Source organism: Dendronalium phyllosphericum CENA369 (assembly GCF_016056275.1).
Lineage (GTDB): Bacteria > Cyanobacteriota > Cyanobacteriia > Cyanobacteriales > Nostocaceae > Dendronalium > Dendronalium phyllosphericum.
Genome location: NZ_JAECZA010000026.1, coordinates 1 through 44,582, shown reverse-complemented (window position 1 = coordinate 44,582; position 44,582 = coordinate 1). Strand labels below are relative to the sequence as shown.

Here is a 44,582-nt window from a genome sequence, read left to right as displayed (position 1 = left end):
GAGACAGGGGGGAGATGGGGGAGATGGGGAGGTAAGAATAACAACTGACAACTGACAACTGACAACTGTACAGACGCGATGAATCGCGTCTCTCCTAACTCAGCACTCAGCACTCAGCACTTAGTTAGTATGAAACGCTCAAACCGCATTGTTTGGATAGGAGCGATCGCTTTAGGGGTGATAATCTTACTTACCTTGATAGCGGCTCCCAATAATAGCAAAATTAGTAATGGCTCTACTTATAATCGCGCTCCCAATGGGTATGGTGCTTGGTATGCTTTTATGCAACAGCAAGGAACTACTATCCAGCGCTGGCAAAAGCCTTTGAGCAATCTTAAGACAGAAAGCCCAGTGACTCTTTTGCAGGTATACAGTATTCTCAGAGAACCCGTGCTGGATTATCAAGAGCGCAAATGGGTAGAAAAAGGTAACACTTTGGTGATTTTGGGTGCAAACCAGCAGGTAACGGCAGCAGATTTTAGCACTATGCAAAAATCGCCCTTTGGCGATGTCAAAATTGAGACGCGAAGACGCGATGCAAAAGCCAAGCCGCAACAAGTTTCTTTAGGCGATCGCTTTGGTGCTGTAGTCTGGGAAGAAAAATACAATAAAGGAAAAGCGATTTTTTCTACGACTCGCTATCTGGCTGCCAATGCCTACCAAGATAATTTAAGTAATTTCAAATATCTTGCCAATTTAGTCACTAATAAAAATAAATCTGTATTTGTGGATGAGTATATTCACGGCTACAAAGATGCTGATATCAGACAAAGTGAAGGTCAAGGTGACTTACTCAGCTATTTTGCAAAAACTCCTGTATTACCCATACTGGTGCAAGTAGGTGTTTTGCTATTAGTGCTAATTTGGGCGCAAAATCGCCGTTTTGGGAAACCAGTAGCTTTAGAAACGCCAGTTGTAGATAATAGCCAAGCATATATTCAAGCTTTGGCAGGTGTGTTGCAAAAAGCTGAATCTAGCGACTTTGTTGTAGAGATGGTGGGTAAAGAAGAACAGTTACAATTGCAAAAAGCTTTGGGATTGGGACAAATACCCCTAGAACGCCAAACTCTAGTGAACCGTTGGGTAGAGAAAACAGGCGCAAGTGCAGCAGAATTAGAAGCGGTATTAAAGTTACAATCTCGAAAACGCCGCATGAGCGAACGAGAGCTGTTAAGCTGGTTGGGGAAATGGCAAGTTGTGCGGCGACAATTGTAATTTCACGCAAAGATGCCTAAGATAACAAGTATCTTTTAACATCTTGGCAATTGTGCGTGAGATGAGAAACAAAATATGAGCGAAACCCATTCTGTCTTTCTTCACCTCGGTCAGAGACTCAACCAAATCATAGTCGGACAATCCAACCTGATACAACAGTTTTTGGTAGCTTTGTTAGCAGGGGGACATGTAATCTTGGAAGGAGTACCGGGAACTGGTAAAACACTTTTGGTAAAAGTGTTAGCGCAGTTAATCCAAGCTGATTTTCGCCGAATTCAATTAACGCCAGATGTTTTACCCTCAGATATTACTGGTACAAATATTTTTGATTTGAATAGCCGCAGTTTTACTTTGAAAAAAGGGCCTGTATTTACCGAGGTGCTGTTGGCAGACGAAATTAACCGCACTCCCCCCAAGACACAAGCGGCGCTGTTGGAAGCGATGGAAGAAGCGCAGGTAACTTTGGATGGTGAAAGTTTGCCTTTGCCAGATTTATTTTGGGTGACTGCAACACAAAACCCTTTGGAATTTGAGGGTACTTATCCTTTACCAGAGGCGCAGTTAGATAGATTTTTATTCAAGCTAGTAGTAGATTACCCCGATCGCGCTGCTGAAAAACAAATGTTACTCAATCGTCAAGCCGGATTTGCCGCCAGACGCGTAGATATTAGCAATCTTAAACCAGCGGCAACCGTAGCTGAAATTTTGCAGGCACGGCAAGCAGTCAAAGAAGTTAAAGTATCTGAAGCGATCGTTGACTATCTTTTAGCGTTGATCGGAACATCGCGTCAATCTCCCGATTTAACTTTGGGTGCATCACCTCGTGCTGCTGGCGCTTGGTTGCAGACATCTCAAGCAGCAGCATGGTTAGCTGGTAGAGATTTTGTTACCCCAGATGATATTAAAACTGTGGCATCACCGCTATTACGTCATCGCCTGATTCTCAAACCAGAAGCGATGCTAGATGGTTTACAAATTGATGCGGTAATTGCGTCGGTAATTAATCAAGTGCCAGTGCCAAGATAGTGCTGAGTGCTGAGTGCTGAGTGCTGAGTGCTGAGGAGCCACTGCGGTCTTGGGGTCTCCCCAAGTGGAGCAAGTGGCGTTGCTGAGTTAGTAGAGACGCGATGTCAGTCGCTACAACGGGGGAAACCCCTTTCGGGTTCGGGAGTGACGCTCCTAACGTCGCTAACGCAATCGACGCAAAGCGCCAAGACTGCGACCCCCTCACCGCAATGCGCTGGCTCATTAATCGCGTCTGTGTTAAAGCTACAAACATGTGAGTTAAATCTCGGCATTGTCAGTTGAGAGTTTATTATTTATACTCAACTAATTTAAGCATACAGGGTCAAATTCATGGAACACAAAGTTAATATTTTGGAACCAACAGATTTATGGTATTTACAAAATAATATCAACAAAGATACTAATAAATTTTATCACCCTACAAAAAATATTCCTTTTGTGCAGCAAGTTGAAATTAAGCTAGAAAATTCTGGAGTTGTAATTCAAAAAGGTTCGTTACACAGTTGTGTTGGCAAATTAACTTATGATGTTTATAAAACTGATAACCGTTTGAAAGATATCTGGGTATCTCTGAGTACAGAGGTAGATTTCAATGCTCCTGTTTATCGGGGAAACGGTACAGTTTACCTCGAACCAAGACATAAAGGAAACTTTTTATATTACACACCTATTGAACTATTTGAACAAGAGCAATGGGAATTTGATGATGGTGTATTCCAGTTTTGTTCTGATAATGTAGTTCTAGGTACTAAACGATTAAAATTTAAACAAGCTGCTGGTTCTAATGATGGTAGGTGGAGAATTGCTCTATCAGCTTTAAAAGGACAAAAAGCTCAAGTGGTAATAGCGACAATTGCACCAACTAAAATTATTGAATTAAAGCACGGTGAAATTTTAATTGCTGATTATGACATGGTGAAAGGATTTACAAAAGGTATTGAAGAAGATTACCGAAAGTTAGGTCATTTTGGTAAAGGTGGTGGAGAAGGTTATGTTTGGTTTTATAAAGGCGAAGGTAAATTACTAGTATCTGAAAGTGAGGGTTTAAATCTCGGATAAAAACCGGATTAATTTTAAAATAGATGTGGAGAAATAGGGAGCGATCGCCTATTTCCTACAGACTATATTCCTGTAAAGTTGATTGACTCAATAAAACCGCACAATCAAAGGCAGTTAATCTATGGTTCCCGCTAGAAGAGTTTATTTATTATTAGTGTTGGGAATAGCGATCGCACCCATCTTATGTTTCTTTTTGAGCATTCCGGCAAGCATCGCTGTCATCTTGCTATTTGATATCCTTGTTTTGGGATTGATGATTGTAGATGGGTTGCGATCGCGGACTCTGCGCGTAGAAATTCAGCGGGAGTTACCGCCGCGCTTGTCGATTGGGCGGGATAATCCGGTTCTGTTAACGGTAAAATCGCCAAAGTCTCAGGCTGTCATTCAAATCCGCGACTACTACCCAGCAGAATTTGGCGTATCTGCAACCACACTCCAAACCACCGTAGCCAGCAACAGTACCCAAGAATTGACGTACACCGTCAACCCAACCCAACGAGGACAATTTCCTTGGGGGAATATTCAGGTGCGACAGTTAGGGCGTTGGGGATTCGCTTGGGATGATTGGCAGATTCCCCAAAGTCTGCCAGTAAAGGTTTATCCAGATTTATTAGGGTTGCGATCGCTTTCAATTAAATTGACACTGCAATCATCTGGTTCGATTCGTAAAGTTCGCCAAATGGGTATCGGTACGGAGTTTGCAGAGTTACGGAACTACCGTACTGGTGACGATTTGCGGTTTATTGATTGGAAAGCTACCGCCCGTCGAGTAGGTGCATACAGCAATACACCGCCATTAGTAAGGGTTTTGGAACCAGAACAGGAACAAACATTACTGATTTTGCTCGATCGCGGACGGTTGATGACTGCAAAGGTGCAAGGTTTGCAGCGATTTGACTGGGGAATGAATGCAACTTTATCATTAGCCTTGGCGGGGTTACATCGGGGCGATCGCGTCGGTGTAGGTGTATTCGACCGCCAAATGCATACATGGATTGCGCCAGAACGCGGTCAATCTCACCTCAGTCAGCTAATAGATCGCTTGACTCCGATACAACCAGTATTGCTGGAATCTGATTATTTGGGGGCTGTGACAAGTGTTGTACAGCGACAAACTCGGCGGGCGCTTGTGGTAGTGATTACAGATTTAGTTGATGTCACCGCCTCCACTGAACTGCTGGCGGCACTTTCCAAGCTAGCACCGCGCTATCTGCCGTTTTGCGTGACTCTTCGAGATCCCCAAGTCGATCGCTTGGCGCATACCTTCACCGAAAATGTCACAGAGACTTACGGACGGGCTGTTGCTTTAGATTTATTAGCACAGCGGCAAGTTGCTTTTGCCCAGTTAAAGCAAAAAGGTGTGTTAGTACTAGATGCACCAGCAAATCAAATTACAGACCAGTTAGTTGAGCGATATTTACAACTAAAAGCGCGAAATCAATTGTAATGCGATCGAGAATTATTAATAGAGCAATACAGTTCAGTTAAGCCCCAAATCCTCATGTAGAGACGCGATTCATCGCGTCTGAAACACCAATTTTCTACGCCTCATAATTCAAAATTCTCCGCGTCCCCGCGTCCCCGCGTCAGCCCTAATTATAAGCATTCATCCGAAGATAATATTAGGCGATCGCATCAGGGTCAACACCTAACTCCCGTAACTTAGCTGCTAATATATCAGCGCGTTGACGTTCTTGTTCGGCACGTTGGCGTTCCTGTTCGGCACGCTGGCGTTCTTGTTGTGCTTGTTCGCTCCACAATAAATTTCCTTCTCTATCCCACCATCGCAGCCAATTCGTTGTTTGGCACAGTCTTTCACCTTGCCAAATGCCAAGAAACAACTCTAACTCAGGAATCCAGTAACGTCCGTTTGCATCTGCTTGCGCCAAAGTATATTGTCCATTTTGCAAGCACCGTACTTCTAAACTGGGTTCGTAGGGGTCGTAAGTCACATAAGTTGGAACCTGGAGAATCCGTTCATAAAAATAGAGTTTACCGTAAGGTGGAGTCGAACGTACTGATAGTTCTCCACCTTCCGTATCTGATAGAAATTCCATCACCACAGCCACAGCAGCACCTTCTAAATTTGGGGTATAACTGCGGCGAATTACATCGGCGGCTACAGGTTGGACTTGAGGCACGTAAAACCAATCAGGCGCTTTGACAACGATTTTTTTATTTACTGTAGCTACCAGTCCAAAATTAGAGCCAATTAGCATCTGAGGTTGGATGCGTCCTGAACTCCCCAAAGCATCGGTAAGCGCCGCAGCGAGAGAAGGTTGCTGAATATTTTCCACTGGGTCGTCAGGTAAAATGTAATCGGCTGGAAGTGCTTCCCAAGTAACAACTGGTTCTTTTTGGATGGGATTAACTTGTAGAACCATAAAACTACTCCTAATCTCAATTCCAAGTTATCAATTATCAGGTCTGTCTAACATAATCTATCTAGCTTCGAGACGAATGGCGCTAAGTTAAATGTTGAGACTGACGCAAAGAGGCACAGAAACGTTGACGCGGAGATATTTTTGAATGAATTTTCCCCGCGTCCCCCCGTCTCCGTGTCCCCGCGTCGGCTTATCTTAGCGCCATTCAGGTTCGAGACTTTTTCTTGTGTCTACGTATTATCTCGTATTTCCCTGACTTTAAATTATCGTGAAATCGGAAATACTTGCTGAAGCTGGTGTATATACTCGTAGTCAAACTCTCAACAGAAGCGAGTATTATGCTGGACTGGCTAGCTATTTGGGGTGTAACTCAGGCCGCTGGGTTGATTTTTAAACCTATTCTGGAAGACTTAGCCAAAGATGCTGCTAAAGATTGGGCTAAAGATTTATTAAAAGGTATCCCTGGCAATATTTTAGAGAAACTTAAGAAAGAAGATATAGAAATCGCTGCTGGTAAAGCATTAAAAGAATTTTTACAACTGGTGCAGGAAGATTTAAAAGGTGGAGAACTTTCTGAAGATGAAATCAAAAACTATACGCAACCGATAAAGCAATTTCTCAAAAATCAAGAAGTCAAAGAAATTTTGGGAAATGCCTTTAAAGATAATAATCCAGGTATAGATACTAATAGATTACAAGAAATTTGGGATAAAATTAATGTTTCAAATCCGTTACCAGATGATTTTAACTGGAAGCGGGTTGCGAAGAAATATCTGCAAAAGGTTAAAGAGATTATTCAAGGAATTCCTGAACTCAGAGATATTCTAAATTTCCAAAATCTGGATAAAATCAAAGATATCTTAGAAGGTAAGGCTGAAAGAATTACCACATTTGATTTAGTCAAATATCAAGAAGGAATTCTTGAGTGCTACGGCAATCTTAAATTGGATAGCTTAGATATTAACGGCTATGCCTATAACGAACTGAAATTATGGCGGATTTTTACTGCTCAAAATGTCCGGGAAACTCATCAAGTCTTACCGCAAGTTCACGAACTGCCTAAAGAACATCTCAGACGGCTGCAAGAAAGCGACCAAGTAGAAGCAGAAATTGAATTAGCAGAATTAGAACGCCACAAACGGGTTTATTTTGAACAGCCGATCCGTTCAGTTTTAGATGTTGTCAATAAAAAACAAGATTATAAATATCTTGTGATTTTGGGCGATCCTGGTTCTGGGAAGTCTACATTGTTGCAATATCTGGCTTTGAATTGGGCACAGTCACCACTGGATAATGTTATATCTTTACCAATTCCCTTGCTAATTGAATTACGCACTTATATGCGGCGACGGGAAGATAAAGAGTGCAATAATTTCCTCGAATTCTTTCATCAATGTAGTGGTGCAATTCATCATCTCAATCAACTGGAACTAGATAAACAATTAAAAGCTGGTAATGCTTTGGTGATGTTTGATGGTTTAGATGAGGTGTTTGACCCTGGGAAGCGAGAGGATGTAATTACTGATATTCATCGCTTTACTAATGACTATCCTGATGTCCAGGTAATTGTTACATCTCGGATTATTGGCTATAAACCCCAACGCTTGCTTAATGCTGAGTTTCGCCACTTTATTTTACAAGATTTAGACTCAGAACAAATTCAGGATTTTATCAACCGTTGGCATGAGTTAACTTTTACCGATGCAGTAGATAAAGTGAGAAAACGGGAACGGCTAAAAAGAGGAATTGCAGCTTCCAAATCTATTGCAGAATTGGCGGGAAATCCTCTGCTGTTGACGATGATGGCAATTCTTAATCGGAATCAAGAGCTACCAAGAGATAGAGCTACACTTTACGATCAAGCATCGCGAGTACTGCTACATCAATGGGATGTGGAACGCGCTTTGACAGAAGATCCAAGGTTAGACCCCAAGACAATTGATTATAAAGATAAGCAAGCGATGCTGCGTCAGGTTGCTTATCTTATGCAAACTGGTGAGAAGGGTTTAGCAGGTAATTTGATTAATGAAAATGATTTAGTCAAAGTTCTGACAGATTATCTCAAAACTATAGAATTTGAGAAACCCAGAGAAGTTGCAAAGGTGATGATTAATCAACTGCGGACTCGCAACTTTATGTTATGTTTCCTGGGTGCAAATTATTATGCTTTTGTGCATCGGACATTTTTAGAATATTTCTGTGCTTGGGAGTTTGTCTGGCAGTTTAAAGAAACGCAAACCCTGACTATTGAGGAACTGAAGAATGAAGTTTTTGGCAAACACTGGCAAGATGAAAGTTGGCATGAAGTTTTGCTGCTAATTGTAGGAATGATTGAGCCTAAATTTGTTGGGGAGATTCTTGATTATTTAATGGCGCAAGATGGCGAAGAGAAAAAGTTTGTCAATCTCTTTTTAGCGGCTAAGTGTCTTGTAGAGGTGAGAAATCGCTCGGCGATCGCGTCAACGGCTACGAAATTATTTGACAAGCTCAAAGATTTAATTAAATATGACCTTTGGTACTATTACGACCCCCAGCTGTATAGAGAAGAAACTCAGCTAGTTAAAAAAATTCGCACTCAAGCAGTCACAGCAATTGCAATGACCTGGCGAGAATCTCCCGACACCAAAACCTGGCTAAAAGAATGTGCTAGCCAGGATAATGACAACGATGTGCGACGTGCAGCAGTCCAGGAATTAGCCAAGAACTTCAAAGATCACCCCGACACCAAACCCTTTCTTAAAGAACACGCTACCCAGGATGATAATGAATATGTGCGACGTGCAGCAGTCCAAGAATTAGTGAAGAATTTCAAAGATGACCCCGACACCAAATCTATCCTGAAAGAATGTGCTACCCAAGATGATAACGAAGATGTGCGATACGTAGCCGTTGAAGAATTAATCAATAACTTCAAAAATGACCCTGACATAAAATCCTTCCTCAAAGAACGCATGACCCAAGATGATTATGAGTTACTCCGATATCTAGCAGTCCAGGAATTAGCGAAGAACTTCAAAGATGACCCTGATATAAAATGCTTCCTCAAAAAACGCGCTACTCAAGATGATAGTGAAGATGTACGACAAGCATTAGTCGAAGAATTAGCGAAGAACTTCAAAGATGACGCTGACATAAAATTCTTACTTACAGAACACGCTATCCAAGATGATAACAAAGATGTGCAACATACAGCAGTTCAAGAATTAGCAAATAATTTCAAAGATGACCTCGATACTAAATCCTTTCTCAAAGAACGTGCTACCCAGAATGATAACATTTTCATGCGATATGTAGCAGTCAAAGAATTAGTGAATAACTTCAAAGATGATCCTGACACCAAATCCTTCCTTAAAGAACGCGCTACTCAGGATAATCAGTGGAATGTGCGATGTGCAGTAGTCAAAGAATTAGCGAAGAACTTCAAAGATGACCCCAACACCAAAACCTGGCTCAAAAAATGCGCTACCCAGGACGATCACCCAGATGTGCGACGTACAGCAGTCAAAGAAGTAGCGAAGAACTTCAAAGATGACCCCGACACTAAATCCTTCCTCAAAGAACACGCTACCCAGGACGATCACCCAGATGTGCGACGTACAGCAGTCAAAGAATTAGCGAAGAACTTCAAAGATGACCCCGACACCAAATCCTTCCTCAAAGAACACGCTACCCAGTATGATCGCCAAGATATGAGACGTGCAGCAGTCCAACAATTAGCTAAACACTTTAAATATCAGCTTGAGTTGTTTGACATCTACCACAACTGCACTGTTAATGACCCCTTTGAGCGCAAGGAAGAGCATGAAACCAATCCTCGGCGCATTGCACTGGAGATAATTATTAAGCAATTTCCTCAGCATGACCAGACTTTACCACTGTTGCGCGATCGCGCCGAGAATGACCCAGATGAGGAAGTGCGGAAATTTGCTCAGAAGAAGTTAAAGCAGTGGGAAGGGTAAATGTAAGCTGATTTACTATTCACAGTTGAAACCGCAAAAGAAAGGCTTACTATTATCATGGAAACTGGAGGTTTTTTAATGAAACCGAACTTTGAAACACTGACTAACAAAGAACTAATAGCTTACGCACTTGCACACCGGGAAGATGTAGAGCCTTTGCGTGTTTTGTATAGCCGTCGCACTCCTGATTCAGAAGCAACATGGTACGGGCCAATGGTAGCTGAAGATGGTACGCCAATAGAAGAAAATATTCGTATTGCAGAAGAAGCAATTAGACAACGCATTGAGCAAGCAAATAAAAGCAAGCAAGATTCTCAAAGTTAAGAATAAAAACGCAAGCTGAGGCTATATCCAAGAAAATCAAATAACTCAAAAGCTTGTTACTGCAAGCAGGGTTTACTTATAAACCTGCAAAGGGTAGTCACAGTAAATGGATACATCCGCTATTAGCTCAAGCTATCATCATCGCTGGCAAAGATGGTAGCGATGCCAAACCTTATTTAGAAAAGCAAGTCAATGAAGCACTTGCAGAATTAAAGAAAATAGAAGAAGGGGAGGAGACACAAGAATGAAATACACAATTATTATTCAATGGTCAGAAGAAGACCAATGTTATACAGTGTTGCTGCCTGAGTTTACGAATGTAATGCAGCCTTGCACTCACGGCGATACTTACGAAGAAGCTCTGAAAAATGCTCAGGAAGTGCTAAAACTTCTAATTGAGACAGCATTGGAAAGTGGTGAATCTCTACCAGAGCCTCAAACTTTAGGAAAGTCATTAAACGTAGCATAATTGAATTAAACAGGTAAATTTATGACTACATCTGTAAATACAACCAAAGTCTACGACGAAATTGTTGACTTTATTGCTGCTGGAACCACTCCCCAAAGCGTGATTAATTTTAAACTTTCAGATGCAGCCAAAGAACGCTTAGAGTATTTGGTTTACCAACACAAAATAGGACAAATAACACCAGAAGATAAAAGCGAATTAGACCGTTTCCTCACGCTAGAACATATTATGACCTTAGCAAAAGCAAAAGCTCATCAGCACATTAGCGCGGAGTAAATCTTTAAAGTGTTTAGTCCTTACATTAGTGTAGAACTGCGGCGTTTAGTTGCCTCTCGCGCTGGTCATATATGCGAATATTGTCTCGTCGCTGAAGCAGATAGATCGTCGGGTTGTCAAGTTGACCACATAATCAGCGTGAAACACGGCGGCTCAACAACAGCAGATAATCTCTGTTATGCCTGTATTTTCTGTAACCTGCAAAAAGGAACTGATTTAGGGTCAATTAATTGGCAGACTGGAGAACTTGTAAGATTTTTCAACCCACGCCGAGACTTTTGGGGAGAGCATTTTCGCTTAGATGAGGCTGTGATTCAACCACAGACAGATATTGGAGAAGTAACAGCACGTATTTTAGATTTTAACAGTGATGAAAGGGTTATTGAACGCCAAGCTTTGATAGCATCAAGTCAGTATCCATCGGCATCGGCACTAAAACGCATCAATAAGTAGAGTCATTGTGTGCGATCGCATCTACCTCTGGGAATTCTATACTTAGCAACTATTGCTACTTTACCATTAGAATACCCACGGTAATTATCCAATGGCTTATCAAAATATTACAGGCACGCTTTCAGCAGCAGATATCCAAGAAATCAAAGCAGCGCTACAGACAGTTCAACAAAAAATGCCGTTTTTAGTTACCCTCAGCACCGAAGAACGGCGTAAGTTAGTCAAAATGGGCGATAAAAGTCTAGCTTTTGTTAACAATAGCGTCACTGCTGCTCAGTCTAACCGCGAGATTCTCCCAGCCAGTTTTAATGTTGAGGAATTAGTCCGCGATTACCAATTAGCTAGCACGCTCACCGAACTTTTAACCTTAATCAAGCAACTTAACGAACAAGTAGATGATACCCTTTTGGCTGTCGGTAGTGAAGCGATGACCGGCAGTTTGACAGTTTATGACTACGTTAAGACAGCTGCTAAGAAAACTCCAGGCTTAAAAACTCTCGCCGACCAATTAGGCGAACGCTTTAAAGCTATTAAAGGTAGACCAACTAAAGCCGCATCCAGTTCTTGAGAAATTTTTACTTGTGAATGAGTATCTGAACTGCATTAATCGTATCATGTTTGGATGAATGCTTATAATTAGGGCTGACGCAGAGACACGGAGACACGGGGACGCGGAGAATTTTGAATTATAAGTAATTAGCGAACTTGATATCACTCTCAGATACTCATTAATCAGTCTTGGAGCTTCATTAAAGAGTCTTTGATACTCATTAAAGAGTCTTGGAACTCCATTAAAGAGTCTTTGAGCTTCATTAATGAGTCTTAGAACTCCATTAAAGAGTCTTCGAGCCTCATTAATGAGTATTCGCTACTCCATTAATGAGTGTTGGAACTCCATTAAAGAGTCTTTGATACTCATTAATGAGTGTTAGAACTCCATTAAAGAGTCTTCGAGCCTCATTAAAGAGTCTTGGAACCCCATTAGACATCTCCAATAATTAATTCTGCGTCGCCCGAAATCCAGTAGGGGCGAACGGCCGTACTCTACGAAAACCTAAGAGCGAACGCCCTCACATCATTTCTGGAGATGTCTAAAGCTTAGGACAGTACTTATTACCAGAAACTAGGCAAGCATTAGATTTATACTCAGCACTCAGCACTCAGCACTCAGCACTTTGCTATCTTAGTGTTTCTAGCTTCACGGGAACTTGAGACATAACTTCAGCTTCAATAGTTAACGGTCTATATAAAGGTGTAGGTGCAAAGAGGCTTATCGTTAGACATCGCTCATTCCAGAAATCGGTGGGAAAATCTATTTAGCGATGCGTTGGGCGAAGCCTTTGCCGCAGGCATCGCATCGTGCCTCTAATTCAGTTAAAATTGCAATTTTGAATTACCTGGCAGAATTTTGTTTTATAATTCTAGGTTTTAAATTGCTTATGAAGCTACGCTCATACATGCTTATAGGGTTTTTCCTCAGCCTCCTCCTTGGTGTAGTGCCGTTTTCGGGTGACTTCACCAACGCGGTAACACCAACAACAGCACCTGTCTCTGCTCTCTCACTCACCAAAGGGGTGCAGAAAACAGTGTTAGACAACGGCTTAACAGTTTTGACTAAAGAAGTCCACACAGCACCAGTGGTGAGCGTGCAGGTTTGGTATAAAGTCGGCTCGCGTAACGAGATTAAGGGAGAGAATGGGATTTCTCACCAGCTAGAACACTTGATGTTTAAAGGCACTAATGACCGTCCAGTACAGTTTGGACGGTTATTTAGTGCATTGGGCAGTCAATTTAATGCCTTTACTAGCTATGACGAAACAGCTTACTTTGGTACAGTGCAGCGAGACAAACTCGAACCACTGCTTACCTTAGAAGCCGACCGCATGGAAAACGCCTTAGTTGGAGCGGAGCAACTGACGAGTGAAAAGCGGGTGGTGATCTCCGAGTTGCAAGGGTATGAAAATTCACCAAGCTATCGTTTAGATCGGGCGGTGATGCGAGAAGTATTCCCCAAACGAGCCTATGGCTTACCTGTGGGAGGCACAAAGGCAGATGTGGAAAAATTTACCGTGGAGCAGGTACGGAATTATTACCAAACCTACTACAGTCCAGAAAATGCGACTTTGATCGTTACGGGGGATTTTGCCACAGAACCCGTACTGAAGGTTGTCAAACAAACTTTTGGCAAGCTAGCAAAACGCCCTAAGACTGCTACTAGAAACACTAATACCGTAGCTACTCCTACTGCTGAGGCGAAAAAAGCTCCCATCGTCCTCAAGCAACCAGGAAGTGCAGCACTATTACAAGCTGTGTATCCTCTGCCAAACATCAAACATCCTGATGTCCCGGCAATTGATGTCATGGATGCTATTTTAACGGGCGGACGCAGTTCTAGGTTGTACCAAGCTTTGGTGGAATCTGGACTCGCTAGTTCAGTGAATGGCAGTGCAGCCGAACTTGTGGAACCGGGTTGGTATGACATTAGTGCTACAGCAGCCCCAGGTCAAGAGTTACCAAAAATTGCTCAAGTACTCCAGCAATCTTTGGCAAAACTGCAACAGCAACCAGTCACCCCAGAAGAATTAAACCGCGCGAAGACACAACTGCAAGCTTCCTTTGTACTGGGCAATCAAGATATTACCTCTCAAGCAAGTCAGTTGGGGTATAACCAAACTGTGGCGGGAGATTATCATTTTATCGAACAATATTTAGCAGCGATCGCTAAAGTCACTGCCGCCGATGTGCAAAAAGTTGCCAAAACGTACCTCAATCCTGCCAAACAAACTATCGGCTTCTTTGAGCCGACCCAACCAGATGGTAAACCAGGAACTTCCGGTGCTACTTCTGGGCGGACTATGGAGAACTTCAGCCCTGGTAAGCCTGTAGACCCCGCAGAACTGGCCAAATATCTGCCAACTGCTACATCAGCTACAGATTCCACCAAACAATCGTTACCAGAACAGTTCGCCCTAGCCAATGGCTTGCAGGTGCTACTGCTACCCGACCACAGCGTTCCTACTATTAACCTCAGCGGGCAAATTGATGCTGGCAGTGAATTTGATGGCAATCAAAAAGCTGGATTAGCAAACCTGACTGCGGCCAACTTAATTAATGGAACGCAGACTAAAAATGCTCTCACCATAGCCAAAACCTTAGAAGACCGGGGAGCAGGTCTCGGCTTTAGTGCTGGCCGCGAGGGAGTTAGCGTTAGCGGTGAGGGGCTATCAACCAACTTGCCGATATTAATTCAAACTCTCGCAGATGTAGTGCAAAATGCTACTTTCCCAGCAGACCAGCTAGAACTAAGCCGTCAGCGGGCGTTAACAAGTCTCAAAGTTCAGTTAGATGACCCCAGCGGACTGGGACGGCAAGTATTCCAGCAAGCAATTTACCCAGCAAATCATCCGTTCCACAGTTTCCCCACAGCTGAGAGCTTAAAGAGTATAACTCGTGATGATTTACTTCGCTTCTATAAAGAACACTACCGACCAGATACCACAACGATCGCATTAGTCGGTGACTTTGAACCAGCTAAGGTCAAAGACTTGCTGAATCAAGCCTTTGGCAAATGGCAAGCCACGGGTAAGCCACCTGTGCTGAAGTTGCCAACAGTACCATTACCGCAGACTTTGACACGCCTCAATAAAGTGATTCCTGGCAAGGCAGAAGCTGTTACCTACATTGGCTACAACGGGATTTCTCGTAAAGACCCGCGTTATTATGCAGCCCTGATACTGAACCAGATTTTAGGCGGTGATACCTTATCTAGCCGTTTGGGTACTGAGGTGCGCGATCGCCTAGGTCTGACCTATGGTATTTACAGTGCATTTGCCGCCGGAATTAATCCCGGCCCGTTCTTGATTCAAATGCAGACTGCTCCTGGGGATGCTCAAAAAGCGATCGCCAGTGCTGTGGCTTTACTCAAACAGTTGCGCGAGCAAGGAGTCACAGAAGCGGAATTAAATGCCGCCAAACGCTCAATTACTAACAGCTACCCTGTGGATTTAGCTAATCCTAGTGATGTATCTAGTATCATCTTGAGTAATGCTGTTCTGGGACTTTCACGAGCAGAAATCCGAGAGTTTCCTCAGCGCATTCAGGCAGTTAGTATGGCTCAAGTAAAGCAGGCAATTGAAGATTTAATTCAGCCGGAGAATGTGGTCATTGTCACCGCCGGGCCAGGAGATACTACACCTAAAGGTAGTTAATTTTTTGATGCCAAGTCGCAAAGACGCTAGCATATTCTGTAGCGTCTTTGCTTAAGATTCTTAAGTAGCCCGGATGAAATAATACGGGCTATATTTTTTGATTATCTAAAATTGGGTAGCGAACAAATTATGGAATTATACCTTCTCAATTATTCTGATGATAGATTCAAGCGTAAGGGCGGAATATACAGGCAAAATCAATTAAATTTAAATAAAACTGCTAGAGAACAAGGGATTTACAATATTGTTTCTTGGGAAGCTAAAGACCTGCTGCAAACAGATTTTTATGCCAAGCATAAAGAATACTTAGATAAACCGTCTGGCCAGAATGGTCATGCTTTTAAAGCATATATTATTTCAGAACTTCTTAATAAAATTGCATATGGAGATATCCTATTTTACTATGATTGTGGAACTTGGGGCATTAGGCAATCTGTGCAACCATTAATAGATTTATGTATTAGTAATAATGGTACTGTTTTCCATCAAGTTAGGTTTAAAAACTCACATTGGACTAAAAGAGATGCCTTTGTTTATATGGATTGCGACGAACCAAAATATCACGAAGCTAGACAAATCCAAACCACATGGATGTTACTGCAAAAAAATGATTTCACCCTCAAATTTGTCTGGGATTGGTTGCAATATAATTTAGATGAAAGAATCGCTTCACAAGAATTACCAAATACTTGCGGTTTACCAAATTTACCTGGATTCCAAAAACATCGAGATGACCAATCTATCGTCACTAACTTAGTCATCAAGTACGGAATAAAGACTTTTGAATTTGGTGATAAAGATGTCAATACTTTTATTAACTTATTAAAAACTCCTGAGCTTCTACGGCAACCTAAGCATTTGATGTATAAGCTGAGAAATCGTTTATCAAAACAATGGCAGTAATAGCAATCCGCTTTGATTTATGAAATTATTTACATGGTGAAGAAACAGCTTTATTATTTAGTTGGTTTGGGAGAAGGCAAGTATTGCAATGAAGCCAGTAATCAGACTAGTCAATGAAAACGATGCTCTACAAATGCTGGAAATTTATGCGCCAATTGTCCGGGAAACGGCAATTTCTTTTGAAGTAGAACCACCCAGTAAAACAGAGTTCCAAGGGCGTATCAACAGCTATCAACAGCAGATACCCTGGCTAGTTTGCGAAATTAATCAAGAAGTTGTAGGTTACGCATACGCTAACCCTTACCGTACCCGTGCTGCTTATCAATGGTCTGTGGAATCATCTGTGTACGTCAGTGCTAATTATCGCAGAAAAGGGATTGCTAGAGCCTTGTATACTTCTTTGTTTAAATTGCTGCGACTGCAAGGATTTTATAACGTTGTCGCCGCGATCGCTTTACCCAATCAACCAAGCGTGGCTGTACATGAATCTGTCGGTTTTTCACCTGTAGGTGTCTTGCGTCGAGTTGGGTATAAATTTGGTCAGTGGCATGATATAGGTTTTTGGCAATTATCTTTACAACCAGAGTCATGTTATTCGATTGATGGCGATATGAGCGCACAATTTGTAAATCCACCTGTTTCTCTGGCAGAAATACAAAAATCACCTCTTTGGAATGAAGCTTTAACGAGTGGATTGTTGCTGCTTCGAGTTTAACTAATGCAACTTTTAAAACATCAAATAAACTTGCGGCGTACTTAAGAGTCCTGAGTCAGAGTCAAGGCTAATTGCCCAGAACTCCCGACTCAACATTCATTATTCGAGACTGTTTCGCTGAATTATTTTTCCAGAAAAACCAAATCTTCCGGCTGAGAAGTTAGTTTGATATTCTGCCCCTCGACTTTAACTACAAAATCAAATCCTGTAACATGACCTTCTGGAAGAATGATTAAGCGATCGCCCAGAGATTTAAGGTACTCAACAAACTTTTCTATAGATATGCTGCCATCATTAATCGCTAAATAACCGAGAAGTCGGCGAAATAGTTTAGGCAGGATAACAACGTTATCAGTAATGGTTTCTAAATCTTCCAAGACAAAACCATCATTAGTTTTATCTAATGCCCACAAACCTTTTTTTTCCTTGCGGACTTTTTCAGTAACAAGAATTAATTCTTTACGGATGTCGGGATATAACTTGGAATAAAAGGTAGGATAAACTAAGCCTTTAGCTAAGAGATGGTAGTTCGCGCTCTTTTTTAGTAAAGATTTATCCAAATAAATACTGCTGCCATCCTCTACATCTGAATTGCCTTTAAAGGCAAAAGCTACACTCCTGCCATAAGTATCTGCAAATTTTGTGAGGATGAAACCAGGTATTGCTTCTGGTTCCGCCGCAGTCACGACTTCATTGGCATTACGAGTAATTTTTTTAAATCCTAAAAATTTTAGCAACTCACTAGCAGCACTATGAGCCAATTCCAGTGGTTGGTGTTGCACCCCTATACTATCTCCCCTGGGATTGAAGTGAGTTTCTAAAGCATCAATACTATCTAAGCGTAACTGTGCGCCTCCTGCACGGTTAGTAACAACTCGTGTTGGTAATAATTTCTCCCATAGCTGAGGGTTGTTAGGATAGAAGCGAATAGAATCGCCATCAGGAGCAGCTTTGATGATTCTAAAGTTGCCCTGAATCGAGGTCATTGTCATTTTTCTAACTCCTTACTTTTGTTAATAAATATCGCTATATACATAAAACTTACGCACAATCTAAGAATTCTTAGCGTTCTTGGTGAGTCACTTGCTGTCTTGGCGCGTGCGAAGGGTGGCAAAGTGACGTTCGCGTAGCGTCTACCCTTGGGAGAAGGAGCGTCACCTGAAGGGCAGTTCGATAAATTTAGCTTTTCGGCAATTTTTGCGTAAGTCCTAAAACTTTAATATTCAGGGATTAAGAATTTTTAAGCCTTATATTCTTTACTAACTAATTTTTTTGATTCGTAGTGACGGCAACCCTGACAAGGGCCGCTGGGGTTGACAGCACAGCGGATATAACCAGATTGGGCATTAAATTTACAACTAATATCGCCAATTAGATAGCCTACCCCTTCTAAATAATAGCGATCGCCTTCAATAGGTCGAATTTGCTGTACCCTTACCCCTGATAAATTCATGGCTGCTTGCCTCATCCGCAAACGTGTCCGCAAGTGAGTTTTACGGATCGTCCACAGCGAAAACAGGAACGGTAAAAAACCAATGGCAATTACCAAAAGTGGCTTGAACACCTTTTTTACCTCTTTTATACGCTGATTGCTCTTGTCTAATGTTGCACTCTCGTTTTTTGAAGAGTGCAACACATAGGACAGTTGCGCCTTTTTGCTTCCGAAAGCAACTTTTCCCACTCATAATCAACTTGAGAGAGTTGTTGCAAATTATCAGGCGTGTGGCATCTGGTAACTTTCAAAAAGAAGTACCAGCTTCCACTTCTCAGCATAACTGTTACAGCTTATAACGTGGGCTGTCGTTGAATTTTGATAATTTTAAGATTTGTTGATTAGCGTCCTTTAGAAAAAGCCAGTTGTGTCAGTATCAACCGTATTCTTGTTTTTTCTATGTCGCTGCGAAGCCAATCTTTTTGTTTTAGTTTGTTGGCGAAGTTTCTGTGCTAATAGTGCAGCTTCTCTTTCTGCTCGAAATAAATCGACTTTCCGTGTCGTCAAGACAAAAGACTCATCTGGTTTTTGTCTCACCCAAGGAACGCTCACTGTCAAATACTTACAAATGCTTTTGTATGCTTTACCATTCCCTTGCAGACAGCTTCTTTGACTGTTGAGCTTACTGGCTATTGCTTTCAACTCCAATATCGTAGCTTCTAACTCCGCTGCCATCTGATTAATACGTTGTGCTTGCGCGACTAAACGCTCCCAATCACCAACGATGTTTTCTTGTTGTGGTTGCAGTGGCACTATTGCATTAGTCACGGTTGTAGGTTGTGACAGGGAAAACGGAAGCGAAATGTGATGTTTGTAACTGCGATCGATTTCTCTCATAGTTTCTCTTGCAAAGCTACTGAGTTTGTAAAGCATTTTAGCAGCAAAATAGTACATATGTACCAAAATAGCATAAGCCTGTAACTCAAAAACCTAGCTCTGCTTGAGATTTACAAAGTTTTTTAATTGAATTAATTACTCTTTAACACCACTTATTGCACTTTAAAAAAGCAACTAGCTATTCTTATCTTATACAGTGTTTCACAAAAGCTTAAATTCCCAACTTCTTTGAGGAAATTGGGAATCTTATTTTTTATTTAAAATTACTATAATGAAAGTGAATAATAACCTTAATATAATATTTTAAACTGTATTATTAAACTTTAAACATAGTTGTTATTTTTATAATTTCTACGCCATCTTTCTAGATGTTCTATAGATATTGACTTTGTTACAACATTAACACCATTACCTCGCCAGTCAACTTCTGGATCGGTTGTAAAAACACCACATTCTAATTGTTCAATCCTAAGATCCCAATATTCACTAAATCTACTTTTTAAAGTAATAACTTGTTCAAATACTTTATTCCTATGCTTGTTTCTTCTTTTCCTTTCCGTTGCTCCTTTTGCTTCTGTATCAATAAATTTAGTTTCAATTAAAAATAGATTACCTTGAAATGTCAGGTAGACAAAATCGCATTTTCCTAAATCTGTATAATCTGCAATTGGAGATTTTTCAAATAATAACAACTCACGGCAGGAAGGAAATAAAGATTTAATATTTAAAAATAAATAAGCTTGTAATAGTAATTCATTATCATAAGGGAAGACAATAACCCCCTCAAAAAATTGTTTAATATCTTGCTGAGTTTGTGGTTGAATTTTTTTACAATAAGAAACAAATTGATATAAATCGTTTGCAATCATGAAGTTTTAGCTCCTTACCCTGACTGTTACATGTATCCCCCCTTAGCATAAAAAGATACCATTTAATTAATGAAATCATCATCCGCATAAGTAATGAAAAAAGCATGAAAATATCATATTGACACGAGAATATACTGCTATTTAAATCGCAAATTTTCTATCAAGTTTAAAAATTATATTAAGTAAAAATGCGTAGTTTTTAGTTTTTCAATCAGCGACATCAATTGCTACCCTTTAAGAAGCTAAAAAAAGTGTCTATTAGTTCACCCTACTTAGTAGCTTCTGCTTCAGGTATATCTAAGAAATAACGAGTAAAGAGGGTTATTCCATCAGTTATTTAAATATTTTTTATTTGGAAGTTCCTTATTTCTTAGTAAGCCTGTTTTGTTACTATTAGAAAATAATAATTTAAGTTAGATTTTGGAACTTTGATTTAATCAATATTTGATGTTTTATCTTCTAATATAGGAATCCGATTTGATTTATGAAAAAATCTAAGTATCTGTAGGGTGTGTTATCGCGTAGCGTAGCGTAACGCACCGCACCGAAACCTTTGGGCGGTGCGTTAGCCTTGCCACGCCACTACGTGTATTTCAAAAATTAAATATGAGTCCTATAGTAACTAATATCTAAAATTGCTTCATTTTTCAAGTAAAGGTTTTGAATGAGCAGTAAAGCTAGCGTTTTTTAAAGCTTGAACTATTATTCGAGAATCTTGCACGCAGAATTGCCAACCTAAGCGAACTAGTTTACGGGAATTTTCAGCTTGGACAATTCCGATCACTGGCATTTTAGCTTTTTCTTTATCTCCTGAGTGTTCTTGCAAAACAGTTTTCAAGCGATGCAGTTCTTCAATGTTAGCTGCTTGTTGGGGATTAAGTTCCACCATCACCATTTGTACTGTTTCTACTGGTTCAGCATCTTCAACTATTAATTGAGTTTGTTCATCTCGGCGGTCTACTTTACCCCAGATAATTAACCTTGTATCGACTACGAGAAGAGAACTGATGCGTTCGTAAGTTTTAGGAAAGACAACTGCTTCCGATTGCGAAGTTAAATCTTCTATTTGCAAAATAGCCATCGGATCGCCTTTTTTGGTCATCACTTTTTTCACATTATTGAGCATGACAACTGCACAAAGTTTGGTATCTTCTCTTTGTTCGCCAAGTTGCGAAAGATTAATCGGAGTTAAAAGTGATACTGTTTGTCTTAAAGATTTCAGCGGATGGTCTGATACATAAAATCCCAATAACTCTTTTTCCATCTGCAACTTTTTCTGAGGAGGAAAATCTTCGATAGGACTAGCTTTGGGAGCGCTATCAAAGCGATTATTTTTTGTTGTATTATTAACAGTAGAAAAGCCGCCCAATAAATCAAAAAGATTTCCCTGACCGCTAGCTCTATCTTTTGCACGGGACTGCGCCCATTCATACACGAGTTCGAGGTCTTTGATTAACTGATGGCGATTAGGTTCGAGTTTGTCAAAAGCCCCACAATAAATTAGCGACTCTAAAGTACGGCGGTTAACAGCACGCAGATCGACACGATCGCAGAAATTGGCCAGAGATGAAAATTCTCCTCCTTCATTTCTGGCTGACAAAATACAGGCGATCGCATTCTGCCCCACATTCCGCACTGCGGAAAATCCAAACAAAATCTTACCTGCCACAGGTGTAAAATCCAGACCAGAGCGATTAATATCTGGTGGATCTATTTGAATACCCATACTCGTGCAGTTATTAATGTATTTCTGCACTTTATCTGTATCGCCACTGTTAGCCGTTAACAGTGCCGCCATATATTCTAATGGATAATTAGCTTTTAAATATGCAGTTTGATAAGTAACATATCCATAGGCGGTTGAATGGGATTTATTGAAACAATTAGAAGCTACCAAACCATTTTTAATCGCAAAATTATGGTCGCGCTCAACCCCAATGTCATAGACATTTTCTTTGCCTACATATCTGCGAGCAATTATTTTAACCATATTTCCCAACCCCCTTAAATAAAATTTGTAAAATTAATTTATAAATTACCAGCATGAAATTTTAGTCCATGCTAATACTACAAAATTTATCTTGAAAAAGGGAGATGAGGAGGATGAGGAGGATAAAGGAGAATAACTAATACCCAATCCCCAATACCCGATACCCAGTACCCAGTCCCCATAAATATGTACTAAAATCAATGACTTGAGTCATAAAGGGAGCAATCATGGCATCCATCCGCGAGTTGCACGAACAGCTAATTAAAAAAGAACGTTCTGCCGTTGAAATTACCCAAGAAGCTTTAGACCGCATTCAAGCGCTAGAGCCGAAGTTGCACAGTTTTTTACATATAACGGCACAACAGGCGTTAGAACAGGCTAGTGCTGTGGATGCTAAAATCGCCGCCAAAGAAGAAATTGGATTGCTAGCAGGTATTCCCATTGGAATTAAAGACAATATGTGTACCAAAGGGATTCCTACCACCTGCGCCTCTAGAATATTAGAAAATTTTGTGCCGCCTTATGAATCAACAGTGACACAAAAACTGGCTGATGCAGGGGCAGTAATGGTGGGTAAAACCAATTTAGATGAGTTTGCTATGGGGGGTTCCACGGAAACCTCTGCTTACGAGATTACGGCAAATCCTTGGGATTTATCACGGGTTCCGGGTGGTTCTTCTGGGGGTTCCGCAGCGGCAGTGGCGGCAGAAGAATGCGTGGTTTCACTTGGTTCGGACACTGGCGGTTCAATTCGACAACCTGCATCTTTCTGCGGTGTTGTGGGAATAAAACCTACTTACGGATTAGTTTCTCGGTACGGGTTAGTGGCTTTTGCTTCGTCTTTGGATCAAATTGGGCCATTTGGACGCACAGTAGAAGATGTCGCAATATTGTTGAGTGCGATCGCAGGTTACGATCCCAAAGACTCCACTAGTTTAAAAGTTGAAATCCCCGACTACGCCGCCAGCTTAAAACCAGATTTTAAAGCTAGAGGAAAGTTGCGAATTGGCATCATCAAGGAAACTTTTGGCGAAGGTTTAGACTCAGTTGTAGAAGAAGCTGTCACCAAAGCCGTAGATCGACTGCAAAGTTTAGGAGCCGAAATTCATATAATTTCCTGTCCCAACTTTCGCTATGGCGTACCTAGCTATTACATTATTGCTCCATCAGAAGCATCAGCCAACTTAGCTCGTTACGATGGTGTTAAGTATGGTTATCGCGCTCCAGGTGCTGACAATCTACTGGCAATGTACAATCGTACCCGTGCCAGTGGTTTTGGCGCAGAAGTCAAACGTCGGATTATGATCGGAACCTATGCTCTTTCTGCTGGCTATTATGATGCCTATTATTTAAAAGCGCAAAAAGTTCGTACCTGCATCAAACAAGACTTTGAAAAAGCCTTTAAGAAAGTTGATGTTTTAGCCTGTCCGACCGTTCCAACAACAGCTTTTAAAATCGGGGAAAAAAATACTGACCCCTTAAGTATGTATTTACTTGACTTGATGACGATCCCTGTGAATCTTGCTGGTTTACCGGGTATAAGTATTCCTTGTGGTTTTGACAACAATGGTCTACCGATTGGATTACAACTCATTGGTAAAGAACTACGAGAAGACCAACTACTTCAGGTAGCTTATGCTTATGAGCAATCAACTACTTGGCATCAGCGTCAGCCACAACTCTCTTGAGAGTGCTGAGTGCTGAGTGCTGAGTGCTGAGTGCTGAGTTAGGAGTAAAGACGCGATTATACTCTTACAAGCGTCTACGCGTCTGTACAGTAGTTAGTTGTCCAGAAGCTACTGACTACTGACTCCTGACTCCTGACTCCTGACTATTAACTTCTGGTGTGAATGTAACTTCCTTAATAGCACCTTTATTTCCTAGAGGTGTTGCTGGTCGATTGTTAACGGTAACTAAAATCGCACCCGCATTACCAGAACGGACAGATAACTGTTTTTCTGCTGTCCAAGTTCTCCGTTCTCCTTTTTTTAACTCACCTACGAATTCTATTTTGCCGTCTACTTTCACTCTTAACCACGATTTATCTTGAAGTTCTAAAGTGACTGCCACATTCTTTGCCGTGCTTTCAGAAGGTGCTACAGCCAATGAAGGTGCAGTGGGTACTGAACTTGGTTGCTGTCTTAGAGATTCAACTTGAGGCGATGGCGCTGTTTTTTGTTTTGAGGTAGATATTAGATTTTGTTGTTTGGCAAAGGTTTCTAATATCAGTTTAGGATTGAGTACATAGATAAGTCCGATAGAAGCGATCGCTAATAATAAAATGTAGGGTACGAAAAGAGGTATGTGTATATTTCGTCTACTGTCTAAATTTTGACTATCATTGTTGGTAGTGTTATTGTTTTTGGCTTCTGAAGGAATGATATTTATTGTAAAGCTGTTCGCTAAAGCACTACCATCTAGTCCTACAGCATCTCCGTAGCGACGGATGAATCCTTGAACGTACACAGGCTCTGGTAATTCTTCAAATTTTCCTGCTTCTAAAGCTTTCAAAAAAGCTAGTCGAATATGTGTTTTAGCAGCTACTTCTTCTATACGGATGGATCTTTCTTGTCTTACTTGCAGTAAATATTTACTTATTTGCTTTAGCTGCTCGACTTGAGCTTCACCTAAATCTAAGAGCTTCACGGCCTTCTCCTAAGTCTTGACTAATGTTTACTTCTTCACTGTAAAATCGCTTAAATAAGGTAAATATTTTTACAATATTAAATTTTTTTGTTCTGTTGAATTTTAAGTTGAAATCACTAACCTCTGGTGGTTAGTAGATAATTACCATATTTATTAGTACTTATAAAAGTATAAAATCTTTTGCATGATATTAAACAAACTGCAACTAGGGTTACAACTGCTACTTCTGTTAGGAATTGTTGCAGCGATCGCTTATGTAGCGATTTGTCTATTTCTTTTTGTTCGGCAACCACACTATATCTTCTTTCCCTCCCATGTTATTGAAAAGACACCAGAGTTTTTCAATCTCTCATATGAGGATGTTTACTTACCCGTGCTAACTCGATCGGGTAAAGTAGAACATATTCATGGTTGGTGGATAAAGTCTAACCAACCTAATACCAGGGTATTGTTGTATCTGCACGGGAATGGGATTAATATTGGCGCAAATATATCTCATGCCAATCGGTTTTATCAACTAGGATTTTCGGTCTTGCTGATTGATTATCGGGGTTATGGTCGCAGTGAGGGCGTATTTCCTAATGAAAAGCGCGTTTATCAAGATGCAGCGACAGCTTGGAATTATTTAGTACAACAGCGACAGATTTCACCCAGCCAAATTTTTCTTTATGGACATTCTCTCGGAGGCGCAATAGCTATAGATTTAGCAGTCAAAGTCCCTGAAGCTGCGGGATTGATTGTGGAAAGTTCTTTTACTTGCATCCAAGAGTTAATAGCTTATCGGAACTTATTTCGAGTATTTCCCGTCGATTTGATTTTGACACAGCGATTTGCATCCATTAAAAAATTATCACAATTGAAAATACCAGTTTTATTCATTCACGGTACTGTCGATTCTACCGTGCCATCTTTCATGAGCCAAAAATTGTATGCTGTTGCACCTGAACCTAAAACACTAATTTTAGTTCCAGGTGCAGAACATAACAATGTAGCTGTGGTTGCTAATATGGAATATCTGCAATGGGTAAAAGCTTTTATCCAACAAGTACATATTCGCAGGTTGTCTAATATCATTTAGTCAAAAAATGATACAGAAATATCCTGACCTCTTCCAAAATACAGGAATAATTTATACAGATAAAACTACTCCTGTTGGGTAAGTGTTAGGGGATACTGCAATCATGACTATAACATCTACATATTTATTAAAAGTTGCTGAAAATCACGCGATTGAAATTTCTCAAGATGAATTGCGATCGCTGCTAGGCCAAATTGAAACCGAACTGCATCGCAGTCAAGTTTATCGTCGTGCTGTCGCTAGGTTACAAAAGTTGTTAGGTACTTCAGGCGAACAGGCTAAAATTTTGTTTAAAGCTGTAGGCAGAGAAGCTATTGGTTTAGCATTCCAGCAATTTGCCCAACATCAGAAAGTTGCAGATATTCCTCAAGACACAAATGTTGTAGGTGTTACATCCAATATCGAACAAGAAAACATCAGTGACTTATCAAGTTGCATAGCCAGTGTTAAATTACATTCCCACAAAAATAGTGCGAATCCCAGCAACGAAAATATTGCATTGCCGTCTCAAGTGGCGACAAACACAACTAAAAATCCAGTCAAAAACTCAAAGAATATAGTTCCAGTAACGACAGCAATTGAGTGGCTAAAGCCAAATAAAAAACCTTCTAAAACTGAAATAGCCAAGCAAATAGCTGCCGAACAGCGCATAGAACAACTGCGGCAAATAGGTCAGCAACTCAAACAAGCTCGTGAGTCTCAAAATCTTTCTTTAAGTCAACTTAGCATTTACACTCACATCTCAATTCATCAAATGGAGGCAGTAGAAAATTGTAACTTTGAGTTATTGCAAGAAGATGTGATTTTACGTGGCTTTATCCGCCTTATGGGGAATGCTTTAGGATTGAATGGCACAATTTTAGCTACTTCTTTACCTGCACCTGACACTGTGAAATCTGTGTTGCCATCTTGGTCTGAGTCTCAAAGTATTTCTAAAAGATTAGCAGTGGACATACGTCCCATACATTTGTATGTAGGCTATACAGCTCTAGTAGCTGGTGCAGTCGGAGGATTATCATTGATTTCTCAGCAAGCCAATGCAGATAAGGCAATAAATCCAGATACTATTTCCCCCTCTTCATCCCTCTCTAAATCATCCCAGAAGAGTGAGCCGACTGCTAAACCAGGTCTTAAATCAAGTCATACTGGTGTCAGCATTGGGACTGATATCGCCCCACCAGAAGCGCTGTAAAGGGACTTCTCACTTAGTTGCAATACAGTCGAAATCCGATCCTAATATCATTAAAAGGTGAATTTGAAAGCGAAGTGGATATATTAGGACTGCAACTCAATTGGCAGTTTTAGCAAAATCACGCACTTACTATACTGAATGCAGATATCTCAATGGTAAGTAGAGAGTAGAGAAAAAATATTTTTATAACTGTGTTGTAAGTTATTGCCTGCACTGGGCTAGCTTTCAAGCCTGTTTAATGAAAATTTAACTAGCCCATTTAGTGGCATTGCTTGATAATAATTTACAATTCTAAATTTATGATTTTGACCATTTCCTCACAAGTTCCTCAAATTCTTTTATTTTAATTGATGTATAAATAACACTAGCAAAGTTAAAATCACTCTCAAAAATTTATTTTTGAGCTGAAAGTTGTTCGCTGTTCGCAGTCGCTACTCAACTGTGTTGATTTCATTTGTCGCGGGTAGCAGTGCTGCCAGTTAGGCTGCTCCTAAAAAAATATTATTGAATTAGTTATGGACAAAATATTTTGCCGTATCTAACTAAGTTATCTCCAAAGAGAAAGTTTTTTAAATCACCATTGATTAGTTCAAAGTAAGTAGAATGCATACTATCAGGAAGATTAACAATGAGTTAGCGATCGCCGGACAAATTACACTAGAGCAATTCCAAAAGATTGCTGAAGATGGTTATAAATCTGTGCTTAACCTGCGTTTAGCAAATGAAAAAGGTCTGCTAGAGAACGAGCAGGAAAAAATAGAACTATTAGGATTGTATTATGTCAATCTCCCTACCAAATCTGAAGAAATTAACTATCAAGTAGCAATCCAAATATTTCAAACAATTGCTCAACTACCTAAACCTATCCTAATACATTGTGATAATTCCTTACGTTCGGCTGCTATAGTGTTATTGTACATTGGTACAAAACAAGGTATTAGTTTTGAACAAGTATTGCAAAAAACTATCAAAATAGGATTAATTTAGCTTAAACTTTAATTATAATTTTTCAAAGAGTTTAGATTATTAATATAAATATTCTCTAAAAATACGCTTTGATTACTGAATTTATTTGCGTAGATGTAAAAGCGGTTCATGCATCTTAAAAGGTATTGGTTAAAGGGGAAAGGAAAAATTTTTCCTTTCCCAGGTGAAGCCTTCTGCCTTACACCATTCTACTTATTAGTTGTGCAATCTACTAGATTTTGATGAATAAAGCGTTGTAATTTTTGTCTCTAAGCAAAATGGGACACTAGCACTTTGAAAACTCGCTTGCTTTTCATCAGATGTTGCTAAATTATTTAAATCATTAAGTTTACTCACAACCTGAGATGAGCCTGGATTACTAGATTTAGTAACGGAAGGATTAATATTTGCTGGTGTATTTGCAGTTGTAGATAAGGGTGTAGATGAAACTTGGCTATTTTCTTTGATTAAACGGCTGTAAGTTCGTTGAGGAATAAAGTGGAGTGGATTATAACCAACAAAACGCAAAATCAGCACGCAAGCCCAGGAATATCTACCTTCAGTAATAGCTGCTATAATTTGATTGAATTGTTCAGGAGTAATGATACTGTGAAAATTTCTTTGAGAAGAAATATGGTAGTTCATGAGTAACCCTGAGATAACTGGTCTAACTGGGAATTTATAAATTGATTAAGCTTGATGAAGATATCTACAATGCAGCGATCGCAGATGATTTAAGTTAATATTAAATCCATCTCGTTCTAGAGCGATCGCTCCTTCTAACTCTTAATCTAATTCAAGTTTTAGGCGTTTATTGTCTCTGAATTTTGTAGGGAACGCAGTGTAATTATATTTTTGTTTACTGCTAATGCTAGGTAAATAATGAATTTGCTTGAATAGATACAATAAACACTAGTTTATTAACGACTATTGAAGATAATTCGCGATAGATAATTACAACAAGTTGTTCTGAGTAATTGTTGAATTTTACATTCATAAAATTTATCAATCATAACTCTTACCTTACTTATTAGCAATTATCTCAATATCTAATTTCCAAGTAATTGAACCGCTGAAGTCAGTGTTATGCGTGAGACACCTGCCTAATATATATAGACTACTCTTAATTAACAAGTACTTGAGCCAAATTGGCACTTTTTTGAATAAACAGCTAGTGTTACGCGATTGAATGGGGAACAGAAGAAAAGGGAGATAATAGTTTGTAGTTCAAAAATTTGCTTTTATTTCCTTGTTAAAGGTAAGATTTAACCTTACTTTAAGCATTTAATTCATAATAACAGTCATTAGACAGACAATTTTATTTGTGTTTCATACCAAAGCTAGAAGCAGAAAGCTTTCCGGTCTATCTACTATACAAAAGTCAAAAGGGAAATGTACCTCTGAACACCCGCTAAATAAAACCAAAGTTATTGAGGAGAGAACAATGAGGTCGTGACCTAGCTATAGTTTTGGAATTCCTCATGTATGAACTGCTTCAAGCCATCTTAGACAGTGATGAAAAAACTGCTCTACGTCAGTTGCTCTCTACATTAAGAAGTGTTTCAGGGAAGCATTACTTCCTGAGAAACGAGATTCTCCACGTTTTTGCAGACTACTGTCAGCAATCCCAAAAACCTGCCTACTTTTACCACTCTTCCTCTATTGGCAAACTGATTCACTATACTCATGAAATGATTCAAGAAGAGGAAAGTACTTGGTTTGTTATTAGACAGAAGATTGCTAGCCAGGAAGTGTGGCGACTGGTATCTGACTTTTCTCAGTTCGAGTTAATGACACCCCAGGCGTTTTTAGATATGAGCGATCGCTTAGTTAACCGCTATCAACCTCACATTCTAGAAATCGACCTCCATCCCTTTTACGAAGATTCGCCTACGATTTCCGATTCTAGAAACATTGGTCAAGGTTTAGCTTTTCTCAACCATTATTTGTCCGATCGCTTGTTGACTGACCCAGAATACTGGGTAGAAGCAGTATTTCAAGCATTACATCACCTGAAATACGATGGCATTCCCCTATTAATTAGCGATCGCATAACTTCGGGTATCGATCTGGCCAAACAAATTAAGCCAGCCCTGAAATTCCTGATTCAGCGCCCTTCTAACGAACCCTACGCAGAATTTCGCTTTCACCTCCAAGAATTTGGCTTTGAGCCGGGATGGGGCAATACTGCGGCGCGAGTGTGCGAAACCTTAGAACTTCTTGAGCGGTTAATCGACAATCCCCAACCTGCCATTTTGGAAGCATTTGTAGCCCGCGTTCCCGCTGTTTTTCGGGTTGTTCTCATTTCTATCCACGGTTGGGTTGGTCAACAAGATGTTTTGGGAAGAGATGAAACACTCGGTCAAGTTATCTATGTCCTCGAACAAGCGCGCAGTTTAGAAAACAAACTCCAAGCAGAAATTAAACTCGCCGGTCTTGATTTGCTAGGCATTCAACCCCATGTAATTATTCTCACCAGACTTATTCCTAACTGCGAAGGCACAGATTGCAATCTGCGCCTGGAAAAAGTTCAAAGTACTAAAAATGCTTGGATATTGCGCGTTCCTTTTGCTAAATTCAATCCGGAAGTCACCAATAACTGGATTTCTAAATCTGAAATTTGGCCTTATTTAGAAACATTTGCTCAAGACGCAGAAAAAGAACTGCTAGCGCAATTCCAAGGAAAACCTAATTTAATAATTGGTAACTACAGTGACGGTAATTTAGTCGCATCACTTTTATCCCGTAGCCTGAAAGTTACCCAATGTAACATTGCCCACTCTCTAGAAAAACCTAAGTATTTATTTAGTAACTTATATTGGCAAGATTTAGAAGACCAACATCACTTCTCAGCACAATTCACCGCCGATCTGATTAGCATGAATGCTGCGGATTTCATCATTACTTCATCCTGTCAAGAAATTGTCGGGACACCAGACACTATAGGTCAGTACGAGTCTTATAAGTGTTTTACTATGCCTAATTTATATCATGTGGTCGATGGAATTAACTTGTTTAGTCCGAAGTTCAATATGGTTCCTCCGGGAGTTAGCGAGAATATCTTCTTTCCCTACAGTCAAACACAAGACCGAGATCCTCACCTCACTAAACAAGTCAGCGACCTCTTATTTAACCGCGAAGCATCTCAGATACTCGGTGATTTAGACGATATTGACAAGCGTCCCATTCTTGCTGTTGCTCCTATTAACTCAATCAAAAATTATACTGGTTTAGCGGAATTATTTGCTAAAAGTCAGGCGTTGCAAGAGCATTGTAATCTGATTCTCTTAACGAGTAAACTATATCCACATGAAGCAACAAAACCAGAAGAAGCAGAAGAGATCCAAAAACTTCATGATATTATTCATCAATATGACCTCTTTGGTCGTATTCGTTGGATAGGGATGCGTCTTCCTAGCATTGAAATCGCAGAAGCTTATCGACTAGTTAGCGATCGCCAAGGAATTTATCTGCGATTTGCCTTATTTGAATCCTTCGGGCGCAGTATTCTAGAAGCAATGATTTCTGGTTTACCAACTTTTGCTACTGAATTTGGCGGTGCTTTAGAAATTCTCGACGATCGAGATCGCAGATTTCATATTAATCCCACAGATTTAGCAAGAACAACTGAGAAAATTTTAGACTTTCTTAACCAATGCGATACTCAGCCGGAATACTGGCATGAAACTTCCGAGTGGATGATTCAGCGAATTCGGAACCGATATACTTGGGAAATACATACAAGTCAACTATTATTGCTTGCCAAAATATTTAGTTTTTGGAACTTTGTTGCTCCAGAAAAAAATGAAGCCAGAGATCGGTATATGGAAACCTTATTTCATCTGATCTATAAACCCATAGCAGACAAAATTTTAGAACAGCACAACTTGCCTTGCTCAAATTAAAAATTTAGAAAATATATTAAATATGGATACAAAAAGTCTGGCTCGCTCTTTTATTTATACAGACTGGATATTAACTGAAACCCAGTTTGAACCTGACAAGTTGCACTCCAGAGAAACTGTCTTCACAATCGGCAACGGTTATTTGGGAACGCGAGGCAGTTTTGAGGAAGGCTATGTACGTGCATTGCCAGCTACTTTTATCCACGGTGTTTACAATGATGTTCCGGTAGTATACACAGAACTAGTCAATTGCCCTGACTGGTTACCATTGGTAGTAATTGTGAATGGCGATCGCTTTCGTCTCGACCGAGGTGAGATATTGCGCTACGAACGACAGCTTGATTTGCGTTATGGTATTCTCAGTCGTTCTATACGTTGGCGCAGTCCAAGCGGACACACTATAGATATGCAATTTGAACGCTTTGCCAGTCTAGCCGACGAGCATATATTAGGGCAACGCTGGCAATTAACGCCTCTAGATTTTGATGGCTTGATTGAAATTGAGGCTAGTATTAACGGCTATCCCGAAAATCAAGGTTTCAATCACTGGGAAAATATCGACCAAGGCAAAACCGAGCATGGCATCTGGTTGCACAGCCGCACGCGCAATTCCTTAATCGACCTCGCGATCGGGGCTAAAATGACAATATGGGGAACTGAAGCGTCTGTGCAAGTCAATAATGCACCCGGCTATCCTACCTTAAGCTCAACTTTCCTAGCAACAGCGCAACAGACAGTGATAGTCGAGAAATTCGTCACCGTTTATACCTCACGCGAGATTGATACACCAGTCACGGCAGCTTTAGAAAAACTCGCGCACCTGCAAGACTACACAGTATTGCTCAACGGCCACAAACAGGCATGGGAGCGAGTTTGGCAGCAAAGTGATATTTTAATTGAGGGGGATACTACAGCTGCTTTTGCTGTGCGCTACAACCTTTTCCAGCTGTTGATAGCTGCCCCGTGGCATGATGACAAAGTGAGTATTCCCGCAAAAACCCTTTCAGGCTTTGGTTATCGCGGTCATATTTTTTGGGATACAGAAATTTTTCTTCTGCCCTTTTTTATTTTTACCCAACCCAAAGTAGCCCGTAACTTACTCAGTTATCGCTACCACACCTTAAATGGAGCTAGACGTAAAGCAGCTCATTCCGGATATCAAGGAGCAATGTATGCTTGGGAAAGTGCTGTTACAGGCGATGAGGTAACGCCACGTTGGTCGCTTCCAAATGATTTTTATGGTGAAGATGTGCGGATTTGGTGTCGCGATCGCGAAATTCACATTAGTGCAGATATCGCCTACGCTATTTGGTATTACTGGCAAGCGACTGGCGACGACGAGTGGATGCAAGACTGTGGCGCAGAGATAATTTTTGACACCGCCATTTTCTGGAGTAGCCGAATTGAGTACAATTCTCCAAGCGATCGCTATGAAATTCGCGGGATAATAGGAGCAGATGAATACCATGAATTCGTACACAACAATACCTTCACCAACCGGATAGTGCAATGGCACTTAGAAAAAGCACTGATAGTCTATGATTGGTTGCGTCAAACCCTGCCAGAACGAGTTCAAGAACTAGAACAAAAACTGCAACTCACTCCCCAAGTGCGATCGCGCTGGCAAGATATCATCGCTAAAATGTGGATTCCTTACGACCCCTCCACAGGATTAATCGAGCAATTTGAGGAATTTTTCCAATTAGAAGATATCAACTTGAACAATTATGAACCACGCCAAAAATCGATGCAAGCTATCCTGAGCATCGAAGGAGCCAATAAGCGGCAGGTACTCAAACAGCCAGATGTATTAATGCTACTTTATTTAATGCGGGCATCAGCAGAGTTTCCCTACAACCAGAAAACATTACAAGCAAATTGGGACTACTATGCACCTCGCACTGACATTACCTATGGTTCCTCCCTGGGCCCGGCAATTCATGCGATTTTAGCCGCAGATTTAGGCAACTTAAACGAAGCCTACCAACGGTTTATGCAAGCCGCAATGGTGGATCTAGAAGATAGCCGAGATAACACCAAAGACGGAATTCATGGGGCTAGTGCTGGTGGCGTGTGGCTGGCTGTAGTTTTTGGGTTCGGGGGTATCCAATTAACAGAACATAGCCCTGTTGCCAACCCCCACCTACCCGCCAACTGGACGCGCTTGAAGTTTAAGTTGCACTGGCGCAATCAATGGCACGAGTTCGATTTGCATCAGACGCTAGCGACTGAAGACAAGGGAAACAAGGAGAAAGAGGACACGAGGATGGGAGAACAAAAGGACAATAAAGACAAGGAAACAAGCACAATTAATGCTCAATCCCCAAGCGAAACGAGCCACAACCCCGATATTCGGGGAGTTATATTCGATTTGGATGGTGTTTTGACAGATACAGCAGAATATCACTATCTCGGTTGGCAGAAGTTAGCAGATGAAGAAGGTATACCTTTTAATCGGGTAGCTAACGAAGCATTGCGGGGAGTATCTCGTCGCGCTTCGCTGATGCTGATTCTGGGGAACAGGAAGTATTCAGAAGCACAAATCCAGGAAATGATGGCTCGTAAAAACCGCTATTATATAGAACTTCTCAAAAATATTACCCAAAATGATTTGTTACCTGGAGCGATCGCACTTTTGGATGAATTACGCCAAGCTGGGATCAAAACAGCCATCGGATCGGCGAGTAAAAACGCTCGCCAAGTTGTAGACCGATTGGGCATTGCTGATAAAGTAGATGCGATCTCAGATGGTTATAGCGTAGATAAACCCAAACCAGCACCCGATCTATTTCTTTACGCAGCCAACCAGCTAGGAATCAAACCAGCACAATCTGTTGTAGTCGAAGATGCAGCCGCAGGTATTGAAGCAGCTTTAGCAGCCAAGATGTGGGCGGTAGGACTCGGCCCGGTTGAGCGAGTCGGAGCAGCTCATGTTGTTCTGCCTAGCCTAGCAGGCATCAAGTGGGCAGACCTCCAAGCAAAATTAAACGATGCTGCCAATAAGAAAATAGACATCTGGTGATAATTAATTCTACGTTGCCCGAAATCCTTAGTAGGGGCGTACCGCTAAAGCGGAACCCGCAGGGTACGGTCGTACTCTACGAGAACGCTCTTGAGAACGCCCTTACATCATTTCACCAGATGTCTAATAGTTGATTGATGACTAATATCGTGTTCGGTGAAAGACTTATCATTAAGACTGACACTGAGAGAAGTCGGAGCGCCGACTTCCGGCGATCTGAACTTCGGGAGACGCGGGGACGCGGAGAATTTTTTTGATAAGTAATTAGCCCGACATGATATGAGGGTTAACTTTTTTGACTCAAGAGATATCCTCCTAGAAAAGGGAGGTAAAATCTTGTTCTTAATCCGAGCGATTTTTTAGGAAAATTTATTTTTCTTCAAAAAATTAGCTAGATAGAATACAGAACTTGAAGCAAAAAAGGTAAAAACAGTTATGGCTTCAAAAAGAGATACATCAAAAGATGGATTGAGAAATAAGCTTGAAACTTTCGCTTTAACTAAATTTAAACCAGTTTGGAATTTTATTCAAAGTAATCCAGGTCTAGCCAAAATAGTTAACAAAACTCTGATAAACAATGCTGTTTATAAAGTTCCTACTCGGCCTTATCCGTTTAGTACAATGTCTCCCTATACTTCTTGGGAATCGTTAAGCGATCGCAGCTATTCTGGACTCCATTTACCACCTCTTGATTGGAAACCCTTAACTAATACTAACTATATAGGAATTAACTTAACCCCAGCGGAAAAGTTTGAAAACAACCTGCCTCCTGTTGAAAATTTAGCAATTCTGTATCAGAAACCAGGAGAAACTAAATATTCACCTAAATCTACTTTACTTTTTCCCTACTTTGTTCAATGGTTTACTGATAGTTTTTTGCGAACAGACCGCCACGAACCACGCAAAAATAATTCTAACCATCAAATCGATTTATCTAGTGTCTATGGTTTAAATCAAAAAATTACTCATCTGCTGAGAGCATATCAAGGAGGCAAGCTCAAAAGTCAAATTCTGAATGGGGAAGAATATCCACCGTTTTACTATGACGAAAACGGACAACCCAAGAAAGAATTTGAAGGAATGCTTCATGTTTACACTGATGAGTTTCTTCCCAAAGCAGATACTTTTCCGCCAGAAAAGAGACAAAAATTATTTGCGATGGGGTTAGAAATAGAACGAGCAAATGTGCAAATTGGCTATGTGATGTTGAATATTCTTACCTTAAGAGAACATAATCGCGTATGCGACCTCTTGGCTAAGAATTATCCGACTTGGGATGATGAAAGGCTTTACCACACAGCCAGAAATATTGTCATGGTCGAGCTACTAAAAATTGTACTAGAAGAATATATTAACCACATTACTCCTTATAACTTCAAATTCTTTACCGATCCCCTCGCATTTACCAATGAAAAATGGTATCGCCAAAACTGGATGTCGGTAGAGTTTACTTTAGTTTATCGTTGGCATAGTATGTTGCCCGATACTATAAATTATGATGGTCGGCAAGTTCCCGTACAAGATACTATGTGGAACAGTGACATGATTATTAATAAGGGTTTGGGAGCATTATTTGAGGAGACTTGTTCGCAACCCGCAGCAGAATTAAGTTTATTTAATACGTCTAATTTTTTGATACCAACAGAGTTAGCTAGTATTCGTTTAGGTCGCGCAGCCAAAGTCAGAAGCTATAACGACTATCGTGAGATGTGTAAGTATCCACGGGTAACTGATTTTAACCAAATTAGTAGTAATGAGAGAGTTCAAGCAGAACTCAAGCGATTGTATAACCATGTAGATAATATTGAGTTTTATGTTGGACTTTATGCAGAAGATTTGCGACCAAATTCTGCTTTACCCCCATTAGTAGGACGGCTAATAGGAATTGATGCCTTTTCTCAAGCTCTCACTAATCCTCTGTTAGCCGAACATATTTTCAATCCCGAAACATTTTCACCCGTGGGTTGGGAAGAAATTCATAATACCAAGACTCTCTCAGATTTGCTGCATCGCAACATTCCTCAAAGCAAAAATTATCGAGTTTCATTCTATAACCAGAATTGGCAACCAGTTTCATAAATCAATAACCAACTAAAAAGTAATTCGTAATTAAATATTTTAATTACGAATTACGAATTATAAATTACCCCAAGTCGCTATGAGCAAAAAATTATTTACAGAATATCCCGAACAGGATGAACGTCAATACTACGATCGCTTGGTTACACTTGCCAAGGAGCGTATGGATAATCTCTTTAAAAATACAGAACAGGCACTGCGAGATACCCATGCCAAAACTCACGGTAGTGTGAAAGCAACACTCGATATCTTCGACATTGATGAGCAGGCAATTAAAAGCGAATTAAGCAAACGCGCTTCCTTGACTGCTGCACAACTCAATGCCATTTCCATTAAGCAAGGCTTGCTTGCAAAACCCAAACAATATCCTGTTTGGCTGCGATTTGCCAATGGACGTACCAAAGTAGAAAATGATTATGTCTCAGACACGCGCTCAATGGCAGTGAAAGTAATCGGCGTGGAAGGGGAACGGCTAGCCCAAAGCCATGAGTCGAAAACTCAAGATATTATTACCCAAAACGCAGAGATATTTTTTATCAAAACCATCCGCGACTACTACGGCTTTTTTAGTGCTGTCGTGGAATCAGAAAAAGCAGCGCTCAAGTGGTTACTCCTACATCCTTTGCAGTTTTTGGCGTTAAATAAAATTACGGCACCCACTCCCAAAAGTTTGCTGACCGAACGATATTGGAGTGGTTCCGCCTCTGCTTTCGGTCTCAACCCCGATTTTGAGGCCTCGCAAACTGGTGTGGTTCCAGTTGAATATCCGGCGGTGGTTAAATATGCCTTTACTCCGGTTTCGCCGCAAGCGCCACACAATACAATTCCTTTCCAGTCTAGACCAGAAATTCCGAAATTTCCCTTTAGCGATCGCGCTAAAACCCTTGGTCTAGATAGCAATCAACCAGACAATTACTATCGACAAGAATTAATTCAATCTCTGGCCAAACCTGATGCACAGTACTCTTGGGATTTTGGTATTCAATTTCAAACCAATCCAAATATGTCTATAGATGATGCCACAATTGTCTGGCAAGAAAGCGAATCACCTTTTTTTACAGTCGGTCGTCTCACTGTTAAACATCAGTTTATTGATTCGGAAAAACAATTCAATTTTGCTGAAAATCTGCAATTTTTCCCCTGGAACGGTCTAGCCGTTCATCGTCCAGTTGGCGCGCTCAATCGGATACGCAGTTTAGTTTATCCAATTGTCGCTGGCTATCGCCATAGTAAGCCAGATCGAGCCTACCAAGAGCCTACGGGTAATGAAACTTTTTAAGCTAGACAGCAGATGCGTACTCTTTCGGAGTACGCTGCATTCACAATAACTAATGTAAGTAATTATGTTTACATAACTGAAAAGTGCTGATTGCTGAGTCAAAAACAGGGGGTAGGGTGTTGGGTGTAGTGAAGACGGCATTGGTAAGGGTTCAAGCCCCAACCCATGCAATTGCCTTAAAAGCTTAGTATTGTATGCCAAGGGTGGTTGAGGCTATCTCTTCCCCTACACCCCACACCCCATACCCTGCACCCCGCCCCAACGGGGCTTGGTCAGGAGTTAGTTATTTATTTTCTTTTTCCCAGGCTTGGCCTTTCCCCTGTACCCTTTCTAGGCAAAGGTTTCACCTTTTCAAGCCTGTGATTCAGCTTGAATGCCCATTAGCTTAGAAGTCGGTCATGGTTTCCTCACTTTTGCTTTCCAAATAACAAAAATTAATTTACTTAAGCGAAAATGTACTAATAAACACACTTGTTTTGTGAAAATCTCTGCAATGTGCGGTATTATAATTATTCTATTCTTATGTAAATAAGTATTTTTATCCATTATTACTAAGTACAGCTATTTAAATTTATTCTTAGGTTCCGAGATGATCCAATATAGATATCAAGTTGGCGGTAGTCTAACCATTGATGCTCCTAGCTATGTAGAGCGACAGGCTGACGCGCAACTATATGAAGCGCTCAAAGCTGGTGAATTTTGTTATGTCCTCAACTCCCGGCAAATGGGTAAGTCTTCGCTGCTAGTCAGAACTCGGCATCGTCTCCAACAAGAAGGGTTTATATGTACTACTGTCGATATGACTAATATTGGCTGTGAAAATATTACGCCACAACAATGGTACAAGGGCGTAGTGGGGGAGTTATGGTTAGGTCTAAAATTGTTGGGTAAGTTAAATCTGAAAGCTTGGTGGCAAGAGCAAGATGATATTCCTTTACCCCAGAGATTAATTAGGTTTATTTCGGAAGTGTTACTGGTTCAACTTCCTAGTAAAAGAATTTTTATCTTCATTGATGAAGTTGATAGTATTAAAAGTTTAGATTTTGCTGTTGATGACTTTTTTGCCGTACTGCGGTTTTGCTATAACCACAGAGCAATCGATCCAGAATATAACCGCATTACGTTTGTGATTTTGGGTGTGACAACACCATCAGAGTTAATTAGAGATCCTAATCGCACTCCATTTAATATTGGGAAAGCAATAGAATTACATGGTTTTAGCTTAAAAGAAGTTCAGCCATTGGCTAAAGGATTAACATTTCAAGAAAATAATACTCAGGCAATCCTCAAAGAAATTTTAGCATGGACGGGAGGACAGCCGTTTCTGACGCAAAAACTTTGTCAGTTGATAGTAAATTCTAGTCAAGATACAGTCAGTGGAAAACTAACAATTCCCCCTGGCACAGAGGCATTTTGGATAGAAAGTCTTGTGAATTCTCGCATTATCCAAAAATGGGAATCTCAAGATGAGCCGGAGCATTTGCGGACAATTCGCGATCGCCTCTTGAGTAACGGGCAAATTGCAGGGCGCATACTGGGAATATATCAGCAGATTCTCGCTTTGGAAGATGTCCCAACTGATGATTCTCAAGAACAAATGGAACTGCTGCTGTCAGGTTTAGTAATCAAACAGCAAGGATATTTAAAAGTCAAAAATCGGATTTATCAAGCAGTATTTAGCTCAGAATGGGTTGTCAAGCAAATGGGAAAACTGCGTCCTTACGCGCAATATTTCAGTGCTTGGATAATTTCTCAAGAACAAGACGAATCACAACTTTTAACGGGAACAGCGTTACAGGCAGCACTAACTTGGTCAAAAAATCAAAGACTCAGTGACTCAGATTATCGATTTTTAGCTGCTAGTCAGGAGCTTGCAAAACGCAAAATTGAACGCGATTTAGCCATAGAAAAACAGGCAAGACAAATCGAACGCGAAAAAGCAGAATTTGCTATTTTAGCTGCCAAACAAGCAAATAAAATCTTGGCAGACGCACGTAAAAGTGCTAAACGTAACGCTCAAAAACTGCGTTTGGGCAAACATTGGATTGGAAGCATTGCCACAGGAGTTACCAGTTTAGCTATTCTATTGCGTTTTACTGGACTACTACAGAGTATGGAGTGGACGATGTTAGATGGCTTTTTTCAGGCTCGTCCGCCAGCAAAAATTGACCCTCGCATTACAATTATCACGATTGACGAGCCAGACATTCAAAAAATTGGTCAGTATCCACTCTCAGATCGGATTTTAGCTCGAACTATTCAGGTTTTAAAAAGTTATAAACCCAGAGCAATTGGGCTAGATTTATATCGGGATGTGCCTGTAGAACCTGGTTATCAAGAATTAGTCAAACAGTTTAAAACTACTCCTAATTTGATTGGTATTGAAAAGGTAGCAGGAAGTCAAATTGCCCCGCCGCCAGTTTTAGCCCAACAAGATCAAGTGGGTCTTGCCGATCAGGTTTTAGATGGAGATGGAAAACTACGCCGTGCCTTGCTTTCAGTGCGACAGCCAAACGGTGAATTAACTCTCAATCTCGGCTTGCGACTGGCGCTACGCTATCTAGAAGCTGCTAAGATTAACCCCAAATCTTTGCCCAACAATCCCGATCGCATCCTGTTGAGCAAAGCAGTATTTGTTCCCTTTCAACCTAATGATGGCGGCTATGTCCAAGCAGATACAGGCGGCTATCAAATTTTGCTCAACTATCATGGTACTCAACAGCAATTTCAGACCTTCTCAATCGCAAATTTGTTAGCCAATCGAATACCCCCAGAAAAGTTACGCGATCGCATTGTTTTCATTGGTTCAATTGCTGAAAGCGTTAACGATATGTTTCAAACACCCTACAGCAGCCAAATTTTTGGCCCTCCCAAACAAATGGCTGGTGTGACAATCCATGCAAATATTACCAGCCAGATTTTAAGTGCAGCTCTAGAAGGACGACCAACACTACAGGTTTGGCCTGAAGTAGTTGAATGGTTGTGGATTTTTCTCTGGTCTGGAGTGGGAGCCGCTTTAAGTTGGCAGTTCAAGTCGCCTAAAGCAATTATCACAGCGATCGCAAGTGCTGGGGGGGGATTGCTCGGAATTGCCTACTTGGCCTTTTTACAAGGTTGGTGGATTCCTATTGTCCCTTCCGCGATCGGACTTGTAGTTGCGGCGATGACTCTACCAATTATTACTCATAAATATTCCGAAAAAATTCAACTTTGTCAAACAGTAGAGATATTAATTGCTATTAGCAAAAAACAACCGGCAGCCGCACAAATAGCTCTTGAATATCTCAAGCAAGCAGAAACCCAAGAAAATCTGACTTTAATTGAACAGATTGCATCTAACTCTCATTAATTCAAAGTGGAATCAGCTTTTATAATTAAGAACACTTAAATCTACTGCGAGAACCTGCACCCGAACTATCTTTTGGTTCTCCTTGCCCTGGAGGGTTAAAATCCTTATCAAAAACTACCCATTCAGGTAAAGTAACGCTTTGAATTTTGATTTCAGACTTAGCTGGAGTAGCAAAACTCAGGTTTAGTAAAAACTCTAGGATTGAACAAAGCGCGAACAGTCTTAAAAGAAAACTTGCTTTCATTATTCCTAAGAAAGAATCTGTTTAAACGTGCCATGAGCTTCTCTTAACTAAGAAATAACTTCCGCAATATAAAAGTATAAAAATATACTTTTATATTGCGTTGTATATTTTTGACGATTTTTAAAAAGTCAATTAGTTTTAACGAAACTTCATTTACACAGCTTTAAACTTAAATTTACTTAATTAGTTTAATAGAAAGTAGGAAAAGTAGATGATTAAAAAGTAAGAAAAGTAGGAAAAGTGGGAAAAATCTGATAAATCTAAAGTTAGATTGCTAAATATAATAAAAAGTTAAACAATAATGCAGAATTATAAAGCATTAACAATCTTGTAGTGAGTATGTGCATTTTATAAAACTCATAAAACTGGTTATTTGTCAATACATAGAGAGATCGTTAGGAAACTCAAGAACTAAAAACAACCACAAATGGCAAAAGAAATAGAGCGTAAATTTTTAGTCAAAGGAGACGGCTGGAGAAAACTTGCAAAAGGTAGCGTGTATCGTCAGGGATACATTAATACACAAAAAGAAGCTACTGTACGTATCCGCATAGTAGATGAGCAGGGTTACTTAACGATTAAAGGGCCAAGTATTAAATATTCTAGAGCCGAGTTTGAGTACCCTATACCTATTGAAGATGCTCAAGAGATGTTGAATACATTGTGCGATCGCCCTTTCATAGAAAAAATTAGATATAGAGTAGAGTGGGGTGGTTTAATTTGGGAAATAGACGAGTTCGATGGTGTCAACAAAGGATTGATATTAGCAGAAGTCGAACTTACCGATGAAAAACAATCCATTGAACTGCCAGACTGGATTGATAAAGAAGTTTCTGAAAATCCCAAGTATTTCAACAGCAATTTAGTGAAAAATCCTTTTTCACAATGGCAAAGCGATCCTAATTCGTAATTCGTAGTTCGTAATTCGTAATTTTTAATATTTGGATATCCAAAAAGAACTGCACCCAATTCTTGCATCTAATACGAATATCCGATTTCTGCTTCCCCTGCTCCCTCATCTCCCCCTACTGACCTGTTCGCCGTTCTTAATTTTGTCTTGATGCTTTGTTTGGGTACAATTTACTTGTGCTTCTAAGACACGAATCTTGTTTAAAAGCGATACTCCCCACACTAGAGAAATTATTAATTTAATAGTCATACCTAAGAGTAGCAGTGTGACTATTCTAGTTGCTTTTCTCTGTTGAGCCTGCCTTTTTTGTTGTTCTTGTAGTCGTGCTTCAACTTCTTTGGCTCGTTCTGCCTCCAATGCCTGTTGTACTTCTTTTCGATCTAATTCTTCACTAGCAGCTAAAAAGCGATAATCTAAGTTGCTTAAGCTTTTGCCGTGCGTCCAAGTTTGAGCATCAATTAAAGCTTGTCCGCGCAATAGACGAGATTTATCCTCTTGTTTTGAGGCTATCCATGCATTGAAAGTTTGGGAGTAAGGACGTAAGTAAGCTAGTTGATTTTCTACCCATTCGAGGTTAAAAACTTCTTGATAAATCGAGTTTTTAACTTTGAGAAGACCCTGTTTTTTGCATACTAGCCCAGACAGCAAAAGTTCTGCCTGTTCTTGAGAATCATCGTATGATACTTCAAAGCCTTGGAGGATTTGCTGATAAACTCCTAGCAATCTTCCAGCATATTGTTCGTTTCTCAAGATGCGATCGCGAACTGTCCTTAAATGCTCAGGTTCGTCTTGTGATTCCCATTTATCTATTATCTGCGATCGCACCACATTTTCTATCCAAAAAGTTTCTGTACCAGGGAGAACTTTTAGCTTTTTACTCACATCATCTTCAGCTAAACTTACAATCAATCGGCACAGTTTTTGCGTCAGAAAAGGTTGCCCTTCTGTCCAAGCTAATACCTCTTTAAGAACTCTTTGGGGATTGATGCCATTTATTTCCAATCCGTGCGCAAGTGGCTGGGCTTCCTGAAAATTAAAGCCATTTATTTCTATGGATTTTCCAATATTAAACGGCGTAGTTTGATTTTGATATTGAATTAAATCTCTTGGTGTTGCAACCCCAAAAATTGCAAATGTAATTCGATTATATTCTGGATCTATAGCTCGTTGATTGTAGCAATATCGAATCAAACTAAAAAAGTCATCAACAGAAAAACCAAGGTTTTTGATACTATCAATTTCATCTATAAAAATGAAAAGTCTTTCGTTAGGATAGTGAACTAATAGTATTTCTGAAATAAACCGACTGAGTTTTTGCAGTAAAGAAATATCGCTTTGTTCCTGCCACCAAGCTTTTAAATTAACTTTTCCTAACAACTTAAACCCTAACCATAAGTCACCCAAGACACCTTTGTACCACTGTTCTACAGAAATGTTTTCACTACCGATATTAGTCATATCAATAGTGGCACATCTAAAGCCTTCTTGTTGCAAGCGATGCATAGTTTTTACTAACAGTGAAGATTTGCCCATTTGCCTGCAACTAAGGACATAGCAAAATTCTCCCTCCTTCAAGGCTTCGTAAAGTTCCAAATCTGCCTGACGTTCAACATAGCTAGGAGCATCACTAGTTAGCGTGCCACCAACTTGATATCGATAATTTTTCATTTGTTTGGAAATTATAAGTACAAGGCAGAGGGGCAGAGGTGCAGGGTGTGGGGTGTGGGGGATGA

Annotated in this window: 35 protein-coding genes; 24 read left to right on the top strand and 11 right to left on the bottom strand. The window is 40.3% G+C overall.

Annotated elements, in window-relative coordinates:
* The first annotated feature begins 129 nt into the window (after window positions 1-129).
* Together I8752_RS09210 and I8752_RS09205 are read left to right on the top strand one after the other, a co-directional pair.
* A complete protein-coding gene (locus I8752_RS09210; RefSeq protein ID WP_214432011.1) occupies window positions 130-1,215 on the top strand; it encodes a DUF4350 domain-containing protein in 1,086 nt (361 codons plus the stop codon).
* Window positions 1,216-1,290: 75 nt separating this feature from the next.
* Complete coding sequence (locus I8752_RS09205; protein WP_214432009.1) at window positions 1,291-2,241, top strand: AAA family ATPase; 951 nt, start codon at window positions 1,291-1,293, stop codon at window positions 2,239-2,241.
* Here I8752_RS09205 and I8752_RS09200 read toward each other — a convergent pair.
* Window positions 2,216-2,464, bottom strand: coding sequence for a hypothetical protein (locus tag I8752_RS09200; protein WP_214432008.1), 249 nt, complete (start codon window positions 2,462-2,464; stop codon window positions 2,216-2,218). The two genes, I8752_RS09205 and I8752_RS09200, sit on opposite strands and share 26 nt — an antisense overlap.
* A gap of 107 nt (window positions 2,465-2,571) precedes the next feature.
* On the opposite strand from I8752_RS09200, the gene I8752_RS09195 reads away from it, so the two are divergent.
* On the top strand, window positions 2,572-3,300 hold the full coding sequence (locus I8752_RS09195; protein WP_214432007.1) for an AIM24 family protein: 729 nt from the start codon (window positions 2,572-2,574) through the stop codon (window positions 3,298-3,300).
* Between the two features lie 121 nt (window positions 3,301-3,421).
* Window positions 3,422-4,747, top strand: a complete 1,326-nt coding sequence (locus I8752_RS09190; RefSeq protein ID WP_214432006.1) for a DUF58 domain-containing protein — start codon at window positions 3,422-3,424, stop codon at window positions 4,745-4,747.
* 175 nt (window positions 4,748-4,922) lie between these two features.
* On the opposite strand, the gene I8752_RS09185 is transcribed toward I8752_RS09190, so the two are convergent.
* Complete coding sequence (locus I8752_RS09185; protein ID WP_214432005.1) at window positions 4,923-5,684, bottom strand: Uma2 family endonuclease; 762 nt, start codon at window positions 5,682-5,684, stop codon at window positions 4,923-4,925.
* Between the two features lie 338 nt (window positions 5,685-6,022).
* On the opposite strand from I8752_RS09185, the gene I8752_RS09180 reads away from it, so the two are divergent.
* The 10 genes from I8752_RS09180 (at window position 6,023) to I8752_RS09135 (ending at window position 16,991) form a co-directional block, all read left to right on the top strand.
* Window positions 6,023-9,643 (top strand): HEAT repeat domain-containing protein, encoded by a 3,621-nt coding sequence (locus tag I8752_RS09180; RefSeq protein WP_214432004.1) that lies wholly within the window; start codon window positions 6,023-6,025, stop codon window positions 9,641-9,643.
* 78 nt (window positions 9,644-9,721) lie between these two features.
* Window positions 9,722-9,967, top strand: coding sequence for a DUF6887 family protein (locus tag I8752_RS09175; RefSeq protein ID WP_214432003.1), 246 nt, complete (start codon window positions 9,722-9,724; stop codon window positions 9,965-9,967).
* 53 nt (window positions 9,968-10,020) lie between these two features.
* Window positions 10,021-10,215: a type II toxin-antitoxin system HicA family toxin gene (locus I8752_RS09170; protein ID WP_225895539.1), complete on the top strand. Its 195-nt coding sequence runs from the start codon at window positions 10,021-10,023 to the stop codon at window positions 10,213-10,215.
* Complete coding sequence (locus I8752_RS09165) at window positions 10,212-10,436, top strand: type II toxin-antitoxin system HicB family antitoxin (protein WP_214432002.1); 225 nt, start codon at window positions 10,212-10,214, stop codon at window positions 10,434-10,436. Before I8752_RS09170 ends, I8752_RS09165 begins: the two co-directional genes overlap by 4 nt.
* Window positions 10,437-10,457: 21 nt before the next feature.
* Complete coding sequence (locus I8752_RS09160; protein ID WP_214432001.1) at window positions 10,458-10,712, top strand: hypothetical protein; 255 nt, start codon at window positions 10,458-10,460, stop codon at window positions 10,710-10,712.
* 9 nt (window positions 10,713-10,721) lie between these two features.
* Complete coding sequence (locus I8752_RS09155) at window positions 10,722-11,165, top strand: HNH endonuclease (RefSeq protein ID WP_214432000.1); 444 nt, start codon at window positions 10,722-10,724, stop codon at window positions 11,163-11,165.
* 91 nt (window positions 11,166-11,256) lie between these two features.
* Window positions 11,257-11,733, top strand: a complete 477-nt coding sequence (locus tag I8752_RS09150; protein WP_214431999.1) for a hypothetical protein — start codon at window positions 11,257-11,259, stop codon at window positions 11,731-11,733.
* Window positions 11,734-12,604: 871 nt separating this feature from the next.
* Window positions 12,605-15,373, top strand: a complete 2,769-nt coding sequence (locus I8752_RS09145) for a M16 family metallopeptidase (RefSeq protein WP_214431998.1) — start codon at window positions 12,605-12,607, stop codon at window positions 15,371-15,373.
* A gap of 111 nt (window positions 15,374-15,484) precedes the next feature.
* Entirely contained in the window at window positions 15,485-16,276 is a 792-nt protein-coding gene (locus tag I8752_RS09140) for a hypothetical protein (protein WP_214431997.1), read from the top strand.
* A gap of 88 nt (window positions 16,277-16,364) precedes the next feature.
* A complete protein-coding gene (locus I8752_RS09135; protein ID WP_214431996.1) occupies window positions 16,365-16,991 on the top strand; it encodes an arsinothricin resistance N-acetyltransferase ArsN1 family B in 627 nt (208 codons plus the stop codon).
* A 122-nt stretch (window positions 16,992-17,113) separates the two neighbouring features.
* On the opposite strand, the gene I8752_RS09130 is transcribed toward I8752_RS09135, so the two are convergent.
* From I8752_RS09130 to I8752_RS09110, 5 genes are all read right to left on the bottom strand, one after another.
* Complete coding sequence (locus I8752_RS09130; protein ID WP_214431995.1) at window positions 17,114-17,983, bottom strand: thermonuclease family protein; 870 nt, start codon at window positions 17,981-17,983, stop codon at window positions 17,114-17,116.
* A gap of 248 nt (window positions 17,984-18,231) precedes the next feature.
* Window positions 18,232-18,555: a DUF6464 family protein gene (locus tag I8752_RS09125; protein ID WP_214431994.1), complete on the bottom strand. Its 324-nt coding sequence runs from the start codon at window positions 18,553-18,555 to the stop codon at window positions 18,232-18,234.
* 279 nt (window positions 18,556-18,834) lie between these two features.
* On the bottom strand, window positions 18,835-19,356 hold the full coding sequence (locus I8752_RS09120) for a hypothetical protein (RefSeq protein WP_225895538.1): 522 nt from the start codon (window positions 19,354-19,356) through the stop codon (window positions 18,835-18,837).
* 287 nt (window positions 19,357-19,643) lie between these two features.
* Window positions 19,644-20,189: a hypothetical protein gene (locus tag I8752_RS09115; protein ID WP_214431992.1), complete on the bottom strand. Its 546-nt coding sequence runs from the start codon at window positions 20,187-20,189 to the stop codon at window positions 19,644-19,646.
* Window positions 20,190-20,829: 640 nt separating this feature from the next.
* Window positions 20,830-22,179, bottom strand: a complete 1,350-nt coding sequence (locus I8752_RS09110) for a helix-hairpin-helix domain-containing protein (protein ID WP_214431991.1) — start codon at window positions 22,177-22,179, stop codon at window positions 20,830-20,832.
* Between the two features lie 227 nt (window positions 22,180-22,406).
* Here I8752_RS09110 and gatA point away from each other — a divergent pair, with 227 nt between their 5' ends.
* The gene (gene gatA / locus I8752_RS09105; protein WP_214431990.1) at window positions 22,407-23,867 is read left to right on the top strand and encodes an Asp-tRNA(Asn)/Glu-tRNA(Gln) amidotransferase subunit GatA; all 1,461 of its coding nucleotides are present in this window, start codon (window positions 22,407-22,409) and stop codon (window positions 23,865-23,867) included.
* 115 nt (window positions 23,868-23,982) lie between these two features.
* Here the strand turns inward: gatA and I8752_RS09100 are convergent, their stop codons facing one another.
* On the bottom strand, window positions 23,983-24,825 hold the full coding sequence (locus tag I8752_RS09100; RefSeq protein WP_214431989.1) for a helix-turn-helix domain-containing protein: 843 nt from the start codon (window positions 24,823-24,825) through the stop codon (window positions 23,983-23,985).
* 184 nt (window positions 24,826-25,009) lie between these two features.
* Here I8752_RS09100 and I8752_RS09095 point away from each other — a divergent pair, with 184 nt between their 5' ends.
* From I8752_RS09095 to I8752_RS09085, 3 genes are all read left to right on the top strand, one after another.
* Window positions 25,010-25,903, top strand: a complete 894-nt coding sequence (locus I8752_RS09095) for an alpha/beta hydrolase (protein ID WP_214431988.1) — start codon at window positions 25,010-25,012, stop codon at window positions 25,901-25,903.
* Between the two features lie 103 nt (window positions 25,904-26,006).
* Window positions 26,007-27,095, top strand: coding sequence for a helix-turn-helix domain-containing protein (locus I8752_RS09090; RefSeq protein ID WP_214431987.1), 1,089 nt, complete (start codon window positions 26,007-26,009; stop codon window positions 27,093-27,095).
* 603 nt (window positions 27,096-27,698) lie between these two features.
* The gene (locus I8752_RS09085; protein WP_214431986.1) at window positions 27,699-28,082 is read left to right on the top strand and encodes a beta-lactamase hydrolase domain-containing protein; all 384 of its coding nucleotides are present in this window, start codon (window positions 27,699-27,701) and stop codon (window positions 28,080-28,082) included.
* A gap of 195 nt (window positions 28,083-28,277) precedes the next feature.
* Here the strand turns inward: I8752_RS09085 and I8752_RS09080 are convergent, their stop codons facing one another.
* Window positions 28,278-28,706, bottom strand: coding sequence for a HetP family heterocyst commitment protein (locus tag I8752_RS09080; protein WP_214431985.1), 429 nt, complete (start codon window positions 28,704-28,706; stop codon window positions 28,278-28,280).
* Between the two features lie 836 nt (window positions 28,707-29,542).
* Here I8752_RS09080 and I8752_RS09075 point away from each other — a divergent pair.
* The 5 genes from I8752_RS09075 to I8752_RS09055 all read left to right on the top strand — a co-directional run bounded on the left by I8752_RS09075 (window position 29,543) and on the right by I8752_RS09055 (window position 41,695).
* A complete protein-coding gene (locus tag I8752_RS09075; protein ID WP_214431984.1) occupies window positions 29,543-31,966 on the top strand; it encodes a sucrose synthase in 2,424 nt (807 codons plus the stop codon).
* 22 nt (window positions 31,967-31,988) lie between these two features.
* Window positions 31,989-34,988: a beta-phosphoglucomutase gene (gene pgmB / locus I8752_RS09070; RefSeq protein ID WP_214431983.1), complete on the top strand. Its 3,000-nt coding sequence runs from the start codon at window positions 31,989-31,991 to the stop codon at window positions 34,986-34,988.
* A 435-nt stretch (window positions 34,989-35,423) separates the two neighbouring features.
* Window positions 35,424-37,067: a peroxidase family protein gene (locus I8752_RS09065; protein WP_214431982.1), complete on the top strand. Its 1,644-nt coding sequence runs from the start codon at window positions 35,424-35,426 to the stop codon at window positions 37,065-37,067.
* Between the two features lie 79 nt (window positions 37,068-37,146).
* Complete coding sequence (locus tag I8752_RS09060) at window positions 37,147-38,346, top strand: catalase family protein (RefSeq protein WP_214431981.1); 1,200 nt, start codon at window positions 37,147-37,149, stop codon at window positions 38,344-38,346.
* Between the two features lie 589 nt (window positions 38,347-38,935).
* On the top strand, window positions 38,936-41,695 hold the full coding sequence (locus I8752_RS09055; RefSeq protein ID WP_214431980.1) for a CHASE2 domain-containing protein: 2,760 nt from the start codon (window positions 38,936-38,938) through the stop codon (window positions 41,693-41,695).
* A 25-nt stretch (window positions 41,696-41,720) separates the two neighbouring features.
* Here the strand turns inward: I8752_RS09055 and I8752_RS09050 are convergent, their stop codons facing one another.
* Window positions 41,721-41,939 carry a hypothetical protein gene (locus I8752_RS09050; RefSeq protein ID WP_214431979.1) on the bottom strand — a complete coding sequence of 73 codons (219 nt, stop codon included), beginning with the start codon at window positions 41,937-41,939 and terminating at the stop codon, window positions 41,721-41,723.
* Window positions 41,940-42,366: 427 nt separating this feature from the next.
* On the opposite strand from I8752_RS09050, the gene I8752_RS09045 reads away from it, so the two are divergent.
* Entirely contained in the window at window positions 42,367-42,849 is a 483-nt protein-coding gene (locus tag I8752_RS09045; protein WP_214431978.1) for a CYTH domain-containing protein, read from the top strand.
* A 105-nt stretch (window positions 42,850-42,954) separates the two neighbouring features.
* On the opposite strand, the gene I8752_RS09040 is transcribed toward I8752_RS09045, so the two are convergent.
* Window positions 42,955-44,517: an AAA-like domain-containing protein gene (locus I8752_RS09040; protein ID WP_214432010.1), complete on the bottom strand. Its 1,563-nt coding sequence runs from the start codon at window positions 44,515-44,517 to the stop codon at window positions 42,955-42,957.
* Between the last annotated feature and the right edge of the window lie 65 nt (window positions 44,518-44,582).

What these genes read in the sequence shown, in the direction of transcription:
- I8752_RS09210 (WP_214432011.1), top strand. Translation starts at nt 130, where the DNA reads ATGAAACGCTCAAACCGCATTGTTTGGATAGGAGCGATCGCTTTAGGG.
- I8752_RS09205 (WP_214432009.1), top strand. Translation starts at nt 1,291, where the DNA reads ATGAGCGAAACCCATTCTGTCTTTCTTCACCTCGGTCAGAGACTCAAC.
- I8752_RS09200 (WP_214432008.1), bottom strand. Translation starts at nt 2,464, where the DNA reads ATGAGCCAGCGCATTGCGGTGAGGGGGTCGCAGTCTTGGCGCTTTGCG.
- I8752_RS09195 (WP_214432007.1), top strand. Translation starts at nt 2,572, where the DNA reads ATGGAACACAAAGTTAATATTTTGGAACCAACAGATTTATGGTATTTA.
- I8752_RS09190 (WP_214432006.1), top strand. Translation starts at nt 3,422, where the DNA reads ATGGTTCCCGCTAGAAGAGTTTATTTATTATTAGTGTTGGGAATAGCG.
- I8752_RS09185 (WP_214432005.1), bottom strand. Translation starts at nt 5,684, where the DNA reads ATGGTTCTACAAGTTAATCCCATCCAAAAAGAACCAGTTGTTACTTGG.
- I8752_RS09180 (WP_214432004.1), top strand. Translation starts at nt 6,023, where the DNA reads ATGCTGGACTGGCTAGCTATTTGGGGTGTAACTCAGGCCGCTGGGTTG.
- I8752_RS09175 (WP_214432003.1), top strand. Translation starts at nt 9,722, where the DNA reads ATGAAACCGAACTTTGAAACACTGACTAACAAAGAACTAATAGCTTAC.
- I8752_RS09165 (WP_214432002.1), top strand. Translation starts at nt 10,212, where the DNA reads ATGAAATACACAATTATTATTCAATGGTCAGAAGAAGACCAATGTTAT.
- I8752_RS09160 (WP_214432001.1), top strand. Translation starts at nt 10,458, where the DNA reads ATGACTACATCTGTAAATACAACCAAAGTCTACGACGAAATTGTTGAC.
- I8752_RS09150 (WP_214431999.1), top strand. Translation starts at nt 11,257, where the DNA reads ATGGCTTATCAAAATATTACAGGCACGCTTTCAGCAGCAGATATCCAA.
- I8752_RS09145 (WP_214431998.1), top strand. Translation starts at nt 12,605, where the DNA reads ATGAAGCTACGCTCATACATGCTTATAGGGTTTTTCCTCAGCCTCCTC.
- I8752_RS09135 (WP_214431996.1), top strand. Translation starts at nt 16,365, where the DNA reads ATGAAGCCAGTAATCAGACTAGTCAATGAAAACGATGCTCTACAAATG.
- I8752_RS09130 (WP_214431995.1), bottom strand. Translation starts at nt 17,983, where the DNA reads ATGACAATGACCTCGATTCAGGGCAACTTTAGAATCATCAAAGCTGCT.
- I8752_RS09120 (WP_225895538.1), bottom strand. Translation starts at nt 19,356, where the DNA reads ATGCTTTACAAACTCAGTAGCTTTGCAAGAGAAACTATGAGAGAAATC.
- I8752_RS09115 (WP_214431992.1), bottom strand. Translation starts at nt 20,189, where the DNA reads ATGATTGCAAACGATTTATATCAATTTGTTTCTTATTGTAAAAAAATT.
- I8752_RS09110 (WP_214431991.1), bottom strand. Translation starts at nt 22,179, where the DNA reads ATGGTTAAAATAATTGCTCGCAGATATGTAGGCAAAGAAAATGTCTAT.
- gatA (WP_214431990.1), top strand. Translation starts at nt 22,407, where the DNA reads ATGGCATCCATCCGCGAGTTGCACGAACAGCTAATTAAAAAAGAACGT.
- I8752_RS09095 (WP_214431988.1), top strand. Translation starts at nt 25,010, where the DNA reads ATGATATTAAACAAACTGCAACTAGGGTTACAACTGCTACTTCTGTTA.
- I8752_RS09090 (WP_214431987.1), top strand. Translation starts at nt 26,007, where the DNA reads ATGACTATAACATCTACATATTTATTAAAAGTTGCTGAAAATCACGCG.
- I8752_RS09085 (WP_214431986.1), top strand. Translation starts at nt 27,699, where the DNA reads ATGCATACTATCAGGAAGATTAACAATGAGTTAGCGATCGCCGGACAA.
- I8752_RS09080 (WP_214431985.1), bottom strand. Translation starts at nt 28,706, where the DNA reads ATGAACTACCATATTTCTTCTCAAAGAAATTTTCACAGTATCATTACT.
- I8752_RS09075 (WP_214431984.1), top strand. Translation starts at nt 29,543, where the DNA reads ATGTATGAACTGCTTCAAGCCATCTTAGACAGTGATGAAAAAACTGCT.
- pgmB (WP_214431983.1), top strand. Translation starts at nt 31,989, where the DNA reads ATGGATACAAAAAGTCTGGCTCGCTCTTTTATTTATACAGACTGGATA.
- I8752_RS09065 (WP_214431982.1), top strand. Translation starts at nt 35,424, where the DNA reads ATGGCTTCAAAAAGAGATACATCAAAAGATGGATTGAGAAATAAGCTT.
- I8752_RS09060 (WP_214431981.1), top strand. Translation starts at nt 37,147, where the DNA reads ATGAGCAAAAAATTATTTACAGAATATCCCGAACAGGATGAACGTCAA.
- I8752_RS09055 (WP_214431980.1), top strand. Translation starts at nt 38,936, where the DNA reads ATGATCCAATATAGATATCAAGTTGGCGGTAGTCTAACCATTGATGCT.
- I8752_RS09050 (WP_214431979.1), bottom strand. Translation starts at nt 41,939, where the DNA reads ATGAAAGCAAGTTTTCTTTTAAGACTGTTCGCGCTTTGTTCAATCCTA.
- I8752_RS09045 (WP_214431978.1), top strand. Translation starts at nt 42,367, where the DNA reads ATGGCAAAAGAAATAGAGCGTAAATTTTTAGTCAAAGGAGACGGCTGG.
- I8752_RS09040 (WP_214432010.1), bottom strand. Translation starts at nt 44,517, where the DNA reads ATGAAAAATTATCGATATCAAGTTGGTGGCACGCTAACTAGTGATGCT.